Origin of the sequence: Kribbella sp. NPDC050124 (assembly GCF_044460355.1) — a bacterium.
GTDB lineage: Bacteria > Actinomycetota > Actinomycetes > Propionibacteriales > Kribbellaceae > Kribbella.
In genome coordinates, this window is record NZ_JBITJU010000009.1 from 111,702 (window position 1) to 166,988 (window position 55,287).

Here is a 55,287-nt window from a genome sequence, read left to right on the forward strand (position 1 = left end):
GGGACCAAGGTCCGCAGGCGAACGCCGAGATCCGCAGATTGCGTACGACGGCCACCGTCGAGGCCGACGGCAAGCGAGACTTCCGCGTCCTCTCCGCCTCACAACGGCCCCCGGATTCGGGACGTCCGGCCCCTGCGGAGCGCGCCCGCCCGGCCCACCCTGATGGTGACGGCAGCGGCAGCTACCGCCTTCCTCTCCGTCGGGAGGCATCATGCCGAAACAATTGTCCGATTCAACCGGAACCACCGCGCAGCACACCACGACCGGATCCAGGATCTGGTTCCTCTGGATGGTCGGCCTGTGGATGGCGTTCTTCGTGCTGCTGGGATCCGATCGGCTGGAGGACGTCGCCACCTGGATCCGGGATCTGCCACTCATTGTGGAGCTGGGGGTCTGGTTGGTGGGCTTTCCCTGGGTCCTGGCCACCGCGGTGTGGACCAGCGACTGGTCCGAGGGGCTCCGCGTGACGCTCGTCGTACTCTGCGCCGCAGTGTGGACGATCGTCTCCATCCCGCGTCCGAAGCGCGCCCGGCAGGATCGTAGGTGCGACGCATGAAGCGTCACGCCTTGGGAATTTAGGCCCTACCCCCTTGTCCGCGCCGGCCGTTCCATCGTCGCGTGGACACAGTTGCGAGTCCGCTCGACATCCCGATGTCACAAGCACGGCTGCGCCAGCTTGCCGAGCAACTGGCAGTGGAGTACGCGGGTGCGGTCACACCAGACCGCGTGCTGCGCCTCGTGTTGTCCACGGGGCGAAGGCTGCGACTGCAGGGGTACAACGAGGACGAGGTGCTGCGGCTGACGAAGGCGTCGGTTCGTGCGGAGATCGTCGCCTGGATCGGCACAGCCATCGCCCGGTCGCGCGCCCGCTGAAAGGCCCACCGGAAGAGGACCAACTGCCCTGCCCAGGCTCGGCCCCGTGGCGTCACGGTGTGACCATGAGCGGAAACCGTGCGCCGGTTGACGCCGAGCTTCAGGTGCACACCGACGGCATCCTGCCCACAGACGTCGTCGAGCAGATCAGGGTCAACCTGCGAGCTGTCCTGGGGCCGTGGGCCGCCGCGGCGGTGGCACGAGTCGGCCGCCTCCGCCATCCCGGCTCGGTCCGGCCGGTCATCGCGCAGTTGAACCTCGCATCTCCGGCCGGACCGGTCCGGGCACAGATCGCGGCGCGAACGACGGCCGACGCCGCTGTTCTGCTGGCCGCGCGGGTGCACAGTCAACTCCGCTTGATCCCGAACCTCCGTGCTCACGGGCACTTCCGGCCCGTCACACCATGCCGGACCTGGTGGCCGGAACTGCTGCGGCCGCCGGGCGATCGCGAGCTTGTGCGGGTGAAGCTTTGCCTGCCGGAGGAGTGCACCGTCGACACCGCGATCCGTCGGCTGGAAGCAGGAGACCACGAGTTCCACCTCTTCCATGAACCCGTCAGCGATGAGGACAGCGTGCTGCAGCGCGTGGGACCCGGCTCGTACCGGCTGCTCCAGCTGCGCCCTGGCAAGGCGATCGGCTCGACGTCGACGGCGACCCCGGTGACCGTCGTCCACACTCGGCCGCTGGTCCTGCCACTGCCCCGCGCACTGACCGGCCGGCCGTTTCTCTTCTTCGCCGACCCGTCGACGCGGCGGGGCCGGCTGCTCTACCTGCGGTACGACGGCGACTACGCGCTGCTGAGCCCCGCCCTGCCGGCCACGGACTGGTGAGGTTCAACTTGTCAGGCGGCGGTGGTGGACGACGGATGCCAGGGCGAGCATGGCGAGTGCGAACCCGGTGAGCACGGCGAGCTCGGAGGCGATGTCCGCAACACCGCCGTCCCGGGACAGGACAGTGATCCAGGCGTCCACCGCCCAGGCGTGCGGGGTCACGTGGCCGAGCGCCCGGACCGCGTTCGGGACGATCTCCAACGGCCACATGCAGCCGCCGAGCATGGCGAACGCGATCCCGATGACCGGACCGATCGCGCCTGCTTGGTCCGGGGTCTTGAAGAGCGCACCGCTGAGCATGCCCGCCCCCGTTCCGACCAGCGCCCAGGTCCCGATCAGGACCACGGCTGCCAGCGGATCACCCCAGCTCACCCCGAACAGCAACGCGCCGACCGCGACGATCAGGATCGACTGGAGCAACGAGAACACCAGGTAGCACAAGGTTTCACCCAGTACCAGGCTCCGGGTCCGGATCGGTGCGGCCTGAGCCCGGTGATAGATGCCGAGCTGCCGGGTCTGCACGATCGAGGCCCCGCCGGCCAGCGCATTGATGAAGACGAACAGGACAAGCATCGTCGGCGCGCTGTAGCTGAAGCCGAGCGGCAGGTAGTCGCTCCCGGTCGCGACGTTCTCGCTGGTGATCGCGATCCGCGGCGTGACACCCTGCACCGCCGTTGCCCGGGGCAACTGTTGTGCGGTCGTCGTACCCGTCTCGCGGGCAGCGAACGCAGCTGCCTGGATCCGCTCGGCATGCCGGGCCACCGCCGCCGCCACAGCCGCCCGTACGGCGGCCTGCGTCGACTCGGCACCGCCGGCCAACACCGGGATCGCCACCTCGTCCCCGCTCAGCAAGCGGGCATCGAGGTCCGTAGGGATCAGCACGACCGCATCGAGCTCCGCGCGGCGCAGCGCCGTACGGGCGGAAGCTTCGTCGGTCATCGTGTGCAGTGGGCCGACCACCTTCAGCTCCGCCACCAGACTTGTGCTGAGCGGCGCACCCGACAGCGACGTGCCGAGCACCCCGATCCGGAACCCGCCTGGATTCTGCACCACTGTCCCGATCACCGTAATGATCAGGACAGGCAGCACCACGATGAAGAAGAGCGCGGTTCGGTCGCGAAGCATCCGGCGCAGCGACGCGCCGGCCACTGCCAAGGCGGCGGTCATTGTGCCCTCCAGCGCCCGACGAGGGCGGCCAGCGCGGCGAGCGCCGCCGCCATACCCAGAATGACGAGGACCGGCAGGACTGCGCTGGTCGCCGCGGCGCCGGTGGCAAGGTCGGTGAATCCGCGGAGCGCCCAGCCGTTGGGCGTCAACAGAGCAAGCCTGCGCAACACCTCGGGCGCCTGACTGAGCAGGACGAAGTTGCCGCCGAGCAGGAGCAGGACGAACGTCACGATCGTCGCCAGCCCCTCGGCCTGACGCTCGGTCCGCGCCGCGGCGACGACCAGCGCCGTCAGCGCCACCAGGACCGCTGACATCGCCATGATCAGCGCCGCAGCCGGGACCGGCGGTCCCCATTGGGCGTCGAACGCCACCGAGGTCACCACTGCGAGTGTTCCGAGACTCACCACGCTGTAGACGAACGCGGCGAGGGACTTGCCCAGCAGTACGACGCCCCGGCCCAGCGGCGCGGCGCCGATCCGCTCCAAGGTGCCCGTCCGCTGCTCGGTGAAGTAGCTTCGCGCGGTGAAGCCGACCGCGAAGAGCACGAACATGATTCCCATCGCCGGCGCGTAGTAGCTCGCGGTGGTCAGCTGTCGGTATCCCGTCGCCCGCTCCTGGACCGTCTCGGGCAGCTCGAGACTCGCCACGGCGGTTGCCAGCTCCGCCGCGCGGCTGCGAGGCACCCCCGCCGCGAGGGCGGTGTGCATCGAAAGCCGATCGGCGTTGAGTTGCGCCACGTACGCATCCGCGATCGCCCGGGCTACTTGCGCCTGCAGCGGCTCGTCCGGATTCGCGAGCACCAGCAGGCCGAGCGGCTCGTCCCCGACTGCCGCGGTGCTGAAGCCCGCCGGCACGACAAGGCCGGCTCCGACCTCACCGTCGTCCACCATCCTCCGTGCCGTCGGCTCATCGGCGACCTCCCGGACCGTCAGGACGTCGGACATCTCGGGCTGGGTCAACGCCGAGCGCAGGGCGGAGGCGATCTGGCCCCGATCGTTGTCGGCGAGCGCTATGTCGGCGTGAAAGGACTCCACGGAGGAGAACGCGAAGCTCATCAGCGCCGCCACGGCCACGGGTGCCACGAACCCCAGGATCAGGGCGGACCGATCCCGGAAACGCTGCCGCAGATCCTTGGCGGCGATGACGATGGCGGCGAACATGATCACTCCCGCAACGCCGTACCGGTCAGATGAAGGAACACCGCCTCGAGATCGGGCTCGTCGACCTCCACCGACCGCACCGACAGACCGGACCGTTCGGCCGTGTCCAGTACGTCGGGCAGCAGCCGGCGCGCCTCGCCGGCCAGCACCTGGACCTGGCCGTCCTTCACGTCCGCGCGGTCCACACCGTCCAGCCTGCGCAGGCGGTCGGCCAGCACCTCCAGGTCACCGGTCGCCGCGAGCGTGATCCGATCACGTTCTCCGAGCTGGGCGACCAGCTCCCGACGGGTGCCCTCGGCAATCAATCGGCCGTGGTCGATGATGCCGACCCGGTCGCACAGCCGCTCGGCCTCCTCCATGTAGTGCGTAGTGTAGAGCACCGCCATGCCGGCGGCGCCGAACGAGCGCACACTCTCCATCACCGCATGCCGACTCTGCGGATCCACTCCCACGGTGGGCTCGTCGAGCACCAGCAGGGTCGGCTCGTGCAGCAGCCCGGCGCCGATGTTGAGGCGTCGCTTCATCCCGCCGGAGAACGACTCGACCCGGTCGCCGCTGCGCTCCGAGAGCCCGATCAGGTCGAGTACCTTGCCCACCCGATGGCGGAGCGCCCGGCCGCGCAGCCCGTAGAGGCGGCCGAAGAAGCTGAGATTCTCGCGCGCGGTCAGGTCTGGGTAGAGCGCGATGTCCTGAGGTACGTACCCGATGTACTTCTTCGCCGACGTGGCCGTCGTACCCAGCGGACGGCCGGCGACCCGGATCTCGCCCTGGTCCGCACGCAGCAAGCCGCAGACCAGGCGGATCGTGGTCGTCTTGCCGGCTCCGTTCGGCCCGAGCAGGCCGTAGGTCTCCCCCGGCGCCACCTCGAAGCTCACGTCGTCGACGGCCACCCGGTCGCCGAACCGCTTGCCCAGGTGGGATGCCGACAGCACGTCTGCTGTGGTTACGGTGTCCAGCACGACGACTGCCTCCTCTCCGGCCCGACGCGGCCAATCGCCGCTCGGCAATCGTCAGCTGTGCAGGCGGACGTGCTCGTGGGTGATCTGCTCGATGTCGGACGCGGCGGCCTGGATCAACTCGTGCGCCAGGTCGGACAGAGCCCGCGCGACCGCGAGTTCGTCGCCGATCTCGGCGATGTCGCTGTCCTTCGGGTTCCGCCGGGCCGTACCCCGGCCGATCAGGTGCGTGTCGTCGTTCGTGTGCAGCCGGGCTTCCGCGTGGGTGGTCCGCTCGGCGTCGTTCTCGTCGATATGGATCTCTACGCTCCAGCGCTTGCTCGCGATCATGGCCTGCTCCTTCAGCTCGATCGGTCTCTTGCCGCAATCGTCCGAACTCCGCGCAAGCGCCACCAGGGCCGTCAGGTCCCACCCGACCGGGCCCTTCAGCCCTGTCGGGCGGCATCCGTCAATCGCGCGCTGTCAGGTACAGCCGCATCGGCATTCAGACAGAAATCGTCGGAGGCTATCGGTACGTTGTCGTGATCTGATCACGGAGCAGGCCGGCGCAGACGCCGAACTCGTGCAGGCGGGCCGAAACCTCGGCCAGTCGGCTGAAACCTGTCACGTCTCCACGGGCGATCGAGGCCCAGCACATTCCGTCCGCAAGCGCCATCGCGCGCACCGCCACGGACCCCAGCGTCGCCAGTGGCATGGTCTCCGCTTCCTGCCGGAAATTGTCGATCTCCCGCGCGGCCTCCTGATCCGTGGCCGCCGACCGCAAGTGCGCCAGCAGCAGAGACAGCTCGCCGGCAACGTACTGCTGGGTCATTCACCATCACCGCCGAACCGTTCTCCGCCCTCCTCTCAGTCTGCTCTACCTCCCGCGGAAGAGGTAGCAGCCGGGGATCGCCGTAGGGTCCGTTTCGGTGACGCCGAGGCAGTAGGCTGCGGGGCCTCACAGGTCGTTGCCGGCGTAGGACAGGTTGAAGCTCTTGTTGGTGAGAGGGAAGTCCGGGACGATCGTGTCGGCCAGGGCGACCGGGAGGGCCGGCCAGTTGAAGAACGACGGGTCGACGATCTTGAGGCGCGTCACAGTGCCGTCGGGTGCGAATTCGATCCGGTGGGCGATGGTGCCGCGCCAGCCTTCGACCAGCCCGACGCCGGAGGTGCGGCCGGCGGCGAGCCAGGTGGGCTTGGCCGCGTCCGCACCCAGTGGTGGCCGGCCGGCGATGAGCCCGGCGATCAGCGCGACGGAGTTCTGGATCTCCTCGGCTCTGGTGAGGAGGCGGGACAGAACGTCCCCAGCGGTCTGGGTGGGCGCGGCGACCGCGGTGGTCTCTGGCGCGAAGGGGTGGTCGCGGCGAGCGTCGTGATCGATGCCGCTGGCGCGGGCGACGTACCCGAGCGTGCCGATGTCGTGGGCCTGGTCGCGGGTCAGGATCGCTGTGCCGGTCATGCGGTCCAGTACGACGCTGTGGCCCAGGGCGATGTCGACGACCTCCTGGATGTCGGCGGCGACAGCGGCGAGCTGACCGGGATCGGGAAGCGCGCGGACGTGCGTCCCGCCAGGGGTGATCGCTCCGCGTAGCAGTCGATGTCCGGTGACCTGCTGGTTCAGGCGGAGGAGTTGCTCACGGATCCGCTGGGCGTGCGCGTTCGCGATGCCATGGCCGACGTCGTTGCAGAGGGCTCCGATATCCGTGACGTGGTTGTAGAGCCGCTCGAGCTCGAGGAGGATCGCTCGCAGTGTCTGTGCCTGCGGCGGCACCGGCCAGTCTCTGGCCTCCTCGACCGCGAGGCAGAACGCGAGTGTGTGGCCGACGGTCGTGTCGCCGGAGACGCGTTCGGCCAGCGGCAGCACGTCGGCCAGCAGTTTGCCTTCGGCGAGCTTCTCGATCCCTTTGTGGACGAACCACAACCTGGCCTTCAGCTTCAGGATCGTCTCGCCGACCACCGAGAACCGGAAATGACCGGGTTCGATCAGTCCGGCGTGGATCGGGCCGACCGGGATCTCGTAGACACCGGTCCCGGCGACCGCGAGGAACGGGTACGGCTCATCGATGTCACCGAAGGCGGGTGGTGTTCCCGCGTCGTGACGCATCGGGAACCAGCCGTCCGGCCAGTGCTGATGCAGCACGAGGCGGCGTGGCAGTGGGTGGTTGGTGACCTCGATGCCGAACAGGTCGTGCAGCTCGCGTTCGAAGCGGCTCGCCGGGAAGGACAGGGTCGCGAGGCTGGGGATCAGGGGCGTGATGCCGTCGGCGGGCAGAATCAGCTCCACCCGCCGGTCGGGGTTCGCGGCGACGAAGAGGTAGACGACGCGGAACTCGTCAGCGTCGTCGTGTGCGGCGACCAACGCAAGGCGGTACCCCTCGCGCAACAGCGCCGACGCTCGGTCTGCCAGGGTGGACGCGGCGACGGTGACCTGACGGCGGTTGGGGTAGGTCCTGGGATCTGAGCTCATCGATTCCCCACGATCAGGCCGGCAGTCTGAAGCAGTTGGCCGAGCGGCCAGTCCGCAATCCCCAGTACGGCGACAGCGACGAGCCCTGCCGTCAGCGGCACGACCGTCGTCACGGGCAGAGCTTTGACGGCAGCGCTCCCTGCAGAGTCCGGTGTCCGACCGGACCCCAGCAGGACGCCGGCGGCCTTCCCGATGACGGCAACGAAGACCACCAGCAGCAACGCCAGAACGACAGCGGCCGCCCATCCGGCGTCCACGGCCATCATCGCCCGAATCAGTCCGACCTCGCTGACGAACAGACTGAACGGCGGCAAACCGAGCAGCGCCGCCAGCCCGGCCGCGAACAGTCCAGCGAGTACAGGCGAGCGCAGGAACAACCGCCGGACGGCCTCGATCCGCGTGCTGCCCTCACGTGCGAGGATCTCCCCGGCTCCGCAGAACAGCACAGCCTTTCCCAGTCCGTGCCCGACGAGGTGCAGCAACGTTGCGGCGATCGCGAACGGCGTACCGATCGCGACACCGACAACAGCAATCGCCATGTGCTCGATGCTCGAGTACGCGAGCAGCCGCTTGTAGTCACGTTGCGCCAGCAGCAACCCGGCGGCCAGCAGCAGCGAGGCGAGTGCCGCGGCCAGTAATAGGCCCCGGACGAACCGCGGATCGACGCTGGCGACCACGATCACGCGATAGCGGGCCAGCGCGTAGACCGCTACGGGCAGCAGTACGCCGGACATCAGCGCCGAGACAGGCGCCGGCGCTTGACTATGCGCATCGGGCAGCCAACTGTGCATCGGGAACAGTCCGGCCTTGGTGCCGAATCCGAGCACCAGCAACGCGAACGCAAGCCGCATCACGCCCGGGTCGAGCTCGCCGGCGTGCGCGACGAGCTCGGTCCAGTCCAGGGTCCCGTGCTCGGTGACGCCCGCCTGCTTGGCGCCGTAGTTGACCAGCACCGTGCCGAGATACGCCAGCGCGATGCCGACCGAGCAGATGATCACGTACTTCCAGGTCGCCTCCACAGACGTCCTGGTACGACGGTGCCCGACCAGAAACGCGGTCACGATCGTGGTCGCCTCGACTGCGGCCCACAGCAACCCCAGGTTGTTCACCGACACCGCGAACACCATCGACGCCAGGAACAGCGGCACGAGTACGCCGTACCGCCGAGCACCGGCCGCATCCGTGTGACCGTTGGCGAGCTCGTCGTCCAGATAGCCGACACCTGCCCAGGTCGCCACCACACCGACCGCACCGATGACGATCAGCATCACCCCTGACAACGCATCGATCCGCAACAAGGTGCCTACAGCAACCACACCGCCGTCGGCGGTCCAGGCGGCTGTCACCGCGCCGACTACCAGGACGACCGCGGCAGCAACAACGGTCGCGACGGCTACCACGCGCCGCCAGCCCATCAGCAACGCAGCAGCAGAAGCCGTAACCAGGGCAACCATCGGGGCGGTGACGAACAGCACCGCCGGCGTACCGCTGAGACTCATCAGTCGTGCAGCTCCCGTAGCTCGTCGATATCCGTACCTCCGTACGTCGCACGCAGTCGCGCGGTCAGAACCTGCAGCACCAGCACGACCAGCAGCACGTCGAGCGAGACGGCCAACTCGACGATCCCCGGCACTCCCCCGGTGATCAGGAACGCCGTCGTCGCGATCCCGTTGTCCAGCAGCAGGAATCCGACGATCTGCGACAGCGCCCGCCTCCGGGTGACCAGCACGAAGAAGCCGAGCAGCACCATCGCCAGCCCGACCGGGACTGCCTCGGTCTCGGCCGACGGCGCCAGGCGCACGATCGGCCGGGCGACGGCGTACGCGAGCAACGTCAGCAACGCCGCGGCGACAATCGACGCGGTCACGTTGATCAACGGTTCGGTCTCCCGTGCCTCGCTGCTGTCCCGCAGCACCTTGCGCAAGATGCCCGGCACGACCACGGCCTTCAGCGCGAGTACGCCGACCGCGACCAGCAGCAACTCGAAGCTGCCCAGTCGCACGGCCAGCAGCCCCGCCAGCACGCCCAGCAGGACACCTTGAAGCACCAGCAGTCGCACGATCGCCGACAGCTCACGCCGCCACAACACCACGACCGATGACAACAGCAGGCCACCGCAGATCAGATAGAGCAACTGTGTCATCACGATCACGCCAGGAAGAAGGACGACGAGACAGCAAGGACACCGAACAGGAAGGACCCCGCGAGCAATTCAGGCACCCGGAACAACCGCAGCTTCGCCATGAACACCTCACCAGCCGCCAGCACCGCACCTAGTACGGCGACCTTCGCGACGAACGCCACCACACCGATCAGCAACGCCGCCGGCGAGGTGTCGGTGGCGACTCCCCACGGCAGGAACAGGTTCGCCCACAACCCCAGTAGCACGGTCAATCGCAGCGCGGACGCGAACTCGACCAGCGCGAGGTCGCGACCGGCGTACTCGAGCACCATCGCCTCGTGGATCATGGTCAGCTCCAGATGAGTCGACGGATTGTCCACCGGTAGCCGGCCGGCCTCGGCGATGACGACGACCGCGAGCGCGACTGCGGCCAGCAACGTGGCCGGCGACAACACGTCGCCAGGCGACTGCCGGCCGCGCTCCACGATCGCCGACAGGTTCGTCGACCCGACCCGCACCGACAAGGCGAACCCGGCCAGCAGGATCGTCGGCTCGGCCAGCGCCGCCACCGTCATCTCCCGGCTCGCGCCCATCCCGCCGAACGCCGTACCGGTGTCCAAACCAGCCAGCGCCAAGGCGACGGTGCCGAGCAGCAGCAGCGCTACCACCGCGAACAGATCCGCGACCCCGTCCAACGGCGATATCGTCGCGATGAACGGCGCGACAGCGGCGATCACCAGCGTCGACGCCACGAGGACGACAGGAGCCGAGGCGAACACCCAACTCGAACCCTCAGGTGTGATCGGCTCCTTGCGGAACAGCTTCCGCAAGTCGCGCCAGGGCTGCCCGACTCCAGCGCCCGCCCGGCCTTCGAGCACCGCTCTGATCTGCCGCATCAGGCCAGTCAGGAAAGGAGCGAGCACGATCAGTGCCGCGAGCTGGACGACCACGCCGACGACGCTCATGTGGACAACCCCACGATGACCAGGACGGTGACAAGACCGAGCAGCCCGAGCGCGAGATACCTGTGCACACTTCCGTTCTGCAGCCGGCTCAGGGTCGCGGCGATCTTGGTGCTGCCCGCAAGGACGGGCGGATACAGCGCAGCCTCCAGCCGATCGTCGACACGTTGCCGATAGCGGACGCTCTCGATCAGGTACTGCGACTCCATATGATGTGTGACGTCGACGTCGTACTCCGGGCGAAGCACGTCGTCGAACACACGCGTCAACGGCTCCGCGAACGACGTCGCCGTGTACTCCATCCGCGGATCCAGCCTGGTCCCCCCGCAGCCCCACACCAGCGACTCGCGGCGCGGCAATCCACGGCGGACCAGCGCCACCACCAGCAGTGCAGCCACGAGCAGCCCGACCAGGATCAGCAGCGGCGACATCGACCCCTCGATCCCTGTCAGCCGCAACGTCACCACGCCACTCAACGGTGCACCGTCCTGGACCGTCGGCAGCACGGCCAAGGCGTTCGTCAACGCAGGACCGACCGCAGCCGGCACGATCGCGAGCACAGCGCAGGCGACCGCCCCCAGCAGCATCGCGACCCGCATCGTCGCCGGCGCCTCCTTCGCCGCGGCCGCCGCCGCGGATCGCGGGCGAGCCAGGAACCCCACCCCGAACGCCTTGACGAAGGTCGCCACCCCCAGACCAGCGGTCAAGGCCACCACACCGACCGCCAGCGGCATCGCCACCGCGACGACCGCATCCGCACCGGACAGCCCGTGGATCAGGCCCTGCAACAACAGCCACTCCGAAACGAACCCGTTCCCCGGAGGCAGCGCGGCTGCAGCGAGTGCACCGACCCCGAACAGCGCCGTCGTCGCCGGCATCCGCGACACCAGACCGCCCAGGCTGTCGAGATGGCGCGAGCCCGTCGATCGCAGCACGGATCCCGCACCGAGGAACAGCACAGTCTTGAATCCGGCGTGGTTGATCGCGTGCAGCAGCGCGGCGCCGACCAGCAGGCTCGCCAGCGTTCGGTTGCCGTCGGCAGCGAACATCCCGCCCGCGCCGACACCGAGCATGATCAGGCCCAGGTTCTCCGTTGTGGAGTAGCCCAGCAGACGCTTCAGGTCCACCGCGACACTGGCCTGCAGTACGCCGTACAGCGCGGAGAGCCCGCCTACGCTCAGCACCAGCAGCCACCACCAGCGCGGGCCACCGCCGAGAAGGTCGAAGCCTACGCGGAGGACGCCGTACAGACCGAGCGTCACCATCGCCGCCGACATCAACGCCGACACCGGACTCGGCGCCTCCGGATGCGCCCGCGGCAACCACACGTGCAGCGGGACCAGGCCTGCCTTGGACCCGAAGCCGAGGAAGACAAGACCGAAGACGACCGATTGAACGGGGGTCGAGACATCCGCGGAACGCAGCGCCTCGAACGACTCGCCACCGGCCTTCGAGGCGAAGAGCACGAGGCCGAGCAGGATCGCGACCAGACCGGCGTGCGTCATCGCGCCGTACCAGACTCCGGCATCGCCAACGGCCGGCCGCAACCTGTGCTCGGCGAACACCAACGCCAGCGACGCCAATGCCATCAGCTCCCACAGCACCAGGAAGGTCGTCACGTTCCCCGCGACCGGGACCAGGATCATCGTCGCCACGAACACCGGGAGCAGACCTTGCGCCGTTCGCGAACCGGCACCGATGCCGTCCGCGTGATCTCCACCGGTGTAACCGATGCTGTACAACCCGGCGATGACGGCGACTCCACCGATCAGTACGCAGAACAGCCCGGACAGCGCATCCACTGCGATCACAGCCTCGCTCAACGGCAGCAACTGCGGGACGGTCGCCGAGAACGTCTGGCCGCTCAGCGCCAGCACACCAGCCAGCACACCGAAGGCTCCGACAGCACACGTGGACAGGCCCGCAACGACGGCACGCGGCCGCGGAGGTGACGCGACGGCCGCCAGCGCACCGAGTCCAGCGCTCAGCAGTACGCCGAGCAGCGCCCAACTAATCGTCATCGCCCGGTCAGATCCCGCAACGCCTCGATGATCTCCGGCGGCTCCGGCGGGCATCCTCGTACGACGACGTCGACCGGGATCACGTCACCGACCGCACCCTCGACCCCATAGCCACCAGCGAACACGCCGCAATCGCGAGCACAATCCCCCACCGCGACAACACGCTTCGGCGCTGGGGTCGCGTCGTACGCCTTGCGCAGCGGCTCAGCCATGTTCCGGGTCACCGGACCCGTCACCAGCAACACGTCAGCATGTCTCGGGGACGCGACCAGGCGAGCGCCGTACCGCTCACCGTCGTACACCGGCCCGAACGCCGAACCGATCTCCACCTCACACCCGTTGCACGACCCGGCATCGACGTGCCGCACCTGCACAGAACCACCGAACACCTCGTCGCGGCCGCCCGACCGCTCCGGAGCCGGCTCGGCCACCCTGCCCGTCGACCGAATCTTCCGCAGCAGGGCCTTCACCGCACCGCCCGCCGCGCCCGCGCCCGGCCCGACGCCTGCGCATCCGCCTTCAACCCGTCCAGCAACTCGGCCTGCTCGGTCAGCACCGAAGTGAGGATGGTCCGTGCCACCGCCAGCAACTCGGCAACATGTGGACTCGTCAACGAGTAGTAGACCTGCGAACCCTCCTTGCGCGTGGTGACCAGGCCGGCCCGACGCAGTACGGCGAGCTGCTGTGACAGGTTCGACGCCTCCAGACGCAGCTCCGGCAGCAACTCGCTCACCGCCATCTCGCGCTGGCTCAGCAACTCCAGCACCCGGATCCGGGCCGGATGCCCCAGCGTCTTGAAGAACTCCGCCTTCAGCTGGTGCAGCGGTGTCGTCATCGCCCACGCCTTCCCATCACTTCACGCCTTCCTCAATGCATGCGATCATGAATTGAAGAATTCTGCAACTCATGTATAGATTGATGCGTCAGCTCACTGCCGGCACTCCGGACGGGAGACCATGAACGCGTTCGCCGACGAGCTCCACCGCAGGATCAACGACGCCCGCGTGGCCGTCCGCGCCGCCCAGGAAGCGGGCGACCTCGACGCCGAACGCGTCTACGCCGGCGAGCTCGACAGCCTCCTCCACCTCGCCCGCGAACACGGAATCACCACCGAGGCGGACAGATCTGACGACGTGACCTGAGCCGGTCGCCCCACCGCCAGTACCGACCACCGGGAGCGACCCTTTGCGCTACGAAGTGACCTACACAGCCCCTGGGACCGACGAACCGACAATCGCCGTGACCGACGCGCACGGCGTCACCGAACTCCTCCAACGACTGTCAGCCACCGGCACTCGCGCGCACGTCCGCCCGCTCCCCGACACGGGAGAGGTCACGAATGAATGAGCCGATGCCGGATGTGTTTCAGCGGGGGTCAGCCGTGTGCGTTGCGCGGGAGCTGCCGGGTGTCGATCAGCTGCTGGGCGACGTCGCGCAACTTGGTGTTGGTGTCTTGCGAGTAACGCCTCAGCACGGCGAACGCGCGGTCGGACTCGATGCCGTAGCGCTCCATCAGTATCCCCATCGCCTGGCCGACGACCATTCTGGCGTCGACGGCCCGGGCCAGGTTCTGCTCGATGCGGGCACTGTCGACAGCGACGGACGCGTGCCGGGCCAAGAGCTCGGCGATTGCCTCGTCATCGCGCCCGAAAGCATCCGAGTCAGTGCTGTACAACGCCAGCACTCCCACAGTCCCCGATGCGGTCGTCAACGGCACGTCCAGCACGCTACGCACCCCAAGAGCCCGAACCTTGGCCGCCCATTCAGGCCACCGCTGCTCGGTCTCGGTGTCGGCCACCACCACGGTGGCTCGGTGATTCATCGACTCCACCAGCGGTCCGGCATCCGCGGCCAACTGAAATCGGACGATGTCGGAAACCATCGGATCGGTGGCGGCAGGCACCTCGGCCGGGCGTCGCTGGGCGGCGAGCGCCACGCCTGCGTGCGAACAGTTCAGTGCCCGCAGCGCGAACTGCAGCACGGTCTCGGCCGTCTCCTCAACGCTGTCGGTGCCATGCAGTTCCAGCGCCAACTGCGCCAGCCGTTCGGCGATCGTGTCCGGCGTGGGGTGCTCCATGCGGGACATGATGCCGCACCCGCCCGCGACTCAGCCGGCAGGTGGAGTCCTCCCTCGACGCACGTTCGCTGAAATGATGGTCCGATGGATCTCAACCTGATCACGTCGTACGACGCGACACCGGAGGAAGTGTTCGCGATCATCACCGACGTGACGTTCCAGGAACAGGTGTTCCAGAGGTTCAGCGCACGCTCGTACGACGTAGCCGTCCGCGACGCCGGTGACGACGTACTGCTCCGTGTGCAATGGGAGACCGCACCCGACGACCTGCCGGTCGTCTCGCGACGACTCGTCGGCGAGATGCTGAGCCTCGTCCAGACCAAGATCTGGCACCGAGCCGGTCACGACGGCGCACGCGAGGCCCACATCGAAGGCGAACTCGCCGGCGCCCGCGTCAAACTGACCGGCCGCACCGTCCTGGTCCCCACCGGACGATCCACCACCCAGGAATTCGACCTCCACGTCACCGCCTCGACCCCCGTCCTCGGCCCCCGCCTCGAACGCGTCGTCACCGACGCCGTCCGCACCCGCCTCGAGGCGAAGTTCGAAGTCGCCTGGTCCTGGCTCGCCGGCTCCCTCTGACAAGTCATCAACCGCAAGCCGGTTTCTCGACGGGCGGATCCTGACGAAGCCGCTCGAGAGCCTCACGGACGACATCCTCTGCCCCCGGCCTGGAGGCACAGCGCCCTACCGGGGAACGATCCCGCTCCGACCCTGCCATGAGCCGTGCTCCGACAGCGGCCGGAACCGCAGGGTGGCGAACTCGTGGTGGAAGTCCCTGCGCCGGCGCTCGGCCATCGCGGCGGCGTGACGGTCGGGCTCCGGGACACTGCTGTGGCCCTGCACCATCTCTTCCATCTGCCGCACAGATCGCCAGACAGAGAATGTAGAGATCGTCCGTGGCGGGCGCATCGCGGCCAGCGCCAGCGTGGCCCCGGGATGATCACGAACCAGCCGTTCCACCGGCTTGCCCCACTTGAGGAACCTCGGCACCTCCAGCAGGCGCATCCGGGCCAGCGTGACCGCCACGACAGGTTCGGCAGGATCCCACTTCCCCGCCCTCGCCGGTAGGTCGGGCAGCGCCGCAAGCCGCGACCAACGACGCAGGAACTGCATGCGCACGTGCCAGCCTGCCGCCAGCTCCCTGCCCAGGGAGTGGTCCGCCAGGAACGTCTCGACCGCCGCCTCATCCTCCCACCGCGCGAACATCGCCATCCGACGCAACTGCATCCGGGCCGGCGAGACAGTCGGGGCACCAAGGCGCATCAGCGCCAAGCACTCGGCGTACCGCAACCCGGGCGTGGACGGCACAGCCGGCGCCTTCCACAGCGCCCCCGCCGTCGTCGTCGGACGGAGCTCCGCAAGGTGGAACGTGAAGATCGTCATCGTTGGGCAACTGTCCCATGAGTGGGGCCCACGCAACTTGTCCATACCTTCGCCCATTGGGTCGACCTCCACATCGACAGTCGTCAGGGCGGGTCAGCCCGTCAGGGCAGCGACCACGGTTCCGAGAATCACCGCGGCGATGGCGAAGCCGAGGGCGCAAAGCAGCGTGAACGCGACCGGGTGCCGCCCGGTCCAGCCCACGGTGCCGGGCCGCTCGCGGGCCAGCTGCGCCGAGGTGACCGGCCCGCCCGGCCCGCCGGTGGGCAATCCGAGGTGGTCGACGAACCGGTCGAGATCGGCGGGCGCGTAGAGGGCGCCGTTGATGCTCAGCAGGGCGTGTTCGCCGGCGTCGAGGACGACGATGGTCTCGGAGACAGCCCCGGGCTGGACCACCGTGGCCCGGATCACCGAGGCTGCGAGCGCGCGGTCGCGACGGCGGTGGAAGGTCAGGCCGCGCGCCGAGATCTCGGCCGGGGTGACGACGATGCGGGAGCGCCACAGATAGACGGCGATGGTGGCGGCCAGCAGCAGGACGAGGCTGATGCAGGTGATCAGGGCGGGCCGGCCTCCGGCCAGGACGCCGGCGACAACGAGGACGACGGCGATGACGCCGGCGATCGTGAGGACCTGGCGGCGCGGACCCGCCGCCGGCCGCAGGACGAGCAGGTCGGCTTCAGACACGGCCCGAACCCTACGGCACCGCACGCGGCGCCCCGCTCGCGACTCACGCGGCCCGGCCTGCCAGCGGTCACGGCCGCCAACTAGTTGCCCTGCACCCCGGACGGCCCTGTCCAGACACGGAACGGATGAGTGCGAACGAAGACGGCTCTCACACGTAATACGAGTGACGGCAGGTCCCGGACGACAGTTGCTTCGGGCAATGAGTTCTGGACTCGCGGCCCGGCCGGCGTCACCGCTCTCGGCGGTCGGCTGTGCGACGCCGAGGTGTCGCAGGGTGCGGTGCGGGAGGGAGGTTGGTGGGAACTGTTTTGCGTTCTCGGACACAACCCGAATACAAGGCAGTGCCACTTCGATAAGAGATGGGAGCGCGGATGCGCGGCTATGTGAGCGGAACCATCCGATGGTAATTCTGCAGGCGGGGCATGGTGGTGCGGCTATGGCGACGAGCAGTGACCGGAAGTTGTGGGAGCGAACTGCCGAGGGGGATTCAGAGGCATTCGCGCAGCTCTATGATCGGCGTGCCAGGGCGATCTACAACTTCCTCTATCGCCGCACTGCTTCCTGGAGTGACGCCGAGGACCTGACCTCGGTGGTGTTTCTGCACGCTTGGCGGCGGCGCGCCGAGATCGTGCTCGACGGTGACTCCGCCCTGCCCTGGCTGTACCGGGTAGCGGACTACACACTGCGCAACGAATGGCGTTCCAGGGCGCGGTACCGCAAAGCGATCGCCGCCGCCCACCTGCCGGCCGAACACGTTCACGACCATGCTGACGACGTGGCCGGCCGATTCGACGACGACCGGCAGATCCGGGCCGCTCGCGAGTCGTTGAAGCGGCTGCCCAAGCAGGAGCGCGAAATCGTCGAGCTCTGCATCTGGGCCGGCCTCGACCAGCAGGCGGCTGCCGTCGCGCTGGACATCCCGATCGGCACGGTCAAATCCCGTTTGTCCCGAGCCCGCAAGCATCTGCGCGCGCTCAACATCATTCCTTCCCTGGAGGCATAGACATGAACATTCAGCTCATTCCGCCGCCGGACCACGACGTGCGCCCGGCCACTCGCGACCGGCAGCGCGACGAGTTGATCGCCATCATCGATCATGAGTCCGCCCAAGAAGCGCCCCGCCGTCGACTCGTCCCGCTCGCCGCCGCCGCGGCCGTCGTCGCAGTCACCGCCGGCCTCGCGATCGGAGTACCGGCCCTGCGCGGCGACAACGCGCAGTCGCCGGTGTCCGGGCCGAACACCGGTACGGCGAAACCGGCTGTCGCGCCGCTGTCCGAGGCCGAGAAGAGGGCCTATACCAAGGCATGCGACAGCCCCAAGAGCCCGGATCCCAAGGCAGCTGAGCGGATCTACACCGTGACCGACGCGTTCAAATGGGTGAACCCTCCCTCCGACACCCACGCGATCGCCTGGGTCGTCCTCAGGTACACCTCCGCCGGCCGCATCTCCGCCTCCGCCTGTGGCTTCAATGCCAAGGGGCAACGGACGGAGTACGTCTGGGCCCGCAGCGGTGAGACCAAGAGGGCCGTGATCGACAAAACGGCCGCCGGCGGCGGAACCTACGCGAAATCCGTAGCTCGCATCACGATGGCGTCCGGCACTGGACCGACCGTCGAGGCCATCATGCGGGACGGGCTCTTCTTCGCCCCGATGACGTACGAGCCCACCCGTGGGCCATTGAAGCCCGACGCGGCGGTGCCCTACACCGTTCGCGCCTATGACGCCAACGGCCAAGTCGTCTATGCCTCCGCCAAGACGGTTCGGGAACAGCAGGCCGAACTCGACAGCTGCTACACCAACCCCGAAGGCACGAAGGTCGTCTTCGCCCTCGCGGACGGGAAAGGCACACCCCCCGTCGGCCAGTGCAAGCGTGGAGTCGCCTGGAACTGGTGACCGGGTCACGATGGGCTTCGAGGGCCGGCACTCGTCGGCTGAGCCGGTCGGCTGGGTGCGCCACGGGGTACTGTCTGGACGGCCAGTGCCCACGCGGTCATCATCGGAATTGTGCCGGCCCCGGCGGAAAGCACAGCGCTCAGGACGATATCGAGCGGCAGCCAGCCGAGTAGCAGCGCCGGGGCGAGCCGGGGCCGGAAACCGTCGCGAAGCAACGCGATACCGAGCAGAACCGAGCCGACCACCGCGAGCAGGAAGCCTGGCATTCCGGCCACGATGTAGGCGATGTCCAGCCCGATCCAGAAGAATCCGAACAGTCCGAGAACCATCAGGCTGAGGCCGGGCAGGGTCAGCCTCCAGCCCCACCGCTCGAGGCGTCCCGGACGTCGGCTGCGACGGACCAGCACCGCACTGACGATGGTGGCGGCGATGAGAACCGGCCACCCCTTGCCGTACGCGCGGTAGACCGTGTCGGCGTCCGCCCAGTCCAGCAGCGGACGCAACGCGCGTGCGGCGGGCTCGGCCCAGAACTGGACGGCGTCGCTCTCCAAGTCCTCCTTGCCGTCCACTGTCGCGAACCGCGCCAGCGCATGCAGCGGCGCCAGTACGGCTGCCAGAACTGGCGGCGCCCAGGCTGCCGCCCTCACCAACCGCTGTTCGTGATCCATCTTTGCCTCCCCGGATCGGATCGTTCGCATCGACGCTAGGACTGGTACGGCGTCCGCCGCGTCGGCACAGGGATTGGACGCTTCTCCACCTATGGGTTGACCCGCCGAGCGGTAGCCCGATCTAGCATCGATGCATGGGGTGGGGACTCCCGCCGCCACTGCGAGAAGCCGCAGTGCCGGCCGTACTGGGCGTCGTCGCCACCGCCGAGCTCTTGGCCCTCGATCTTCCGGGCACGGGCGCGGCGCTGGTGATCGACTGGATCGCGTGCGCGTTGCTGACGCTGCGCCGCCGGTTCCCGTTGACCGCCTGCACGCTTGCCTGTCTCGTGATCACTGCCCCGGTGGTGGGTCACGTCGACGATGCGGCTGCTCCGATCCTCATCCTCGCACTCGCCACCTTCACCGTCGCTCGACGCGTCGACGGCATGCGTTCGCTCATCCCGCTCGTGCTGGTCTTCGCGGCACTGTCGTGGGGCTACCTGCGGCTCGATCGACCGCTGGATGTCTCCGACTTGGTGTTCGCGTCGGCTGTCGTGCTGCCGCCGTACGGGTTCGGTCTGCTGATGCGTTCGCTCGACAACCGCAACGCCAGGCTGGCTGAGCAGGCCGAGCTGCTCGTCAGGCACCAGGAGATGGTCCGGCGGGAGGCGATCACGGCCGAGCGCACGCGGATCGCACGCGAGCTGCACGACGTCATCGCGCACTCGATCAGTGCGATGGTGGTGCAAGCCGCCGCCGCTCGCGATCTGGTCCGGCGGGACGCGGACGGCGCCGAGGCGGCGATCGACGAGGTGACCAGCGCGGGGCGCGCGGCGCTCGGCGAGACAGGTCGGTTGCTGCGGCTGATCCGCGACACCGACGATGAGCTCGGGCTCGCCCCCGAGCTGGGACTCGACCGCCTGCCGGACCTGGTGGACCAATTCCGGCGTAGCGGCCTGCGGGTGGATCTCACCGTCGAGGGTCGGCTGGATGCGTTGCCGTCCGGCGTCGACACCTCGGGCTATCGGATCGTCCAGGAGGCGCTGACCAACGCACTCCGGTACGCGACCGACCGCGTGGCGTCGGTCCGGGTCACCCGTTCGGCGACGGCGCTGCTGATCGATATCGAGAACCGCACCTCCGGCGTACCGGACAGCTCCGGAGGGCTCGGACTCCTCGGAATGGCCGAACGCATCGCCGTGTTCGACGGCCGGCTCACGCATGGACTGACCGACGACGGACGCTTCGTCCTCACCGCCAGCCTGCCCGTCGTGCCGGATGCCCGATGAACAGCGTCGTGATCGCCGATGACCAGGACCTGGTGCGGTCTGGGCTGACGCTGGTGCTGCAGGCCCGCGGCTTCACCGTGGTGGCGGAGGTCGCGGACGGTAGGCAGGCGATCGACGCCGTACGGCGCACCGACGCGGACGTTGTTCTGATGGACATTCGGATGCCGGTACTGGACGGCATCAGCGCGACCCGCGAACTGACCAGGCTCGGCTGCCGGACCAAGATCCTGATGCTGACCACGTACGACCTGGACGAGTACGTCTACCACGCACTCCGGGCCGGCGCCGCCGGCTTCTTGCTGAAGGCGACACCACCCGACACACTCGCCGCCGGAATCCGCACCGTGGCCGCAGGCGACGCCCTCCTCGCGCCCGGCATCACCAGGCGACTGATCGAGGAACACATCAGCAGACCACCGCCGGTGCAGGGCGTACCGGCGGCGCTGGCAGCGCTGACGCCGCGAGAGGTCCACGTGCTCACGGAGATCGCGCGCGGCCGGTCGAACGAAGAGATCGCCACCACGCTGGTCGTCAGCGAGGCGACGGTGAAGACGCACGTGAACCACATCTTGGCCAAGCTAGACCTCCGGGGCCGGGTGCAGGCTGTCGTCCTCGCCTACGAGACGGGGTTGATCAGGCCCGGCCGCTGACTGTTCGTGCGTCTGAGGCAGGTGGCCGTCGGGGATGTTGTAGAAGCGACGGGCGGTGCCGGAGTAGATCTGCCGGCGGTCGGTGTCGGACAGGCCGGTGAGTACGGCGGACAGGCCGGCGAACACGTGGTCGTAGCCGCCGGCGACGGTTGAGATCGGCCAGTCGCCGCCGTACATCAGCCGGGACGGGCCGAAGACCTCCAGGGCCCGGTCGACGAACGGCCGGATCGACTCCGGAGTGAAGGTCTCGGGCGCGGCGCCGGGATAGAGCCCGGAGAGCTTGGCGTGCACGAGCGGGTTCTCCGCGGCGGCCGCGATGCCGCTCCACCACGGCTCGCGACCGGCCTCGCCGATGGGCGGCTTGGCGAGGTGGTCGATGACGATCCGCAGACCGGGGTGGCGCTCCGACAGCGTCGGCACGTGCTCCAGGTGGCGGGGCAGTACGGCGACATAGTCGAAGGTCACCCCCGCCTGCTCGAGAACTCCGAGCCCCTCGTCGACGTCGGGCCGCAGGATCCAGTCGGGGTCGGGGATGTCATGGATGAGGTTGCGGATGCCGACGACGCGAGTGTCCTTGCGCAGCTGCGCAAGGCGCTCGGCAGCGACGTCGGGCCGGTCGAGCGGGACGTAGGCGACGATCGCGGCGACCTCGGGAAACCGGTCGGCGACCTCGAGCATGAGCTCGGTGTCTGCGTCATCGTCGTCGGACTGGACCAGGACGGTGGCGTCGACGCCGTTGCGGGCCAGCTGTGGCCGCACTTCCTCGAAGGTGAACGTGCGATTCCACTGCGGCAGGTGCGGGCCGAGCCAGGGATAGGGCGAGCGGCCGAGGTCCCAGACATGCTGGTGTGCGTCGATGATCACGCGGCGACCTCCCGCTTGTTGACCAGATAGAGATGGGTCAGGACGAGAACGGTCTCCGCACGCTGGTTCGTCACGGTGACCAGTTCGTGGACGTAGCCGTGCGTCGCAGGTGTCCGCTTGTGGTCGGACTTCTCGGTGATGTCGGCTCTGACCGTGATGGTGTCGCCGATGAAGACGGGCTTGACGAAGCGGATCTTGTCGTACCCGTAGGACATCGCCTGGGGATTGATGTCACCCGCGGTCATCCCGACCGCGACCGAGACGATGAGGGTGCCGTGGGCGATCCGCTGCCCGGCCGGCTGCGTCGCCATCCACTCCGCGTCCAGGTGATGCGGGAAGAAGTCGCCGGTTTGGCCGGCGTGCAGGACTATGTCGGCCTCGGTGATCGTGCGCCCGACGGTGGCCCGGCTCTCGCCGATGTCGTAGTCCTCGAACCAGCGGTCCACCACCTTCATCGCCGTACCTCCTCGGTCGTCAGCAGTCGCTCGGCCAGTTCGCCCGAACGGCGGACCAGGTCGGCGTCGGTCAGCTCGCCGCGCAGGACAGCGCTCACCCAGAGCGAGACGGTCTCCTGGAACTCCAGGTAGCCAGCGGTCCGCGGCCGCACCCAGGCGCCCTCGAGGGTCTGCCGGGTTCCGCGGAAGAAGTCCCAGGAGTCCTCGTTGAGCCGGTCGTCGTCCCACGACGAGGCGTAGCCGGGCTGTCCGCCGGCGTCGTAGTACACCCCGGACTGGATCTGCGGCGAGGCGAGCCAGAGCGCGTACGCGCGGGCGGCGTCGAGTTCCTTGCTGTACGCCGAGACCGCGACGCCCGCACCGCCGAGCTGGGAGCCGGCGACGCCACGTGGCCCGGCGGGGATGTCGACGTACTTCAGCCGATGCGGGCGGAAGCCGGCGCGGGAGTAGTTGGTGTAACCGTAGGCCAGTGGCACGTACGCCCAGCGCACCTCTCCCGCCAGCGCCTCGGCCACCTCGATCGGGTTGGCGGCCAGGCACCATTCCGGCACCCGCTCGGCGAGCCGATGCATCAGGTCGAGGACTGCGCCGGCGTCTTCCTCCGCGAGGAACCGGCCAGGCGCGGCGGCGACCGGCGTACCGCGGTTGGCTGCGAGAGTGCACAGCGTCGAGTACGCGTCGATCGGCTTCGCCGGCCAGAGCACCCTGCCTTCGCGGGCGAGCTCGAGAACGCCGTCCCAGTCCGTCGGCGGGGCCGGAAGCAGGTCGGGCCGATGTACGGCGACCTGAGCGGCGGAGTCGGTGGCCAGTCCGTACTGGTGGCCGTCATGGGCGTACGACGCGTGACTGTTGCCCACGGCATCAGAAGCGAAGGCGTCCAGCTGCGCGTCGTCTCCCACACCGTCGAGCGGCGCGAGCAGACCCTCAGCCACCGCGAGCGGCACGTGCGGATGATCGATCACGAGCAGGTCGTACGTGGCCGCGAGTACGGCGATGGGCTGGTCCGCGAAGGCCTGCAGCGAGCGATACTCCCACTGCACCTCGATGCCGGTGCGCCGACCGTACTCCTTCGCCGCCGCGACCTGGCAGTCGTAACCGCGCGGGTGCTCCCACGTCATGCCACGCAGCGTCGTCATGCTGTCTCCTCCACCGAACGCAGGCTCTGCCCGGCAATGGCGTCGTGCTCGCCGAGCCGCGGCGCCGGCCGTGGGTTGGTCAGCCGCTCGCCGTCGATCCGGATCGGGCTGCGGGTGGTGGTCAGGTCGAGGCCGTCGCGACGGACCTGCTGGGTCATCGCGATCGCCCGGAAGCCGTCGTGCCCGACCAGCTCGTCCAGCGTCAGGACGGGTGCACACCACACGTCCTCCGCGTCGAGGACGGCCAGCCATTCCTCGCGAGTACGGGTCCTGAGCCGCTCGGAGAGCAGGTCCTCGATCTCCTCCTGCCGGTCCCACCACGACTGCGGATCGGTCATCGCCGCGACTTCGGGCAGCTCGAGCAGCCGGCCGATGACAGGGACCGGGTTCATCGCGATCGCGAGGTAGCCGTCGCCGGCCGGATAGATGCCGTACGGCGCGGGCAGGAACGCGTGCGCCGACCGGATGCCCTTGCGTCGGACGGTGATCGACGGGTCGTTCAACCGGGTGGTAAGCAGCTCGAACTGCAGGTCGAGCAGCGCCTCCATCAAGCTGGTCTGCGCGTGTCCGCCGCGCCCGGTGCGGAACCGTCGTACCAGGAGCGCCGTGATGCCCTGCGCCAGATGACAGCTGGCCAGGTGGTCGGCGACGGCGAGCCCGACCGGTACCGGCGGATCGTCGCGGGAACCATTCAGCCAGGGCAGGCCGGCGATCGACTGAGCGAGCAGATCCTGGCCGGGCCGGTCCTTGAACGGGCCGCTGTCGCCGTACCCGCTGACACTCCCGTAGACGATGCCGGGGTTGATCCGGCGGACCGACTCGTAGTCGAGGCCGAGCCGCTCCATCACGCCGGGACGGAAGTTCGAGACCACCACATCGGCCGCCGCCACCAGGGAGCGGACCTCGGCGAGGTCGCCGGGATCCTTCAGATCGGCGACGAGGCTCTCCTTGTTCCGGTTCATCGCGTGGAAGGACACGCTGTCGCCCTGGACCAGTTGGCCCGCGAACGCCAACTGCCGGCCGGCGTCGCCGCTGCCCGGACGCTCGATCTTGATCACCCGGGCGCCCAGGTCGGCCAGCCGCAGTGCGGCCACCGGGCCGGCCAGGAACTGGCTGAAGTCGAGCACTATGATCCCGGCCAGGGGCAGGTCGATCACGAGGCGGCTCCACCGCGGGCGAGTCTCATACGGTCTTCCTCTCCAAGCATGGACAGATCGATCAGGCGTCGTACGGCGGCGGCTCGCCACCCCTCGCGGCCGACGCGTAGGCCGCCTCGACGACGGCCATCGTCCGGAAGACGTCCTCGACCGAGGTGGGCAGGGACGGGATCGAACCCTCGAGATAGCGCTGCACGACGCTCATCGATCCGATGAAGGCATCGGGGAACCACGAGCCCTCGTACGGCGCCGGTCGCCAGCCCTCCTCCAACCGGTCGTCGGTGACGATCTCGAGCCGGTCCTCGCCTCCCCGCGGGTAGTCGAGCAGAAGGCCCAGCTGCACCCGGACCGCACCCTTCGTGCCCTCCCACTTGATGTAGCTCTCCTCGTACTGCTCACCGAAGTGGTGATCGTGATTGGTCGAGACCACGACTCGCAGCGGGCGGTCGCCGTACGTCAGGGCGATGTCGGACCGGCTGTTCGCGTGCGTCTTGTCCGGGTGGCCGACGGTGACCGCGGACACCCCCGTCGGGTCGCCCAGGAACGAGCGGACCAGGTCGAGGTAGTGAACGCTGTGCATGTTGATCTCGAGCCGGTCGAGCTCGAGAACGTACGGGAACAGCTCCCACGGGGTGTGGACCGAGACCCGGACCTCGAAGTCGTAGAGCGCGCCGATGGTGCCAGCGGCAATCAGTTTCCGGGCGGCGGCGACGTACGGCGCGAACCGGAGTTGGGTGTTGACCGCGGCGACCAGGCCCTTGCGGCGACAGACTTCCCGGATCCGGATGCCCTCGGGGAGCTGGTTGCCCAACGGCTTCTGCAGCAGGACGGCCGCCCCGTCCGGCAGTTGTTCGAGGACTTCGACATGCGCCTCCGGCGGGAGGGCGATGTCGTAGACCGCGTTGTCCGGTGCGGCTGCGACCGCGGCCGCGGCGTTGTCGTGCACCCGCGGGACGGCGTACCTCGCCGCGAGCGTCCGGGCCCGCTCGATCCGGAGATCGGTGATGCTCGCGACGTCGAAGCCGGCCTTGGCGTACGCCGGCAGGTGGGCGTCGGTGACGATCCCGCCGGCGCCGACGATCACGATCGGGCGTGGGTTCTCCGGCAGCGCGAGGGTGTATCCCGGATGCGCGTCGAACTCAGGCAGCGTGGTCATCAGCCCTTCACCGCCCCTACTGTCTCGCCGCGGATGAGGAAGCGCTGGGCACCGAGGAACACCGCCAGCAGCGGGAGCATCGAGAGGAACGTGGCCAGTGCGAGCTGCGGCATGTAGAGCTTGACGTCCAGGCCGGCCGCGACGGTCGGGTTGAACAGCGGGCTCGCGCCGATCAGCTGCTGCAGGCCGATCGAGACGGTCTGATTGTTCTGGTTCGACGACAGCAACGCCAGCGGCAGGAAGAAGTTGGTCCAGTTCGCGACGAACGCGAAGAAGGTCACGAGCACCACCGCCTGCTTGGAGATCGGCAGCCCGATCCACCAGAAGACCGACACCTCGCCGAGGCCGTCCAGGCGAGCGGCCTCGACCAGCTCCTTCGGCATCGTGGTCAGGTAGTGGATGTAGGACAGGTAGACGCCGAACGGGAAGAACCCCATGATCACCGCGACCGGCCACAACTGGCCGACCGCGCCGATGGCGTTCACCTCGAGGAAGAGCGGGATCACCAGCACGGTGTTGGGCATCACCATCGTGATCAGCGTGATCAGCAGCACCGCCCGGCGGGCCCGGAACCGCAGCCGCGCCATCGCGTAGCCGGCCGGCAGCGCCGCGACGACGGCGAGGATCGCACCGCCCCCGGCGACCACCAGCGAGTTCATCATCCAGCGGGTGAACAGGCCGCCCTCCGGCCCGAACCCGTTGACCTGCGACCAGCTGTACCGCACGTTGCTCCAGGCAACGTCACCGAGGCCGAGAAACCCGCCGTCCCCGGCCTCCACGCCCTCGTTGGAGCGGAACGCCATCGCTACGAACCCGGCGATCGGGAGCAGGAAGATCACCGCGACGAACAGCATCGAAACGACCCGGGCCAGCTTGCCAGCGGTCCAGTTCTCGATCCCCGGGGTACGGCGGCACGCGGTGCCGGCAGCGTGGCTGCTCATCAGTGCTCCTCCTCGCCGAACAACCCGCTGCGGAAGACGATCACCAGTCCGATGCCGAGCGTTATCACCAACAGGATCAGCGACATGGCCGCGGCGGCCGGGAAGTTGTAGTTGCTGAAGGCAAACGCGTACCCGAGCTGGGTCGGCGTCCACTGGTCGGGCAGCGCGTTGCTCGCCACCTGGTCGAGCAACTGCGGTTCGAGGAAGAGCTGGAAGCCGTAGGCCAGGTTCATCAGCGCGGCATAGCCGATCCACGGCCGGATGATCGGCAGCTTCACGTGCCAGGCCAGCTGCCAGGCTCCCGCGCCGTCCAGCGCGGCGGCCTCGAAGATCTCCTCGGGGATGCTGTTCAACCCGCCGGTGACCACGATGATCCACGAGCCGACCCCCTGGAAGAACATCATCGCGGTCAGGATGAACGGCAGCTGGCCGGGCGCGGCGACCGCCTGCTTGATCGTGTCGACACCGATCGCGTGCCAGAACCCCTCGATCGGCGACTGACCCGGGTTGAGCAGGTAGACCCACAGCACGAAGTTGGCGATCCCGGCCAGCGCGCCGGGGATGTAGTAGACGAACCGCATCGTCGAACCGAACCGGCCCGGACTGGCGTGGATCAGCAAGGCCAGGCCGACGATGCCGACCATCATGATCGGGAGCCAGATGGCCAGCGTCGCGAAGACGTTCTGGAACGTGTCGACGAACCGGAAGTCGGTCACGACCGCCTTGAAGCCGGCCACACCGCCGAAACCGCCACCCGGGTCCAGCGGCGTCGGCGGCTTCTCCAGCGCTGTCTTGAGCGCGTAGCCGACCGGTACGACGCCGCCGACGAGCAGCAGGACGACGTACGGCGCCAACAGCAGCCAAGCTCCCCTGGTCTCACTGGGCCGGGACGCCTGCACCCGGGAGCGTTTCGCCCGCGGCACAGGCACAGTCGAACTGCGCCGGTCCGTCAGCGCGGTCGTCATGCGGTACTCCTCGGTTGCGGCTTTTGGGTGGGCTGCGTGCCGGACGGCTAGTTGACGGTGTAGCCCATCGCTTTGGCCTGCTTGACGAGTTCGTCGCCGAACCCGCTCCACGCCTGGTCGACGGTCTTGCCGGACGCCAGGCCCGCGGCCATCGTCTCGGTCCACACGCTGCCCGTGTTGTAGAGCAGGTACGAGTGGTCGGGCTGGACGAAGGCGGTCGCCCCCTTCATCGCGGCGAACGTCGTCGTGTTGTCGGCGAAGTAGTCCTGCTTGGCCTGCTTCGCCGCCCACGCGTCCTGGACCGCGCCGTACGCCGGCAGTCCGGTCGACAGCTCGACCTGCCACCGGGGGTCGGTGGCGACGAACTTCGCAAAGGTGAGCGTGTTCTCCAGCTGCTTGCCAGTGATGTGACGCGAGACGCCCCACAGGCCGCCGCCCTCGTTCCCGGTGGCCGGCTTGCTCTCGCCCTGCCAGCTGAGTGGCGTGACGGCGGTCATCTGACCGGCCGGGATCTTCCAGGACTGACGGAACAGGTAGTCGCCCCACCAGGCGGCGCCGGGGCTCATCACGAGGTCCTTGCCGACCTTCGCGGCGTCGGCGTCGAAGATCCCGACCGTCGAAACCGCCTTCGCCTGAACGACTTTGGCGAGCAGTTCCTTCGCCCGAACGCACTTGGGATCGGCGAGATCGATGTGTACCTCGGTCTCGGACTTGCGGGCGTTCGTCGGACAGCCCGCAGCCCAGAGGTAGCGGTCAGGCGCGTAGGCGTCGCCGGTGAAACCGCTGATCTTGCCCGGGTGTTCCTTCGCGATCCGCACCGCGAGGTCGGCGTACTCCTCCCACGTCTTGGGCGGGGTGTAGCCGGACTGGTCGAAGAAGGCCTTGTTGTACCAGAAGACGTCCGGCGCGGCGTCGTTGCGCAGGCAACGGATCTTGCCGTCGATCGTGCACGGCGCGATCACCTCGTCCTGGTACCCCTTGATCACGTCCGGGAGCAGGCCGGTCAGGTCCGCGGTGTAGTTGACCTGCGCACCCGACGCCCACGCGATGTCGTCGTTGGACGGGAAGAAGATCGCGTCCGGCCAGCCCTTGCCGGCCTGGTTGAACTGGGCGAACTGCTGCTGCAGCGACTTGCCGCCGACGGTGCCGTCGATCTGGTTGACCGTCACCTTGATCTCCGGGTGAGCCTGCTGGAACGCCTTCGCGGCGGGGACTCGCGGCGGGTCGACCCAGATCGTGATGGCACCGCCGGAGTCGGTCTGCCTCACGTCGGAGCCGGCGCCGACCGAGGAGCCACAGGCGGCCAGCAGTGCGGCCGCGCAGGCCGCCGCGGCGACGGTGGGGAGGATCCCGGGACGTACACCGGGTGACTTCATGGACGGACTCCTTCGGTTCTGATCCCGGGCGGTGGGCGGTCTGAGCCGGGGGCGCGGTCCGTCTGCTCAAACGTTGGAGCAGACGCTAGACCGCACGACCGCGAGTGGTCAATCGTTTGCGCACGGACTTTCCGGGAGGGTTGACATAACCCCCGGGGACGCCGGTCAGCGGTGGCGGGGCGGGCGGGCCGTGGACTCGCGGACGACGAGCTCCGGTGGCGGGTCGGTGACGACCTCATCGGCCGTCGCGCCGGTCTCGATGCGCCGGATCACACTACGCACGGCGGTCCGCCCGACGGCGTAGAACTGCATCTTCACCGCGGTCAGCGGCGGCCAGGTGTTCTCGGCGGTCCAGGAGTCGTGCACCGTGACAACGGACAAGTCGTCCGGGATCCGGATCCCCGTCCGGCGGGCCTCCCCCAGCAAGCCGACCGCCGCGTTGACGTTGGCCACCACGATCCCGGTGGGCGCCGGATCGAGTGCGATCAGCCGGCGCAACGCCGTACGCCCGTTGTCGACGGTGTAGCCGACCCTGGTCTCGTAGCCCTTCGGCACTCGCACCCCCGCCGCGGCGAGCGCCTCCTTGTACCCGATGTGCCGCCGTTTCGCGGTGAACGAGCGCGGAAGCCCGTTGGCGAACGCGATCCGCTCGTGGCCCAGGTCGAGGAGGTGCTCCGTCGCGATGCGCGCGCCGTTCTGGTCGTCGAGCGTGACCGAGCCGACATGACCCGGGCTGGCGGAGTTCACCAGCACGATCGGCGCCGGCGACTCGAGCAGGTCGCGCAGACCCGCGGGCGACACCCCGTCGCCGATCTGCAGCGCCATGCCGTCGACCCGGCCCTCGCCGATCAGGCGCGCGATGACCTCGTTGCCCGGACGGACGTCGTCCGAGCGGCCGAGCAGCACCGTGTACCCACGCTCGGCTGCCTCGTCCTGCGCACCGTGCATCAACTCGGTGAACAACGCGTTGGTGATGTCCGGTACGACCAGACCGACGACCTGGGTCCGCGCGGACTTGAGCGCCCGGCCGGCGAAGTTCGGGCGGTAGCGCAGTTCGCCCGCCGCCTCGACGATTCGCCGCCGAGTCGCCTCGCTCACCCGCGCGTCCGGGGCGTCGCTCAGCACCCGGGACACCGCGGAGATCGAGACGCCGGCGCGTGCGGCGACGTCGCCCAGGGTGGCCATGGCGGTCAGCCTAGACCGCGGGCTCGGCGGCGAGCGGGTCGACGCCGTCGCGCAGGCGCCCTTGGGCTCCCAGTCGTGGCGCGGCCAGGCGACTGCGAAGGATCTCGCCGTCGATCCGGATTGGGCTGCGCGCCATGGTCAGCTCCAGCGGCGCACCGCCTGGCTCGGCCGGCGGCCGTTCGACGGTCTGCGTCATCTCGATCGAGGTGAACTCCGGCGAGGCGAGCAGCTCGTCGAGGGTCTGCAAGGGTGCGCACGGGACGCCGGCGGCGGTCAGGAGCTCGAGCCAGTGCCCGGTGCCGGCGGTCGCGAGGCGTTGGGCGATCAGTCGCTCGATCTGCGCGCGTTCGGTCCGCCACCGATCGCTGTCGCCGTACGCCGCCAGGTCGTCGGCCCCCAGTAGCCGACCCAACCGGTCGACCGGCGTGATGGCGATTGCGAGGTAGCCATCGGCCGTCGGATAGAGACCGTACGGCGCCATGCGCGGTCCGCATGACGAGGTCGCCGCAGGGTCGTTGAGACGCGTGGTGATCAACTCGAACTGCAGGTCGAGAGCACCCTCGAGCAGACTGGTCTCGACCAGGCCGCCACGGCCGGTGCGAGCCTTGCGCACGAGCAGCGCGGTGACGCCCTGGGCCAGGTGACAGCTCATCAAGTGGTCGGCGATCGAGAGTCCGACGGACACCGGGCGGTCATCGCCACTCGCCCACGCCAGGCCCGAGACGGACTGCGCGAGAAGGTCCTGTCCCGGACGGCTCGCCCACGGACCGTCGGCGCCGTACCCGGAGGCGGCGGCGTACACGAGCCCCTGGTTGAGCGCCCGCGCGGCGTCGTACCCGAGCCCAAGGCGCTCCATCACCCCAGGCCGGAAGTTGTGGATCAGTACGTCGGCACGCGCGACGAGACGCTTCACCCGGTCGAGCTCGCCGGGGTCCTTGAGGTCGGCAACGACCGCCTCCTTGTTGCGGTTCATGCTGTGGAACGAGAACGTGTCCTCGTCCGCCCACCTCCCCGCGAACGCCAGCGTCCGGCCGATCTCGCCGGTCACCGGACGCTCGATCTTGATCACCCGCGCCCCGAGATCGGCCAGCCGGAGCGCGGCCACCGGACCCGCCAGGAACTGACTGAAGTCCAGCACCACCACCCCGGCCAGCGGCAACTCCTCCACCGCCACCGACCCCCTTCGCTGCTCAATCGTTTGCGCAACGATAAGCCAGCACACACCGCTGAGCAACCAGGGCAGCCTGCCAACGCTGGAACCCGACCGTCGCCAACCGAGCAGGCTACCCCGTCGGTTGCCACGCCGGCTGGCCGTCGAACCCGGGCGCGTGCGTCAGAGCCCGGGTTGCGCCGGTCTCGACGTCGGCGACGTAGACGTCCCACGAACCCCCAGCGTCGGAGTAGTACGCGAGCGACCGGCCGTCCGGAGACCACCGCGGCCGTTCCTCCGACGCCGACTCGGCCACCACCGAGCGCTGCCCGGTACCGTCCGCGGCGACAACCGCGATGTCGAAGCCGGCCGACGTCACGATGTTGTACGCCAACCGCGAGCCGTCGACCGACCAGGCCGGGTTGATGCCGCGAACCGGCTGCGGGAGGAGCGTCTGTTCGACGCCGGTGTCCGGGTCGACCGCGCGGAGTTCGGGCGCGCCGCTGCGCGTGGTCGCGAAGCCGATCCGCGACCCGTCCGGCGACCACTGCGGCTTGTCGTCCAGCCCGAGCGAATTCACCAACTGCCGGACGCTCGAACCGTCGACGTCCATCACGAAAATGTCCCAGTCGCCGTCCCTGTTGGAGCTGAAGGCCAATCGACGTCCGTCCGGCGACCAACTCGGGTAGAAGTTCGCGGCCGCGTCGCGGGTGATCTGCGTCAATCCCGTTCCGTCCCGAGAGATCAGGTAGATGTCGCTCGCGCTCGGAGACCCCGCGTTGAACGCCAGCCGTCGCCCGTCCGGCGACCAGGCCGGGTGCGAGACCGGCGGGAGCGCCTCGGTCAGCCGCCGCACGTTCGAGCCGTCCGCCTGCATCACGTAGAGCGCGTCGACGCCCTCGCGATCGGAGACGAAGGCAATGAGCCCGCCCGCGCGCGTAGTCGGCGACTGCGGCGACCCAGACGACGCCTGCTGCGACGGCTCGGGTTCAGGCGTCGACGTCGTACACCCGAGCGCCGTGCACCCGAGGACCCCGACCAACAGCGCGCCGCAGACCAGCCGCAGCCCGTGGACTGTCCACACGACCTGAGCGTCACGGTCGATGCGACGGCCCGCCAAGCAGCGGCCCGCCTCCGTATCCGAATCGTTGCGGTCCCGGCAGTGGGTGAGAATCGGCTATGAGGATCCTGCTCCGCGTGAAACCGGGTGCCTCCCGAACCGCCGTCGGCGGCCGGTACGACGGTCCATCCGGCCCGGCCCTGGTGGTGGCGGTGGCAGCCCGTGCGGTGGAGGGCCAGGCGACGAAGGCGGTCTTGGAGGCGGTCGCGGCGGCGTTCGGCGTACGGCGCGCGGCCGTGACGCTGGTGCGCGGCGCGACCAGCCGGGACAAACTGGTCGAGGTCGACGGCGAGGACGCACAGCTTCAGCCCAGACTCGAAGAGCTCCTCGGCTGAACCCACGGCCAGCCCACGCAGAAGCCCAGCTCGGCAGTTGCGGCGTTCAGCCTGATCTGGTGGCACGGCGCCCAGGCGACTCCTTGTCCCGAAGGGTGGCGAGGGCCTTCTCGATCACCCGCGCGCGCGTCTCAGGCTTCTTGGCGCTCTCGATGGCGAGCACATGCTCGCGCCTGCGGCTGTAGGACAAGCCGTCGTAGGCGGTGCGGGCAACTGGATCGGCGTCCAGCGCCTGCGTGAAGTCCGGGGGCTCGACCACAACGCGCGGTTCGGCATCGAGTTCCAGTTCGACCTCGACCTCCTCGCCGGTGACGACACCGGCGGCCTTCCGGTTGGCGTTGCTGAGACCGAGCAGGTAGCGGCCGCGCATGATGGCCACCCTGCTCCGCCATGAATGGCCGTTGATCGTGATGATCACCGGCGGCCGCTTGCCTTCACCGAGTGCCTCGACAAGGTCCTGGGGAACCTCCAGGCCCCGCATGGGCTCCGGAGGCTCGACGTAGGTTGTGAACTTCATGATCTGCTCCTGCGAGAATCGGATGCGCTACTCGGCGTACGGCTGGTCGTCGCTGTGGGCGCTGTAGCCGATGCTCCAGATGTAGCCGTCCAGGTCCGCGAAGGTGCCGCCGTACCCGCCCCATGGCAACTCGGCGGCGGGGTTGAGGATCGTGCCGCCGGCTCGCTTGGCGGCGTCGAGGATCTCGTCGACCCTCGCCTCGCTGCGGACGACGTAGGTGAGGACCATCCCGCTGAAGCCGCTACCCTCCGGGCTCGTGCCCACCTGGGCGGCCAGACCGTCGCGGCCGTAGAAGCCGACGAGCGAGCCGCCGTCCGCCTCGAAGAACACCGAGACGCGGTAGTCCTGCTGGATCTTCCACCCGAGACCTTCTGTGTAGAACCGCTTGGACCGATCCATGTCCTCGACCCCGAGCAGAATCGAGCTCACGTGCGCTTTCATGTCTGTCTCCTTGAAGCTAGGTGCCGCTGCAGATGACAGTCACGCTAGGCGCGGCCGGTGCACCCGTGCTTCTCGATTCCTGACCGATCCTCGACACGACATTCAGCACGGCCGCGAAGCCGGAGATCGAAGACCCTCGGACGGCGACACGTCGCAGGCGCAGGGGTTGCACCGCTCACACGAGGCAAGGGGATTGCGATGTCCTCATACTCTCCCGAGCCGTCACGACCGGGCGATCGCGTCCGGCATCGGGAGCACCTCGAAGGTCGCAAGACCGGATCCGACCGCCGGGTCCTTCGCACCCAGGGCGCGAACCTCGTCCGCGTCGCCGGCCGAGACCACGGCGAGCCCCCAAACTCCAGCCGGATCGGCGACCGGCCCGAAGACGACGGCGGTGCCCGCGGTGATCAAGTCATGCCAATAGCCCACATGCTCGGCCATCACTGCGGCCTCCGCCTCCGTCATGTCGGCGGCAAACGTCGGACGCGGCGGGATGAGCTTGTAGGCGAAGTACCGACTGGTGGTGCCTGTGTCCGGCTCCTGCAGGAGGAGCCGGGCGCTCTGCGCGCCGGAAACGTCCCAGACTGGCTGCAGAACCTCGCGAAACGCCCTCGCCCGCTCCTCCGTGGGGAACTCCAGGTGCAGCAGAACCCGTGTCGGATCGTCGGCGGTCCGATAGATCGAGTGGCGGATCACGCCGTGGGACGCGCGATCCAGCGGGTCTCGGTCGAAGACCGCCTTCCAGCCGCCGAAGTCCGGCACGTCGTACTCGATCTGCAGGATCGGCATGCCACCCTCCGTCCACGTGGCCCGAGATAGTATCGTTAGCTCCGACTAACGGTAATTGTCGACGCACGGTTAGGCAAGACGCACCGATGGATTCCTCTGATGCGGTCCTGGATGCCCTCGGGGACCGGACCCGCCGCGCGATTCTCGAGCGGCTCCGGACCGGGCCGCAGCCGGTCGTCGAGATCGCCCGCGGGCTGTCTGTCGGACGGCCGGCGGTCTCGCAACACCTGAAGATCCTGAAGCAGGCGAGTCTGGTGGTGGACCACGCCGTCGGCACTCGGCGCGTCTACGAGATCAACCCTGACGGGCTGGAGACACTGCAGGACTATGCGCGCTCGTTCTGGTCCGCGGCGCTCACCCGTTATCAGCGGGCGGCGCAACTGGCGGCGTCCCAAGAGCAAGGCCAGGAGGGTGACGCCAGTGTCGAATGAGCCCGACCCGACTGTCCGGTACACCGTGCGCGTCGACCTCCCTCCTGATGCCGCCTTCCGGCTGTTCACCGGCGGGATCGGCGAGTGGTGGCCGCTGGACGAGGGCTACTCGTACGGTGGTGACCGGGCCCGGGAGATCTTCCTGGAACCCGCCGAGGGCGGCCGGTTCTACGAGCGGTTCAGCGACGGCGACGAACTCCAGGTCGGCACTGTCACCATCTGCTCACCGCCCGACCGCATCGTCTTCACTTGGCGCAGTCCTGACTGGCCCGCAGACACCGAGGTCGACGTCCGATTCCTCGCCGTGGAAGGCGGGACCACCCTCGAGCTCGAGCATCGTGGTTTCGAGCGCCTCGGCAAGGACGGTCACTCACTTGCACGACAGTGGGCGGGTGGATGGCCCCGAGTCATCGAAGCCTTTGCCACCCGGGCGACCGCCGGCTGACGTCCGCGAGTCCACCTCAGCTCACGTCGGTTCGAGCCCTACTGTCGGCGCGGCTTGTTAGCTTGATGTCCGCATGTGGCCGGAGAGTTTCGGGGCAAGGGGTGACAGTGATCGGGTGACGACGTATTCGGCGGTGCGTACGACGGGGATCTACTGCCGGCCGGGGTGCGGGGCCAAGCCGCTGGCCGAGAACGTGCGGACGTTCGAGCTGGCTGCTGCGCGAGACCTTCCGCGCCTCGCCGCGGGAGCTCCGGCAACGCCGCCTACGCAGCGATCGCCTGGTCGCGGACGGAGGTCTGGTACTGCGCTTGCCGTACAACCCGCCGTACGACTGGGACGCGATGCTGGCCTTCCTCGGCGCGCAGGCGGTCCCCGGAGTCGAGTCGGTCGATGACGGTGTCTATCGCCGGACCGTCTCGCTCGACGGTGATCCAGGCCTACTCGAGATCGGGCCCGGCGGCGCCGACCACCTGCTCCTGACTGCTCACCTGCCGTACTGGGAGGGCGTCATCCACGTCGCCGAACGCGCCGCCGTCCTGGTCGGCCTGCGTTCCGAACCCCTGCTTGCCCAGACACTGCTCGCGGCGAATCCCACCGTCGGTCCGTTGCTCGCGGTCCACCCTGGTGTCCGCGTGCCGGGCGTGTGGGGACCGTTCGAGGTGGCGGCCCAGACCGTGGTCCGGGACCACCTCCCGGAGCAGGCGGCTTACGACGTACTCCGCAAGCTGGTCGAGGTCCACGGGATGCCGGTGCCGGGGCTCGCTCACGGACTCACGCACGCGTTCCCCTCAGCCGAGGCGCTGGTCGGCGACGAACTGATCGGCCCGCTCGCCCAAGCGGTTGCTGGAGGCACCCTCATTCTGGACATCGGGGAAAGTGCCGAGGCGCTGATCCGTTCGCTGGAGGTCGTTCCGGGGGTGAGCAGCAAGGCGGCACATCACGTCGCCCTGCGACTGGGTGCCCGCGCTGCCTAGACGCTCCACGAGGAGTCCGACCGCCCCTGGCATCCGGACCCTCCGGCAGCCTCCGACTCGGCAGGCTCAGCGCAGCAGGTTGTTGTGTTTGCCGAGATCGGCTGCCGTGTCGAGGACTTGATAGGTGCCAGTCGTCAACAGTTCGTGCGCGGCCGCCGAGGCCAAACCGTAGGCGCCGGCGGTGATCGCCGGACCGACGCTGATCCTGCACACGCCGAGCTCAGCGAGTTCGGCAACCGTTGGCGCGCCGGGCCTGACCATCACGTTGAGCGGCAGCGGCGACGCTTGGACCAGGGCGCGGATCGTCGGCGGGTCCACGACCCCTGGCACGAAGAGCACATCCGCGCCCGCCTCGGCGTACAGTTTCGCCCTGTCGATCGTCCCGGCGCCGTCGCCCAACAGCCAGGTATCGGTCCGGGCGTTGATCACCAAGTCGGCGCCGAGGGCAATCGCAACCCGCCGGGCAGCCGCGATTCTCGCCGCCTGAACGGCGGGATCCAACAGCACCCCGTCGTCGCTGTCCTCCAGGTTGATGCCGGCGGCACCCGCCTCGAGGACCTCGGTCACGGTTGCCTCGACATCGCCGTACCCGGACTCGACATCCGCTGTCACGGGAACCGAGACCGCCGCGACGATCGCTCGAAGCGCGGCGATCGCCGTCGCCCGATTCAATCCACCAGCATCCTCCACACCCGCGGCCCACGAGACACCGGCGCTCGTCGTCGCGATGGCCCGAGCCCCGGCGGCCTCGACCGCCCGGGCCGATCCGGCATCCCACGCGTTCGGCAACACCAACGGCGGCTGCTCATGCAGAGCCCGAAACTCCTGCGCGCTCATTGCGATCCTCCTGAGGTCGACTGAACCCAAGAGTCGCCTGCCCACCCAGCCGGAGTCTGGCCAGATTCGGCCATCTACATGCCAGATCCGAAGGCTACGAACCGCGGGCGTGGAGGAGGACGATCGAGCGGGGGTTGACCGGGACGTGGCTGCCGGCGGTGAGCTCGGTGGTGGGTGGGGTGCCGTCGAGATCGTAGGTGTCGATCTCGCGGGTCCACGTCTTGCCGGTCTCGGTTGCTGGTACGACGAAGTCGAGCGGCCCCCACCAGGAGTTGACCAGGAGCAGGAAGTCGTCGTCGACCAGCAGGGATCCGTCCGCGGCCCGATCGGGAGCGTCGTCGCCGTCGAGGTAGAGCGCGACGCTCCGCGCGTCCGGGTCGGCCCAGTTCGCCGCGGTCAGCTCCGTACCGGCTGGGGTGTACCACCGAAGCTCCCCGGCTTCCACGCCGGTGAGGAAGCGGCGCCGGCGGAACACCGGATGGTCCCGGCGCAGTGCGATGAGCTTCTTGGTGAACGCCGCCAACCGCTCGTCCCGTGTGGACCAGTCGAACCAGCTGATCGCGTTGTCCTGGCAGTACGCGTTGTTGTTCCCCTGCTGGGTACGCCCGAGCTCGTCGCCGCCGAGCAGCATCGGTATCCCGAACGACAGCATCAACGTGGCGAGCATCGCACGGCTCTGCCTCGCTCGGAGGTCCAGGATCTCCTGATCGGAGGTGGGGCCCTCGACACCGCAGTTCCAGGAGCGGTTGTCGTTGCTCCCGTCGTTGTTCGCCTCGCCGTTCGCTTCGTTGTGCTTGGCGTCGTACGAGACGAGATCGGCCAGCGTGAAACCGTCGTGAACCGTGATCAGGTTGACCGAAGCGGTCGGACGCCGGCCGGCCGCGGAGTACAGGTCGGACGACCCGCTGAGCCGGGAGGCGAACTCGCCGATCAGGCCGGCGTGGCTGCGCCAGAAGTCGCGCATCACGTCGCGGTACCGGCCGTTCCACTCACTCCACAGCGGCGGGAAGCGGCCGAGGTCGTAGCTGTCGACCTGCCCGACGTCCCACGGCTCGGCGATGAGCTTGGTGCGGGATACCACCGGGTCCTGCGAGATCAGGTCGAAGAACGCCGCCATCTTGTCGAAGCTGCCGTCCTCACGGGCCAGTGTCGGCGCCAGGTCGAAGCGGAAGCCGTCGACACGCAGCTCGGTCAGCCAGTAGCGCAACGAGTCCATGATCAGCTGAAGGCTGACCGGGCTGTCGGCGTTCAGCGAGTTGCCGGTACCCGTCGTGTCCACGTAGAACCGCAGGTCGTCCGGGGCCAGCCGATAGTACGCCGGATTGTGCAGTCCGCGATGGCACAACGTCGGGCCGAGGTGGTTCCCTTCGGCGGTGTGGTTGAAGACCACGTCGAGGATGACCTCGATACCGGCGCCGTGGAGCGTGTCGACCATCGCCTGGAACTCGGCGACCTGCTGGTCGGGCCGACCGGCCCGGACCGCGGCGGAGTAGCCGGCGTGTGGCGCGAAGTACCCGATGGTGTTGTAGCCCCAGTAGTTGGTCAGGCCGCGTTCGACCAGGAACCGCTCGGGCACGCTCTGGTGCACCGGGAGCAGCTCCACGGCAGTCACCCCGAGATCGACGAGATGTGCGACCGCGGCCTCGTGGGCAAGCCCGGCGTACGTGCCCCGCAGCGGCTCCGGTACGGCGGGATGCGCGGCGGTGAAGCCTTTGACGTGGAGCTCGTAGATGATCGTGTCGGCGTAGGAGTGGGCTGGTCGGGGACGGTCGCTCCAGTCGAAGGACGTGTCCACCACGAGGCTCCGGGGGACGTGTCCGGCCGAGTCCAGCGTGCTCGGCGCCTCGACATCGTCGACGGCGTACCCGAGCAGTTCCGGCCCGAATCGCACTCCGCCGTCAACGGCTCGCGCATACGGGTCGAGCAGCAGCTTCGCCGGGTTGCAGCGCAGACCTCGCCGCGGTTCGTACGGTCCGGTGGTCCGGTAACCATAGGCCTGGCCGGGCCGTACGCCGGGCAGGAACCCGTGCCAGATGTCGCCATCGCGTTCCAGCAGCGGAATCTGGGTCTCCTTGCCGTCGGAGTCGAACAGGCACAAGAGCACACCATCGGCCACCGATGCGACGGCGAAGTTCGTGCCGTCCGGCCCGGGGGTCGCACCGAGCGGGGCGGCTGCGCCGGGCAACGCCAGCGGGACGGAGACCTGCGTGGTCATGATCGGTCGCCCATCGCACGGAGGACGTCGCCGATGGACTGAACCGAGCCGTGCCGTCGCCGGATCAGATCGGCGACGATCCCGGTCCAGCCGGTCTGATGCGCGGCGCCCAGACCAGCCCCGTTGTCGCCGTGGAAGTACTCGTTGAACATCAGGTTGTCCTTCCAGTTCGGGTCGTGCTGCAGCCGGGCGACCCCACCGAAGCAGGGCCGCCGGCCGTCCGGACCGACGAGGAAGATCGACACCAGCCGGGCGAACAGATCGTCGGCGATGGCGTCGAGAGCGAGCCGCCGGCCCGATCCGGTGGGGTACTCGAGCTTCAGGTCATCGCCGAAGAAGCGGTGGTAGCGCAGTACGGCGGTGGCCGCGAGGAAGTTCAGCGGGAACCAGATCGGCCCGCGCCAGTTCGAGTTGCCGCCGAACATGTCGGTGGTCGACTCGGCCGGTTCGTAGTCCACCGTGGCGCGCAGCCCCTCCACCTCCAGCGTGTACGGGTGGTCGCGGTGGAACGCGGAGATCGAGCGGAGACCGTACGGCGACAGGAACTCAGCGGGATCGAACAGCTTGCCGAACAGGCGGAGTACCTGGTCGACCCCGACGGTGCCCATCAGCAGGCGCTGCTGCCCGGCCTCGCCCCGCAGTACGCCGGCCGCCGCCAGGCTCTCGCGGTCGCGCAGGCCCTGCCGATCGAGGAACTCGGCGAACTGCTTGCCCGGGGCAACAGCTCCGGCGATCAGCTGGTCGTCGACCACGCCGACCGCCAGCATCGGGATGATGCCGACCATCGAGTGCACCTTCACCGGCACCACCACGCCGCCGCCGGTGACGATCCGGTCGTAGAACAGGCCGTCGGTCTCGTCCCACATCCCCTGCTGCGCCATCGCGGTGCGGATCGCGGCGAAGTGCTCGAGGAACTTGTGCACCAGGTCGCGCGCCGGTCGATGGCCGCTCCGGTTCAGGATCGCCGCGATCGTCGTCATCGCCAGCGCGTACGCCGCCATCCAGCCGGTGGCGTCGGACTGTTCGAGCACGCCGCCCACCGGCAGGTGCGAACGGTCGAGCGGGCCGATGTTGTCCAGCCCGAGGAACCCGCCTTCGAACAGGTTCGATCCGTCGGCGTCCTCCCGGTTGACCCACCAGGTGAAGTTGACCAGCAGCTTGTCGAAGATCCGGCTGAGGAAGTCGAGGTCGCGCCCGCCGTCGATGGCGAACACCTCCAGCGCCGCGAACGCCTGCACCGGCGGGTTCACGTCACCGAAGTCCCACTCGTAGGCCGGCAGGGCGCCGTTCGGGTGCTGGAACCATTCACGGCACACCAGCAGCAGTTGGTCCTTGGCGAACTCCGGATCGACGTGGGCGAGCGCGATGCAGTGGAAGGCGAGGTCCCAGGAGGCGAACCAGGGGTACTCCCACTTGTCCGGCATCGACATCACGTCGAAGGCGTTGAAGGTGCGCCACCGGTGGTTGCGCCCGGTGTGCCGCGAGGCCGGCGGGACCGGCTGCCCCGGGTCGCCGTCCAGCCAGCGGGCGACGTCGTAGTAATAGAGCTGCTTGCTCCACAGCATCCCGGCGAAGGCCTGCCGCATCACCATCGCCTCGTCGGGCGAGGCAGCCGCCGGCGTCAGCTCGGCATAGAACTCGTCAGCCTCCGTCTGCCGGGTTCTCAAGACCTGCTCGTACTCCTGTCCGAGCGCGGTTGCGACGTCCGAACCCGATCCTGCGGGACGCAGCCGCAACCGCAGCTCCACGGTCGAGCCCGGTGCGACGTCCACGCGGTACCAGGCCGCGCACTTGGTACCGCGCTGCGCGGGATCGACAGTCGGCGCACCCGTCAACACGTGATCGTTGATCCCGTCTTTGGGGTACGGCGTCGACCCTGCGACGCCGTACAAGCGCTGGATGTTGGTCTCGTTCTCGCAGAACAGGAGTCTCGGCGCGATCCCGTCCGGACCCGGTGCCGTCAGCAGCTCCAGCTCGCCCAGGGACGGGTGCGACGCGCGCACGGTCAGGTCACCGGTCGCGGCGAGCTCGGGTCGTTGAGCACCCGTGCCCCACGACCACGTGTTGCGGAACCAGATCGTCGGCAGGACGTGGAGCGTCTCCGCGGCGGGTCCTGCGTTCGTGACCTGGACCGACATCAGGAGGTCGGTCGGGCTCGCCTTCGCGTACCGCACCTCGACGATCCAGTACCGGTCGTCGTCGAACGCGCCGGTGTCGAGGAGCTCGTACTCCGCATCGAGTTTGCCGCGCCTGCCGTTCTCGGCTCGCAGGTCTTCGTACGGGAACTCTCGCTGCGGGTAGTGGTAGCGCCACCGGTTCCAGGCGTGGCTTGGCACGGCGTCGCAGTACCACCAGTAGTCCTTCACGTCCTCGCCGTGGTTCGCCTCCGCGCCGGTCAGCCCGAACGGCCGCTCCTTGAGGATCGGATCGCGCCCGTTCCACAACGCCAGCCCGAGGCACAGCCGTTGCTCGATGTCGCTGAACCCGGCCAGCCCGTCCTCCCCCCACCGGTACGCCGTCGCGCGGGCGCGGTCGTGCGAGAAATAACCCCACGCCTCCCCGTCGGCGCTGTAGTCCTCCCGCACGGTCCCCCACTGACGCTCACTGAGGTACGGACCCCAGAGACGCCACTCGCTGCGCCGCGACGCCGAACCGTCGCCCGCCATTCGCTCCCGCTCGGCCCCGGGCACGGGTGGCTGTGTCGTCACGCGATCCTCCCAGCAACGGCGATCGACCAAGGCCTCACCCATTCTTCGCGGCCACCCCACCCCCCACCTCGTCTACAGCTGATGATTCAGTCACGTTTCGAGCGCCACGCGATCCGGCCGCGGCAGTCAGGTGTAGGCCAGGAGCCTGCCCGCGACCGTGACACCTGACCACGACATCAGCGAGACGACCGCGGCGAACCGGGCGGCGAGGGGCGCCGACCGGCTCATATCCCAGCCCGCCACACCGCGGTAGGTGTGTCGATGGAAGATCAGGATGTTCACCCCGGCAAGCAGGATGAGGCCGAGCTTCCACGGAGCGCTGCCGCGGTCGGCGATGACGCTCGCGCCGGGCAGGAACATCGCCACGCCGGTGACCGCCGCGATCATGAAGCCGACGTGCGACAGCGGGAGGAGCCAGTTGGCCGCGGTCGTCACCCGTAGCGCCTGCCGGCCAAGCCCCAGCAGCCGGAGATCGAAGGACACGGCCGGGCCGACCAAGAGCGCGATGCCGATGATGTGGATGCTCTCGAGGATCGGATACAGGTACGCCGTGCCACGGATCGCCTCGGCGACCGCGCTGTCCTCCAGCCATGCGAACGCATCGCCCATGACGAGCGCCTCACTCCCGGCTCGAACGTGACCGCAGGAAGACGGCCCCACCCGCGAGAACGGCGAGGAGCGCAACGCCGAGCGTGGCCCACACGGCTGCCACCGACGTGCCGGAATCGGCGGCGCCGGCCGGGGCGTCGCCGTCGGGATACGGGACGGGCAGCGGCGTCGCCGGCAGTTCACTGCCGAGCACCTGGTTGACCGGTCGGCCGTTCTCGTACCAGAACGCGACCGGACGGAACTCGTCGTCGTGGCTCTCACCGATGTAGCCGACAAGCTCGATCTGCTCGCCGTCGCGCAGCGGGCGGTCCAGACCCCACGGTCCCGTGAAACTCGGCGGGGCGATGACGACCTCGAGAGCGTCATGGGCGCCGCTGTACGACGGGGCATCGTTGATCGGGCCACTGTCCTCGGGAGCCTGCAACTGCTCAGGCAACCGCAGCTCCGGCGTGTCAGCAGGCAGGTCGTCGTCAAGGGTCACCGTGAAGAAGGAGTGCGGCTCACCCCAGCGGACCTCCGAGACCGTTCCCGCAACGTAGTAGAGGCGGTCGGTGTCGAAGTCGTCCCAGCCGTGATGCGCCTGCGCAGTACCCGGGGAAACCAGAATGAGCAGGGTCGCGGAGACGAGGAACGCGGTCGCCAGCCTGGCACGACGGGCGCCGGCGCGAGTCAGTGCTGCGGTGATCGTCATGAAGCGCATGTGGGTCATTTCTTCCGAGAGGGCATGAGATGGTCGCCATCCAGCACACCTCATCTCGCCGGGCCCAGGGAGTTCCTGTCATGAGGTGTACCGGCAGGGCCACCCTGCGCAGGAGGTCGGGTGCGGGTTTCTCTCGGTGTGAATTCGCTGCAGCCGACGGAGTTGGCGGTACAGGAGCAGGGCGAGCAGCCCCGCTGCCACGGGCATCGCGCCGGGGATCGGGGCGGGTCTGTTGTCGGGCGGTTCGGAGTAGTCGCCGTCGGCGAGGCCGGCCGCGCGTTCGAAGTGGTTGCGGGATCCTGGGAAGAACGCGCTGTCGGCGTAGTACGCGAGCGGAAACGCCAGCGGACCGCCGATGAGGGTTCCCACGGCCCATTGGTCGGTGTGTCGGGACTCGTGCCGCGCCAGCTGCGACTCGTCGGCCCGCGTGTCCGAGATGTTGGGGCCGTACCGGATGTACGGCGCCGCGGGCTCGAGCCGGTCGTCCGCGGATCCATAACCGTGTGCTCCCGGCAGGACGCTCGTACTGTCGTAGCCGGCCGGCATCCACGCGACGAAGGTGGACCCGACGGTGCTGCCCCCGCCGCTGAGGCGCGGCGCTTCCCAGAAGGCCACCGTCAGCGGCGGACCGGCGCATTCGCTCATGCCGGCGCCCCTTGAGGCGAGGAGCCCGAGTCCCGTGGTCGGCGCGTTGACCACCTCTCGTGCGACGCCCCAGATCCGTGGCGGGGAAACGTCCTGCAGCACTGGTTCAGCCTGCACCCGGCCGTCGGGGAATACATGCGCATGGCAACGGACCTGCGGCTCAACCGCGGTGGACACCGTGATCGCGGTACCCACAGCCTGCAGGAGGACGAACGCTCCGACGAGGAACTTCGACCGGGTACGACGACGTCCTGCCGCTGCAGGGCGGCGTACCAAGACCCAGATCAGACCCAACGCACCGAAACACACCACCGCAGAGATCAACCGAATCGCCGCACCTGCACGACGCCAGCTGCCGGACGTCATGGTTGCAACAGCACGATCTTCGCGTCGTCACAGCGCTCGGCCCGGACCTCGCCGGAACCGTAAATCGTCACAGCACGCACGAAGACTCCTCGAAGGACCGAATGCTCATGGCCGAGGTGGCCACGTACCCAAGAGAACCGGGTACGCGGGCGGCTGGGGAGTCACTGATGAGAGGTGTACTCCCAGAGCATCCCTGGCCGAGGGGTGCTCTGCCGGTACACCCATCGTCAGAGACTCCCGCAGACGCGCACGACCGTGAACCCTGGGTGTCATGGCCACGGACGTGAAAGGACCAGTCATGACGTTCGCGACGTCGCTCGCGGTGACGGCCGCGACCACCGGACTGCTCGCCGGATGCACCACCGCAGAGGTCGCCTCGACCCCGTCTCAGGCGACACGCTCCAGTAGCGCACCCGCCGCGACCCCCGCCTCCCCGTCGTCCGCCACCTCTCCGACCGTTCCCGCGCCGAGGCGCAACCTGGCCGGAAGCGTTGTCCGTTTCGCATCCGGCAACACGCAGGTCGACGTCACCATCGACCGGGACACGCCGGCGGCGCGCGACTTCGTGTCCATGCTCCCACTGACCGTGGAGTTCGAGGACTTCAGCAACAGCGAGAAGATCGCGTATCTCCCTCGCCGCCTGAACACCTCCGGCGTGCCGGGATCCGAACCCCGAAACGGCGACTTCAGCTATTACACGCCATGGGGCAACATCATCTTCTACTACAACGCGCACGGCGGCTTTTCCGACCAGGTCGTCCGCCTCGGCACCTACCAGGCCGACCGCGACCAGCTCGACGCCCTCGAAGGCTCCAGCGTCACGATTCAGGTTGCAAGCCCACCTGGGTAGGCCAGGACATCGACAGCTGGGGCATCGACCACGGCAACTGGTCGGTCCTGCTGCACGCCTTCCCGGATGCACCGAGACCTGCCAGGCCCAGGGCAGCCATCAACCCAAGCGTGCCTCGGCCGGCGCCCGCACTCAGCCGGATGTTCCGGACGGCGGGGCGGTGATTACATGGTTGGGTGGAGGACGAGCACGGAGAGCTCCTTGAAGTGGGGAGCGGTTCGGGGCGTGGGCGGCGGAGGGCCGGATGGGTTCTGGTCCTGGTGGCGGGGCTGACTTTCGTTGTTCTCCGGGGGTCGACTGATTCGGATCGTGAGGCGGTGCCTAGGCCCGCTCCGTCCGAGTTGATCAGCACGATCCCGGACGGGCGGTCGGCGCGGGCGTGGCCGACGGCGCCGGGTGCCTGCGGAGCGGACACGCTGCTGCCGATCGTGTCGAGTTCGCCACCCGCTGAGCCCACCGGGCTCGAGGTGCTGCTCGGCGGAGAGCGGCTGCGACTTGTCGACTTCGACAGCGGCCATGCGACGACCTTGCCTGACCCAGCCGTCCATCCAGGCGAGTACGCCGCAGTGCTGGCCGGTGATCCGGTCACGGCGTACGCGACCACCGGGTCCTGCGACGAAACGGCGCCGTACGCGATGCTGCGCATCAGCGTGGATCACCGGGTGAGTGTCATCCGCCCACTCGGTCCCACCGAGTCACCGCTGACCGACGGCAATCGCGTCTGGATCGCTTCGTTCGCCAGCGCCATCGACAACCCCTACGCGACGATCACCTCGGTCGCCGGCGGGCAGCGGGTGCGGCTGCCGCTCGGCTTCTACCCATCCGCAATCGTCGGTGACACGATCGTCGGGATGCTGCAGCCCGATCCATCAATCTCACCGACCTGGCTCGCGCTCGTCGATGCGCGCACCGGTCGGTTGCAGGCCAAGCTCGAACAACATGTGGCGCTGCTCGCGGCCGGCGCCGGCCAGGTCTTCTGGACCAGCGGCTGTCACGACGACGCGTCACCGTGCACGCTCCGCCGCCAGTCGATCGCCGGCGGGCAGACCGTCGGATCTCCCCTTCCGGGCCCCGGCTGCTGCGGTGTCGTCAGCCCTGACGGCACGAGGGTCGCCTTCCTGGTCGAACGAGCAGCGACAGACCCACGGTTCGACGACCATCCGCTCCCGCCCATGGACATCGCGATCATGCAGCTCGACACCGGCCGGCTGGACCTCGTGCCCGGGATCGAGTTGCCCGCCAAGTCCCAACCCGCGCTGGCATTCGCCGACCGTGGAGACTGGTTGGTGATCGCCCTCAACGCGGGATCGCGCACCCGGCTGCTCGCCGCGCGGCCCGGACTGCGGCAGCCGTACGAGACGACCGCACTGCCGGGCCTCGTCCACCACCCGCCGACACTGGTTGTCACCAGCCACTGACCTCGTTGCCGCTAGCAGCCAGAGGGACGACGCGGCTCAGGGTGATGGGGGCGCGACCTCGAAGTGGGCGACGGTGGTTTCGCGGTCGAGGAGGTAGTCGTCGTCTTCCGGGTAGTACTTGGCGTGGTCGATGTCGTCGCCGGCGAAGGCGCGGATGTGGTCGAGGTCGATCCACCAGCTCAGGGTGATGATCTCGGTCCGGCCGTCGCCGAGATCGCGGGTGAGCAGCTGGGCGCCCTCGTTTCCCGGAGTACGGCGATAGCCCGCCATCCCGGTGCGCTCCACGATCTCGACGTACTCGGCCGCCTTCTCGGTCCGTACCCAGCCCCGCCACATCCGCGGCCGGGAACGGCTGCTCGCCGCACGTCTCGATCTCGGGGAGGCGGCACTCGTCGTTGCCGAACTCGAGGGGATGGTCGCCGAGGAGCCATTGCGGGAGGAGCGGTGGCGGCTGCTCGCACTCGGTTTGTATCGCGCCCATCGGCAGGCCGACGCGCTGGCCGCACTGCGGCGTGCCCGCGAGACCCTGGCCGACGAGCTCGGCGTCGACCCCGGTCCGGCGTTGCGCGAACTGGAGGCGCAGGTACTCGCGCAGTCGCCCGAACTGGTTCCCGCGAAGCAACCCGGGAGCCGGACCACGGCCCCGCAGAGCCCGCGCGGCGGAGCGCACCCTCCGCCGCGCACGTGCCAGCGCCTCGTCCAAGGCGTGGAGGTCAACAGTTTCGGGTCGCGGTGGTGGCGGTGGCGGATTGTCCGTTCAGCTGCCAGGTGACGCTCCCGCCTGCTTTGAGTGTGACTGGTGCTCGGTGGAGCTGGGTGCCGGCATCGAAGAGGACCGGCTGGCCGCGGTCGGACGGTGCCGGGCTGATCCGGTTGCTGGTCCCGACCGGTACGGGCACCCCGAAGCTGTTCGGGTTGCTGTAGCCGAAGTACGCCGTGTCGGTTCTACCGGGATGGCGCACCACGCAGACATCCCGGGATGTCACCGGGGTGAAGACCGTCTCGGATGCGCCGGCGGGTTGCAGTGCCGTGTCGTCGACGTACAGATCGTCTGCGCCACCCGTCGTACTGATCCACCACTCCGCTCGATCGAGGGTTCCGCTCCAGTTCACGGTGACGTCGTTCGCCTTCACCTCACGCCACTGCGACGACGTGATGGGGCCTTCGGCAAGTGGAACGGTGGTGCTGGTGCCGTCCGTGAACCACAGTTTGACCTTGATGAGCGCCGTGGTGTCCGGTGCCCCGTCGGCCAGCCGGAGCCAGGCCGACGTCTTGTAGCGGGCACCGCTGGTCAGGTTCAGCACGCCCTGCGCCGGACCGGTCCACGCATGCGTCCGATTGGTGATCCGCAGCGCGCCGGATCCGCTGTGTACCGGCGAGCCCACCGGGCTTGCCGTACAGGGCGAGAAGCAGTACCAGCCCGTCCCGGCGTCCTCGACAGCTCCGTTCGTCAGCAAGTCGAAGCCGGGTGGCGGCGCGGATCGGGCACCAAAGGTGACATCGTCGACCAGGAGGTCGGCCTTGCTGGTACCACTCCGGGTGCTGATCCACAGTTCTGCCGACAGGAACGACCCAGTGAACGTGACCGGCGCGTTCGAGGCGCTGAGCTGCGTCCAGGCAGTATCCGTGACGGCGGCCGATCCCAGCCGGAACGTCGTGCTTCCGGTCGACGAGGTCACCTTGAGGGCCAGGTCGGCAGTGTCGGTGCCGGGGTTCTTCATGCGTACCCAGGCCGACGCGTTGTAACGGCCGTTGTTCGCGACGTTCACCCGCTGTGCCGCGCCCGCCCAGGTCTCCCCGCGTCCGGTGACCGCGAGTGCGCCCGCACCGCCATGGGTGGGGCTGCCGGCCAGCGCCAGCGTGCAAGGTCCGAGGCAGTACCAACCCGTCGTACTGCCCTGCTCCAGGTCGGCGTTGGTCAGCGCGTTGGGACTGCCCGGCAGTCTGGGTTGGATGTACGGCGGAGCCGGCGGCGCCGACGGCGTGCCGGTCGTCTCGGTCAGTGTGACGTCGTCGACCGTGCAGGTCGGTGCCCCGGAGACCCCTGGGTTCTGCCATACGAACACCTGGGTCCACGTTGTACCCGTCGGCGGTGTGAAGGTGGCGACCTGTTGCTGGTAGCTTGTCTGGTCGCGGAAGTTGAGGGTGTACTGGAAACTCGTCTGGCCAGGGCTCGGACCACCACGGACGCCGACGTAGCACTGGTTGCCGGGGGCACTCGATTTCGCCCAGGCACTGAGCGTGTAGTTCGTGCCGGCCTCGAGGTCGATGACATCCTGGGTCACTCCCCCGCCGGCGGCGCCGCCGACCTGCAACGCTCCGGACCCGCTGTGCGCGTAACTGCCGGTCTTCGGTGCGCCACCGAGCGGTTGCCAGCCGGCCGTGCCGGAATCGAAGCCGCCGCCTCGGATCGTGCTTGAGATCTCATCGCGGGGCGAGGTGGGGATGCCGTCCGCGACGATCGTGACGGTCTTTCCGCCGTTGGTCGGCATCGCGACCCGCTGCTGCTTCGTGACGCCGTTCACCGTGACCGTTACCAGGTAGTCACCGAGGAAGCCGCGTGCAGTGTAGGAGCCGGCCGCGTTGGTCGTTCCCTGTGCGTTCGTCCACCACTGCCGGTAGATCAGGTCCCGCCACACCTGAGCATTCGGCTTCGCTGACCAGTCCGTTCGGTAGAGCGCCGCCATCGGGTGCCAGATGTTGGCCTGCCACAGCCCGAACGTGCTCACCGCATCGACCTTCGGGTGGCTGAACATCGTCGTCAGGAAGTCGCGGGTGTAGTCGGCCTGCAGTTGCTCGTCGACAGACGTCGTACTGCGGCCCGCGACATCGAACTCGGTGATCTCGATCGGCAGGCCGAGCGCGGAGTACCGATCCAGGATCGGAAGCAGATCCTCCGGCGGCGTCGGCTGCAGATCGGTGAAATGGCCCTGGATGCCGAGCGCGTCGATCGGAGCGCCCTGTGCCCTCAGTGAGGACACCAGGTTGTACAGGTAGTCCTGCTTGCGCTTGGTCCAGCCGTTCTTCTCGAGGATGTCGTACTCGTTCAGCAGTAGCCGGGCTTTCGGGTCGGCCTGCCTGGCCAGCCGGAACCAGCGGGCGATCTCGTGCTGCCCGAGAATGTCGGTCACGTTGTGCTCGGAGTACGGCTCGTTGACCACGTCCCACGCGTCGATCCGGCCCTTCAGCGACGACACCTCGTCCGTGATGTGATCGTCGATCCGCTTCCGCAGCGCGGCGGGATCGCCGGCCAACTGCTGGACGTCGGGCGGCATCAGACCCCACGAACCCCACACGAGTGTGTGGCCGTGCACGTCCTTGCCCCGATCCCGCAGCCAGTCGAGCGCCGGCAGGGTGTACTGCGTGCGGTGCGCCTGGTTCTCCCAGTAGTTCCATTTCAGGTCGTTGCCGAACGTGACCTGGTTGACGTCCGCACTGACCTTCGTCCGGTGTGTCCGTCCGTCCTGGGTGTCGGTGCCCAGCGTCTGCGCCGAGGCCGCCGTACCGAAGTTGAACGCGTGCTTCTGCAGGTCCGCACGGACCGTGGCTTTCGGAACCGGCTTGCCCGACGCGTCGACGACCTTGACCCGGAGATCACCCTTGCGGTACTTGTCGATTCGGGTTTCCGCGGCTGTTCGCCACCCGGCGTCCGCCTCCCGGCCTCGGTAGGTCACCGACGGGAACCCGGCCGGATTGCCCGGTCCGTGGTTGAGCACCGACACGTTCGCGATCTCGAGGACCTGCGGGCCGTAGCCGAGCCACAACGAGATCTGTGCCTCGCCCGCGGCCTGGCTGCCGACGACCCGGAAGGGGAACTCGAAGCGCTGCCAGGCGCGACTGAGCTTCAGCGCCGCGACCGCGGACTTCGGGCTACCGCCGTTGCGCTGGAACACGAAGGTGGCCTCACCGGTGTCGGCGTCGGCGGACCGGGCCCAGAACGTCGCGACCACGGCATCGTCGGCCTGCACCGCCGTACCCGTCGGTGCCGCGAGGCCGATCTCGTACTCCCCGTCGAGTCCGGCGCTGCGAGGGCTGCCGGGCACCGTGATCCGCAGCGCGCGGTCGATCGTAGAGTTCCCGGCCACGGGAACGATCTGCGTGGTGGGCGGTGGATCCCCCTTGGGAATCGAGAAGGCGGCCAGCGAGTCGGCCGGCATCACTTCGACCGGTCCTTCCGCGCTCGCGGGCACGGCCAGCGCAGGAAGACCGGCAACGATCAGTGCGAGTGCCGCAACAGCGGTGCTTATCCGGCGTCGTAACGTCACTTGTCAGCTCCCAGAATCTTCAGCGGGGCCAGTACGACGGACAGCCTGGCCTGCGGGGCGGCGTACGGCGGGGAGAAGCAAGCCCCCACGCCGCACACCGTGCCCGGCACGAGCGCGACCGTCGACCAACCACTGGTCGTCCAGAGCGTCTCGGCGATCCGTCGCCGCAGATCGAAGTCGAAGTCGTACGCGCCGTACCCAGCCACCGCGGTGAATCCCCTGTCGTCGAGTCTCGGCGCCTAGCGGACGGCGCCGACTTCCTTCAGCCGGCTCTGGGCGTTCTGCGTCCAGGCGTCGAGTCCGGTCTTCTTGACGCTGGCGACGTAGTCACCCCAACCCGACAACGGCTGCGTGCCACTGGCGAACTTGAACGCCCCCTCGTTGATGACCCTGGTCAGGTCCGCACCGCTCTCCACCGGCGGCGGTGGCAGCGCCGAGAAGCTGGTGACGTCCTTCTTCGGGTACTTCGACATCGTGTCGAGCCACTCGTTCGCGGACCAGGACGAACCATCCCCCTGGGTCGTGGAGGCGCCGCCGTACCGGCTCTTGAGCTCTTCCGTCGTGCCCTTGATGCCCACGGCAACGAGCTGCAGGTTGCTGGCGTAGTCGGTGTTGGCGTTGTTCAGGCGAATCTGTCCGCCGGCCTCCTTGACGTGCCCCTTGGTCTTGCCCTCCTCACCGAACACGGTCGGGATGTAGCCGGGGCCGGCCATCCATTCGAGGACCTTGGCGATGTTCTCGCCCTTGCCGGCGTCGATGGCCTGCTGGGAGATGCCGAGCATCATGCCCGCCGCCGAGTAGGTCCCCGAGCCGCTCGCGCCACCAGGTCCGGTCGGCGGATCGAGGATCTCTACGACCCCCTTGGGGTTTCCCTTGATGAACAGCGAGTAGTTGCCGGCGCAGAGTGCGGCGCACCAGTCGTTCTGCATCAGGCCGACCTTGCCGGACTGGTACTTGATCGCGGTGTCCTCCGGCTTCTGGGCCTTCCAGTCCGGGTCGATGACGCCCGCCTTGTTCATCTTGTCGATGAACGCCAGCGCGTCGCGGTACTTGTCGGACGTCCCGACGAACTCGACCGAGTCACCGCTCTGCTGCCACAGCCCGAGCGCGTCGAAGGCACCGAAGATCGGGTCGAAGCCGAACAGGCTGCCGTCCGCCTTGATCGCCCCGGTCCAGCCGTACGTGTCCTTCTTGCCGTTACCGTCCGGGTCGCGTTCGGTGAAGGCCTTCATCACCTCGAAGTACTGATCAAGCGTCTTGGGCTCGCTGAGGTTGAGCTTCTGCAGCCAGTCCTTGCGGATGACAACGACGGGCTTGTACGGATACCCGGTGCGGCCCGTGAGTCCGGTCAGCTTGCCGTCGAAGGTACCGACCGGCTTGAACCGGTCGACCTCGTGCTCCTTGACCCAGGTCGGCATCTTGTCGAGCAACGGCGTCCAGTCACCAGCCAGACCCTGGGAACTCAACTGACTTTGCGTCGTAGCGTCGGAGTAGTACAGATCCGGGAGATCGTTCGCCGCCGCCCGGGCCTGCAGTTTCGGCGTGTACTGGCTGCCTTCGGTCACGAAGTTCAGCTTCACGTCGACGCCGGTCGCATCCTTGACGAGCTTCTTCCAGAAGTAGTCCTCGCCAGGCGGTCCGGCGACCGGGGTCGCCACCGACGCGAAAAGCTCGATGGTCGACGAGTCGGTGTCGCCGGAATCGCCCGAACTGCCGCCCCCGCTGCAGGCCGAAACCAGGAGGACGGTCGCCACCGCGCCGGCGGCAACGAACTTGGGTGAGCGCATGATGTGGGTCTCCTTTGAACTAATCCTTGACCGATCCGAGCAGCACGCCGGCGGTGAAGTAGCGCTGCAGGAACGGATAGACCAGCAGAACCGGGATGGTCGTGATGACGACCGCCGCCATCTGCAACGACTGCTGCGGTGGCGTGTCCGCCGCGGTCACGTCGACGTACGCCGAGAGGTTGCCCGAGGTCAGAATCGAGCGAAGTACCACTTGCAACGGTTGCTTGTCCGCGTCGTTCATGTAGAGCACCGCGTCGAAGAAGCTGTTCCACTCGGCGACGGCGTAGAACAGGCCGATCGTCGCGATGATCGGCTTGGACAGGGGCAGCACGATCCGCCACAGGATCTGCCACTCCGAGGCCCCGTCGATCCGCGCGGCCTCCTCGATCTCGTCCGGCAGCGACTGGAAGAACGCCTTCATCACCAGCAGATTGAAGGCACTGACCAGGTTGGGCAGCATCAACGACCAGTAACTGTCCAGCAGGTTCAGGTCCCGGACGATCAAGTACGTCGGGATGAGGCCGCCGTTGAACAGCATCGTGAACAGGACGATCAGCAAGATCGGCCGTCGTAGCTTGAACCGCTTCCGGGCCAGCGGATAAGCCATCAGGGTCGTGACGGCCAGGCTCAGCGCCGTACCGACCACTGTGACGTAGAGGCTGACGCCCATGGCGCGGAACAAGCGGCCGTTCTCGAGCAGCTGCTGATACGCCGCAAACGTGATGTTGGTGGGGAACAACGATCCGTTGGTCCGGGCCCACAGCTCGGTCGGCGTCACCGAGATGACCAGCACGTACCACAGCGGCGCCAACGTCACGAGCGTGACCAGACCCAGCACCGTCCAGACGCCGACGTCCCACAGCCTGCCGTCGCGCACCCTCTTGACGCCCACGGGCTTGACGACTGCCTCGACACGTTCCTGCAATTGGGTAGCCATCGTCCTCACCACAGTCCCGAGTTCGCCCAGCGCTTTGCGGCCCAGTTGGCGGCCAGCAACAACACACAACCCACGAGCCCCTTGAAGAGCCCGACCGCCGCCGCGACCGAGTACTGGAATCCCTGGATGCCCTGCCGGTAAACCCAGGTGTCGATGATGTCGCCGACCGAGTAGACCGACGGGTTGTAGAACACGAAGATCTGCTCGAAGCCCGCGCTCAGCAACTGCCCGATGTTCAGCGTCGTCACCAGGACGATGACCGGCAGGATTCCCGGCAGCGACACGTGCCAGACGCGCCGGAACCGCGACGCCTGGTCGACCGCGGCAGCCTCGTACAGCGTCGGCGAGATCGCCGCCAGGGCGGCGAGATAGACGATGGCGTTCCAGCCGATGTTCTTCCACACGTCGGAGCCGACCAGCACGCTGCGGAACCACGTCGGGTCGGAGAGGAACTCGATCGGGCTGACGCCGAACGCCTCCAGCCCCTTGTTGGCCAGGCCGCTCGACGGCGACAGCACGACCAGCGCGATACCGAACACCACGATCCACGAGAGGAAGTGCGGGAGGTAGGTGATCGTCTGCACGGCCCGCTTGAACCACCGGACCCGGACCTCGTGCAGCAACAGCGCGAGCGCGACGGCGGCCGGCGTACCGACGATGATCTTGTAGAGGCTGATCAGGACCGTGTTCGCGAGGATGTTGCCGAAGTACGGACTGCCGAAGATCTGCTCGAAGTTGCGCCAGCCCACCCAGGGACTTCCGGTGATGCCGTCCAGCACCCGGTAGTTCTTGAACGCGATGATCGCGCCGTACATCGGTGCGTAGCGGAACACGCAGAAGTACAACAGCCCTGGAACGACCATCAGGTACAGCAGGTAGTCCGAGCGCAGGTGCCGGAGCAAACTCTTCCACGGCCCCGGCCGGGTGGCCGGTAACGCGGCGTTCGGCGCAGCCAAGCGAGCCTCCCGAATGAGATCGAACGACCGCGGCCGCGATCGGAGAAACGATTCTCCGGCATCCTGCACGCAGCCCCAAGAGCTGTCAAGGGGTCAGCTGGTCAGCCGGCGCGCGGCGGGCACGTGGTGCTCCGCGGCACGATGACGGGCGCAGGAGACTGCAGGAGCTCCTGGCGCGGCTCCGCGTCACCGAGCTGGTCGATCAGGAGCCGGACCGCTCGCCGGCCGAGCTCCTCCAGCGGCAGGGACACCGTCGTCAGCGGCGGACTCGAGTACTGCGCCGGCCAGGCGTCATGGTGACCGACCAGCGACATGTCCTCGGGAACCCGAAGCCCGGCATCCCGGAGGGCGGAGAGCGCGCCGATCGCCGACAGGAGCGTCCCGACGACCACCGCGG

Annotated in this window: 60 protein-coding genes (1 of these 60 cut by a window edge); 17 read left to right on the top strand and 43 right to left on the bottom strand. The window is 68.5% G+C overall.

Annotation, left to right across the window (positions count from 1 at the left end; genetic code table 11):
• Nucleotides 1-211: 211 nt before the first annotated feature.
• The 3 genes from ACIBL3_RS21940 (at nt 212) to ACIBL3_RS21950 (ending at nt 1,703) form a co-directional block, all read left to right on the top strand.
• A complete protein-coding gene (locus ACIBL3_RS21940; RefSeq protein ID WP_396355356.1) occupies nt 212-556 on the top strand; it encodes a hypothetical protein in 345 nt (114 codons plus the stop codon).
• 62 nt (nt 557-618) lie between these two features.
• Nucleotides 619-873: a hypothetical protein gene (locus tag ACIBL3_RS21945; protein WP_396355357.1), complete on the top strand. Its 255-nt coding sequence runs from the start codon at nt 619-621 to the stop codon at nt 871-873.
• A gap of 65 nt (nt 874-938) precedes the next feature.
• Nucleotides 939-1,703: a sigma 54 modulation/S30EA ribosomal C-terminal domain-containing protein gene (locus ACIBL3_RS21950; protein ID WP_396355358.1), complete on the top strand. Its 765-nt coding sequence runs from the start codon at nt 939-941 to the stop codon at nt 1,701-1,703.
• A 3-nt stretch (nt 1,704-1,706) separates the two neighbouring features.
• On the opposite strand, the gene ACIBL3_RS21955 is transcribed toward ACIBL3_RS21950, so the two are convergent.
• The 12 genes from ACIBL3_RS21955 to ACIBL3_RS22010 form a co-directional block, all read right to left on the bottom strand.
• Complete coding sequence (locus ACIBL3_RS21955; RefSeq protein ID WP_396355359.1) at nt 1,707-2,870, bottom strand: ABC transporter permease; 1,164 nt, start codon at nt 2,868-2,870, stop codon at nt 1,707-1,709.
• Nucleotides 2,867-4,030, bottom strand: a complete 1,164-nt coding sequence (locus ACIBL3_RS21960; RefSeq protein WP_396355360.1) for an ABC transporter permease — start codon at nt 4,028-4,030, stop codon at nt 2,867-2,869. Before ACIBL3_RS21960 ends, ACIBL3_RS21955 begins: the two co-directional genes overlap by 4 nt.
• Before the next feature lie 2 nt (nt 4,031-4,032).
• Nucleotides 4,033-4,989: an ATP-binding cassette domain-containing protein gene (locus ACIBL3_RS21965; protein WP_396355361.1), complete on the bottom strand. Its 957-nt coding sequence runs from the start codon at nt 4,987-4,989 to the stop codon at nt 4,033-4,035.
• Nucleotides 4,990-5,040: 51 nt separating this feature from the next.
• Nucleotides 5,041-5,316, bottom strand: a complete 276-nt coding sequence (locus tag ACIBL3_RS21970) for a DUF1876 domain-containing protein (RefSeq protein WP_396355362.1) — start codon at nt 5,314-5,316, stop codon at nt 5,041-5,043.
• Between the two features lie 175 nt (nt 5,317-5,491).
• A complete protein-coding gene (locus tag ACIBL3_RS21975; RefSeq protein ID WP_396355363.1) occupies nt 5,492-5,797 on the bottom strand; it encodes a hypothetical protein in 306 nt (101 codons plus the stop codon).
• 126 nt (nt 5,798-5,923) lie between these two features.
• Nucleotides 5,924-7,432 (bottom strand): NADH-quinone oxidoreductase subunit C, encoded by a 1,509-nt coding sequence (locus ACIBL3_RS21980; RefSeq protein ID WP_396355364.1) that lies wholly within the window; start codon nt 7,430-7,432, stop codon nt 5,924-5,926.
• The gene (locus ACIBL3_RS21985) at nt 7,429-8,931 is read right to left on the bottom strand and encodes a proton-conducting transporter membrane subunit (RefSeq protein ID WP_396355365.1); all 1,503 of its coding nucleotides are present in this window, start codon (nt 8,929-8,931) and stop codon (nt 7,429-7,431) included. Before ACIBL3_RS21985 ends, ACIBL3_RS21980 begins: the two co-directional genes overlap by 4 nt.
• Nucleotides 8,931-9,575 (bottom strand): hypothetical protein, encoded by a 645-nt coding sequence (locus ACIBL3_RS21990; protein ID WP_396355366.1) that lies wholly within the window; start codon nt 9,573-9,575, stop codon nt 8,931-8,933. The genes ACIBL3_RS21985 and ACIBL3_RS21990 overlap by 1 nt, the downstream gene beginning before the upstream one ends.
• A 5-nt stretch (nt 9,576-9,580) precedes the next feature.
• Nucleotides 9,581-10,519, bottom strand: a complete 939-nt coding sequence (locus tag ACIBL3_RS21995) for a respiratory chain complex I subunit 1 family protein (RefSeq protein WP_396355367.1) — start codon at nt 10,517-10,519, stop codon at nt 9,581-9,583.
• The gene (locus tag ACIBL3_RS22000) at nt 10,516-12,537 is read right to left on the bottom strand and encodes a proton-conducting transporter membrane subunit (RefSeq protein WP_396355368.1); all 2,022 of its coding nucleotides are present in this window, start codon (nt 12,535-12,537) and stop codon (nt 10,516-10,518) included. The genes ACIBL3_RS21995 and ACIBL3_RS22000 overlap by 4 nt, the downstream gene beginning before the upstream one ends.
• Nucleotides 12,534-13,007 (bottom strand): NADH-quinone oxidoreductase subunit B family protein, encoded by a 474-nt coding sequence (locus tag ACIBL3_RS22005; RefSeq protein WP_396355369.1) that lies wholly within the window; start codon nt 13,005-13,007, stop codon nt 12,534-12,536. Before ACIBL3_RS22005 ends, ACIBL3_RS22000 begins: the two co-directional genes overlap by 4 nt.
• Nucleotides 13,004-13,372: an ArsR/SmtB family transcription factor gene (locus ACIBL3_RS22010; protein ID WP_396355370.1), complete on the bottom strand. Its 369-nt coding sequence runs from the start codon at nt 13,370-13,372 to the stop codon at nt 13,004-13,006. The genes ACIBL3_RS22005 and ACIBL3_RS22010 overlap by 4 nt, the downstream gene beginning before the upstream one ends.
• Before the next feature lie 121 nt (nt 13,373-13,493).
• Here ACIBL3_RS22010 and ACIBL3_RS22015 point away from each other — a divergent pair, with 121 nt between their 5' ends.
• Nucleotides 13,494-13,679 carry a hypothetical protein gene (locus ACIBL3_RS22015; RefSeq protein ID WP_396355371.1) on the top strand — a complete coding sequence of 62 codons (186 nt, stop codon included), beginning with the start codon at nt 13,494-13,496 and terminating at the stop codon, nt 13,677-13,679.
• Between the two features lie 233 nt (nt 13,680-13,912).
• On the opposite strand, the gene ACIBL3_RS22020 is transcribed toward ACIBL3_RS22015, so the two are convergent.
• Nucleotides 13,913-14,614, bottom strand: a complete 702-nt coding sequence (locus ACIBL3_RS22020; RefSeq protein ID WP_396355372.1) for a GAF and ANTAR domain-containing protein — start codon at nt 14,612-14,614, stop codon at nt 13,913-13,915.
• An 84-nt stretch (nt 14,615-14,698) separates the two neighbouring features.
• Here ACIBL3_RS22020 and ACIBL3_RS22025 point away from each other — a divergent pair, with 84 nt between their 5' ends.
• Entirely contained in the window at nt 14,699-15,196 is a 498-nt protein-coding gene (locus ACIBL3_RS22025) for a DUF2505 domain-containing protein (protein WP_396355373.1), read from the top strand.
• A 105-nt stretch (nt 15,197-15,301) separates the two neighbouring features.
• On the opposite strand, the gene ACIBL3_RS22030 is transcribed toward ACIBL3_RS22025, so the two are convergent.
• Together ACIBL3_RS22030 and ACIBL3_RS22035 are read right to left on the bottom strand one after the other, a co-directional pair.
• Nucleotides 15,302-16,000, bottom strand: coding sequence for a hypothetical protein (locus tag ACIBL3_RS22030; protein WP_396355374.1), 699 nt, complete (start codon nt 15,998-16,000; stop codon nt 15,302-15,304).
• Between the two features lie 93 nt (nt 16,001-16,093).
• On the bottom strand, nt 16,094-16,681 hold the full coding sequence (locus ACIBL3_RS22035; RefSeq protein WP_396355375.1) for a hypothetical protein: 588 nt from the start codon (nt 16,679-16,681) through the stop codon (nt 16,094-16,096).
• A 436-nt stretch (nt 16,682-17,117) separates the two neighbouring features.
• On the opposite strand from ACIBL3_RS22035, the gene ACIBL3_RS22040 reads away from it, so the two are divergent.
• Nucleotides 17,118-17,684 carry an RNA polymerase sigma factor gene (locus ACIBL3_RS22040; RefSeq protein ID WP_396355376.1) on the top strand — a complete coding sequence of 189 codons (567 nt, stop codon included), beginning with the start codon at nt 17,118-17,120 and terminating at the stop codon, nt 17,682-17,684.
• Between the two features lie 2 nt (nt 17,685-17,686).
• Nucleotides 17,687-18,574 carry a hypothetical protein gene (locus ACIBL3_RS22045; RefSeq protein ID WP_396355377.1) on the top strand — a complete coding sequence of 296 codons (888 nt, stop codon included), beginning with the start codon at nt 17,687-17,689 and terminating at the stop codon, nt 18,572-18,574.
• Nucleotides 18,575-18,579: 5 nt separating this feature from the next.
• On the opposite strand, the gene ACIBL3_RS22050 is transcribed toward ACIBL3_RS22045, so the two are convergent.
• A complete protein-coding gene (locus ACIBL3_RS22050; RefSeq protein WP_396355378.1) occupies nt 18,580-19,242 on the bottom strand; it encodes a hypothetical protein in 663 nt (220 codons plus the stop codon).
• A gap of 134 nt (nt 19,243-19,376) precedes the next feature.
• On the opposite strand from ACIBL3_RS22050, the gene ACIBL3_RS22055 reads away from it, so the two are divergent.
• Nucleotides 19,377-20,510, top strand: coding sequence for a sensor histidine kinase (locus ACIBL3_RS22055; protein ID WP_396355379.1), 1,134 nt, complete (start codon nt 19,377-19,379; stop codon nt 20,508-20,510).
• Complete coding sequence (locus ACIBL3_RS22060) at nt 20,507-21,160, top strand: response regulator (protein WP_396355380.1); 654 nt, start codon at nt 20,507-20,509, stop codon at nt 21,158-21,160. Before ACIBL3_RS22055 ends, ACIBL3_RS22060 begins: the two co-directional genes overlap by 4 nt.
• Here the strand turns inward: ACIBL3_RS22060 and ACIBL3_RS22065 are convergent.
• The 11 genes from ACIBL3_RS22065 to ACIBL3_RS22115 form a co-directional block, all read right to left on the bottom strand.
• Nucleotides 21,089-22,024, bottom strand: a complete 936-nt coding sequence (locus tag ACIBL3_RS22065; protein ID WP_396355381.1) for an amidohydrolase family protein — start codon at nt 22,022-22,024, stop codon at nt 21,089-21,091. The genes ACIBL3_RS22060 and ACIBL3_RS22065 overlap by 72 nt on opposite strands.
• Complete coding sequence (locus tag ACIBL3_RS22070) at nt 22,021-22,479, bottom strand: MaoC family dehydratase (protein ID WP_396355382.1); 459 nt, start codon at nt 22,477-22,479, stop codon at nt 22,021-22,023. Before ACIBL3_RS22070 ends, ACIBL3_RS22065 begins: the two co-directional genes overlap by 4 nt.
• A complete protein-coding gene (locus ACIBL3_RS22075) occupies nt 22,476-23,615 on the bottom strand; it encodes an extracellular solute-binding protein (RefSeq protein WP_396355383.1) in 1,140 nt (379 codons plus the stop codon). Before ACIBL3_RS22075 ends, ACIBL3_RS22070 begins: the two co-directional genes overlap by 4 nt.
• Entirely contained in the window at nt 23,612-24,772 is a 1,161-nt protein-coding gene (locus tag ACIBL3_RS22080) for a CaiB/BaiF CoA transferase family protein (protein WP_396355384.1), read from the bottom strand. The genes ACIBL3_RS22075 and ACIBL3_RS22080 overlap by 4 nt, the downstream gene beginning before the upstream one ends.
• A gap of 61 nt (nt 24,773-24,833) precedes the next feature.
• A complete protein-coding gene (locus ACIBL3_RS22085; RefSeq protein ID WP_396355385.1) occupies nt 24,834-25,928 on the bottom strand; it encodes a Gfo/Idh/MocA family protein in 1,095 nt (364 codons plus the stop codon).
• Nucleotides 25,928-26,869, bottom strand: a complete 942-nt coding sequence (locus ACIBL3_RS22090) for a carbohydrate ABC transporter permease (protein WP_396355386.1) — start codon at nt 26,867-26,869, stop codon at nt 25,928-25,930. Before ACIBL3_RS22090 ends, ACIBL3_RS22085 begins: the two co-directional genes overlap by 1 nt.
• Nucleotides 26,869-27,834, bottom strand: coding sequence for a carbohydrate ABC transporter permease (locus ACIBL3_RS22095; RefSeq protein ID WP_396355387.1), 966 nt, complete (start codon nt 27,832-27,834; stop codon nt 26,869-26,871). Before ACIBL3_RS22095 ends, ACIBL3_RS22090 begins: the two co-directional genes overlap by 1 nt.
• Nucleotides 27,835-27,881: 47 nt before the next feature.
• Nucleotides 27,882-29,210: an ABC transporter substrate-binding protein gene (locus ACIBL3_RS22100; RefSeq protein ID WP_396355388.1), complete on the bottom strand. Its 1,329-nt coding sequence runs from the start codon at nt 29,208-29,210 to the stop codon at nt 27,882-27,884.
• Between the two features lie 165 nt (nt 29,211-29,375).
• Nucleotides 29,376-30,395: a LacI family DNA-binding transcriptional regulator gene (locus tag ACIBL3_RS22105; protein WP_396355389.1), complete on the bottom strand. Its 1,020-nt coding sequence runs from the start codon at nt 30,393-30,395 to the stop codon at nt 29,376-29,378.
• Between the two features lie 10 nt (nt 30,396-30,405).
• Nucleotides 30,406-31,569, bottom strand: a complete 1,164-nt coding sequence (locus tag ACIBL3_RS22110; protein WP_396355390.1) for a CaiB/BaiF CoA transferase family protein — start codon at nt 31,567-31,569, stop codon at nt 30,406-30,408.
• A 109-nt stretch (nt 31,570-31,678) separates the two neighbouring features.
• A complete protein-coding gene (locus ACIBL3_RS22115; protein ID WP_396355391.1) occupies nt 31,679-32,629 on the bottom strand; it encodes a TolB family protein in 951 nt (316 codons plus the stop codon).
• A gap of 95 nt (nt 32,630-32,724) precedes the next feature.
• Here ACIBL3_RS22115 and ACIBL3_RS22120 point away from each other — a divergent pair, with 95 nt between their 5' ends.
• Entirely contained in the window at nt 32,725-33,000 is a 276-nt protein-coding gene (locus ACIBL3_RS22120; protein WP_396355392.1) for a DUF167 domain-containing protein, read from the top strand.
• Between the two features lie 46 nt (nt 33,001-33,046).
• Here the strand turns inward: ACIBL3_RS22120 and ACIBL3_RS22125 are convergent, their stop codons facing one another.
• From ACIBL3_RS22125 to ACIBL3_RS22135, 3 genes are all read right to left on the bottom strand, one after another.
• On the bottom strand, nt 33,047-33,517 hold the full coding sequence (locus tag ACIBL3_RS22125; protein ID WP_396355393.1) for a YdeI/OmpD-associated family protein: 471 nt from the start codon (nt 33,515-33,517) through the stop codon (nt 33,047-33,049).
• A 27-nt stretch (nt 33,518-33,544) separates the two neighbouring features.
• Entirely contained in the window at nt 33,545-33,958 is a 414-nt protein-coding gene (locus ACIBL3_RS22130; RefSeq protein ID WP_396355394.1) for a VOC family protein, read from the bottom strand.
• Nucleotides 33,959-34,180: 222 nt separating this feature from the next.
• Nucleotides 34,181-34,747, bottom strand: coding sequence for a YciI family protein (locus tag ACIBL3_RS22135; protein WP_396355395.1), 567 nt, complete (start codon nt 34,745-34,747; stop codon nt 34,181-34,183).
• Between the two features lie 86 nt (nt 34,748-34,833).
• Here ACIBL3_RS22135 and ACIBL3_RS22140 point away from each other — a divergent pair, with 86 nt between their 5' ends.
• From ACIBL3_RS22140 to ACIBL3_RS22155, 4 genes are all read left to right on the top strand, one after another.
• Nucleotides 34,834-35,178 carry an ArsR/SmtB family transcription factor gene (locus ACIBL3_RS22140; protein WP_396355396.1) on the top strand — a complete coding sequence of 115 codons (345 nt, stop codon included), beginning with the start codon at nt 34,834-34,836 and terminating at the stop codon, nt 35,176-35,178.
• A complete protein-coding gene (locus ACIBL3_RS22145; RefSeq protein ID WP_396355397.1) occupies nt 35,168-35,623 on the top strand; it encodes an SRPBCC domain-containing protein in 456 nt (151 codons plus the stop codon). The genes ACIBL3_RS22140 and ACIBL3_RS22145 overlap by 11 nt, the downstream gene beginning before the upstream one ends.
• Nucleotides 35,624-35,696: 73 nt before the next feature.
• Nucleotides 35,697-36,017 (top strand): Ada metal-binding domain-containing protein, encoded by a 321-nt coding sequence (locus tag ACIBL3_RS22150; RefSeq protein WP_396355398.1) that lies wholly within the window; start codon nt 35,697-35,699, stop codon nt 36,015-36,017.
• A complete protein-coding gene (locus ACIBL3_RS22155; protein WP_396355399.1) occupies nt 35,932-36,597 on the top strand; it encodes an AlkA N-terminal domain-containing protein in 666 nt (221 codons plus the stop codon). Before ACIBL3_RS22150 ends, ACIBL3_RS22155 begins: the two co-directional genes overlap by 86 nt.
• A 66-nt stretch (nt 36,598-36,663) precedes the next feature.
• Here ACIBL3_RS22155 and ACIBL3_RS22160 read toward each other — a convergent pair whose 3' ends face one another.
• From ACIBL3_RS22160 to ACIBL3_RS22185, 6 genes are all read right to left on the bottom strand, one after another.
• Nucleotides 36,664-37,434 (bottom strand): isocitrate lyase/phosphoenolpyruvate mutase family protein, encoded by a 771-nt coding sequence (locus ACIBL3_RS22160; protein ID WP_396355400.1) that lies wholly within the window; start codon nt 37,432-37,434, stop codon nt 36,664-36,666.
• Nucleotides 37,435-37,528: 94 nt separating this feature from the next.
• Nucleotides 37,529-39,649: a glycogen debranching protein GlgX gene (gene glgX / locus ACIBL3_RS22165; RefSeq protein ID WP_396355401.1), complete on the bottom strand. Its 2,121-nt coding sequence runs from the start codon at nt 39,647-39,649 to the stop codon at nt 37,529-37,531.
• Nucleotides 39,646-42,357 (bottom strand): MGH1-like glycoside hydrolase domain-containing protein, encoded by a 2,712-nt coding sequence (locus ACIBL3_RS22170; protein ID WP_396355402.1) that lies wholly within the window; start codon nt 42,355-42,357, stop codon nt 39,646-39,648. Before ACIBL3_RS22170 ends, glgX begins: the two co-directional genes overlap by 4 nt.
• A 126-nt stretch (nt 42,358-42,483) precedes the next feature.
• Nucleotides 42,484-42,966 (bottom strand): hypothetical protein, encoded by a 483-nt coding sequence (locus ACIBL3_RS22175; RefSeq protein WP_396355403.1) that lies wholly within the window; start codon nt 42,964-42,966, stop codon nt 42,484-42,486.
• Between the two features lie 10 nt (nt 42,967-42,976).
• On the bottom strand, nt 42,977-43,657 hold the full coding sequence (locus ACIBL3_RS22180; RefSeq protein WP_396355404.1) for a DUF6152 family protein: 681 nt from the start codon (nt 43,655-43,657) through the stop codon (nt 42,977-42,979).
• Nucleotides 43,658-43,744: 87 nt separating this feature from the next.
• Nucleotides 43,745-44,413 carry a hypothetical protein gene (locus ACIBL3_RS22185; RefSeq protein ID WP_396355405.1) on the bottom strand — a complete coding sequence of 223 codons (669 nt, stop codon included), beginning with the start codon at nt 44,411-44,413 and terminating at the stop codon, nt 43,745-43,747.
• Nucleotides 44,414-44,975: 562 nt separating this feature from the next.
• On the opposite strand from ACIBL3_RS22185, the gene ACIBL3_RS22190 reads away from it, so the two are divergent.
• Both ACIBL3_RS22190 and ACIBL3_RS22195 read left to right on the top strand, forming a co-directional pair.
• Nucleotides 44,976-45,527: a cyclophilin-like fold protein gene (locus tag ACIBL3_RS22190; RefSeq protein ID WP_396355406.1), complete on the top strand. Its 552-nt coding sequence runs from the start codon at nt 44,976-44,978 to the stop codon at nt 45,525-45,527.
• Between the two features lie 317 nt (nt 45,528-45,844).
• Entirely contained in the window at nt 45,845-46,945 is a 1,101-nt protein-coding gene (locus ACIBL3_RS22195) for a hypothetical protein (RefSeq protein WP_396355407.1), read from the top strand.
• A gap of 36 nt (nt 46,946-46,981) precedes the next feature.
• On the opposite strand, the gene ACIBL3_RS22200 is transcribed toward ACIBL3_RS22195, so the two are convergent.
• Entirely contained in the window at nt 46,982-47,230 is a 249-nt protein-coding gene (locus ACIBL3_RS22200) for a hypothetical protein (RefSeq protein WP_396355408.1), read from the bottom strand.
• Between ACIBL3_RS22200 and ACIBL3_RS22205 the strand changes: the two genes are divergently transcribed.
• Nucleotides 47,220-47,717: a BTAD domain-containing putative transcriptional regulator gene (locus ACIBL3_RS22205; RefSeq protein WP_396355409.1), complete on the top strand. Its 498-nt coding sequence runs from the start codon at nt 47,220-47,222 to the stop codon at nt 47,715-47,717. The genes ACIBL3_RS22200 and ACIBL3_RS22205 overlap by 11 nt on opposite strands.
• Here ACIBL3_RS22205 and ACIBL3_RS22210 read toward each other — a convergent pair.
• From ACIBL3_RS22210 to ACIBL3_RS22235, 6 genes are all read right to left on the bottom strand, one after another.
• Entirely contained in the window at nt 47,659-51,210 is a 3,552-nt protein-coding gene (locus tag ACIBL3_RS22210; RefSeq protein WP_396355410.1) for an endo-1,4-beta-xylanase, read from the bottom strand. The two genes, ACIBL3_RS22205 and ACIBL3_RS22210, sit on opposite strands and share 59 nt — an antisense overlap.
• On the bottom strand, nt 51,207-51,416 hold the full coding sequence (locus ACIBL3_RS22215; protein WP_396355411.1) for a hypothetical protein: 210 nt from the start codon (nt 51,414-51,416) through the stop codon (nt 51,207-51,209). The genes ACIBL3_RS22210 and ACIBL3_RS22215 overlap by 4 nt, the downstream gene beginning before the upstream one ends.
• 33 nt (nt 51,417-51,449) lie before the next feature.
• Entirely contained in the window at nt 51,450-52,997 is a 1,548-nt protein-coding gene (locus tag ACIBL3_RS22220; RefSeq protein ID WP_396355412.1) for an extracellular solute-binding protein, read from the bottom strand.
• Nucleotides 52,998-53,016: 19 nt separating this feature from the next.
• Nucleotides 53,017-53,934 (bottom strand): carbohydrate ABC transporter permease, encoded by a 918-nt coding sequence (locus ACIBL3_RS22225; RefSeq protein WP_396355413.1) that lies wholly within the window; start codon nt 53,932-53,934, stop codon nt 53,017-53,019.
• Nucleotides 53,935-53,939: 5 nt separating this feature from the next.
• Nucleotides 53,940-54,890, bottom strand: a complete 951-nt coding sequence (locus tag ACIBL3_RS22230; RefSeq protein ID WP_396355414.1) for an ABC transporter permease — start codon at nt 54,888-54,890, stop codon at nt 53,940-53,942.
• Nucleotides 54,891-54,991: 101 nt separating this feature from the next.
• Nucleotides 54,992-55,287, bottom strand: partial view of a LacI family DNA-binding transcriptional regulator gene (locus tag ACIBL3_RS22235; RefSeq protein ID WP_396355415.1) — the end only. It continues 724 nt past the right edge of the window; only the last 296 of its 1,020 coding nucleotides appear in the window; its start codon lies beyond the right edge, outside the window; it ends in the stop codon at nt 54,992-54,994.

Excerpts from the sequence above, each read along its gene's own strand:
- ACIBL3_RS22070 (WP_396355382.1), bottom strand. The coding sequence starts at position 22,479 with ATGAAGGTGGTGGACCGCTGGTTCGAGGACTACGACATCGGCGAGAGC.
- ACIBL3_RS21985 (WP_396355365.1), bottom strand. The coding sequence starts at position 8,931 with ATGAGTCTCAGCGGTACGCCGGCGGTGCTGTTCGTCACCGCCCCGATG.
- ACIBL3_RS22025 (WP_396355373.1), top strand. The coding sequence starts at position 14,699 with ATGGATCTCAACCTGATCACGTCGTACGACGCGACACCGGAGGAAGTG.
- ACIBL3_RS22180 (WP_396355404.1), bottom strand. The coding sequence starts at position 43,657 with ATGACGATCACCGCAGCACTGACTCGCGCCGGCGCCCGTCGTGCCAGG.
- ACIBL3_RS21950 (WP_396355358.1), top strand. The coding sequence starts at position 939 with ATGAGCGGAAACCGTGCGCCGGTTGACGCCGAGCTTCAGGTGCACACC.
- ACIBL3_RS22150 (WP_396355398.1), top strand. The coding sequence starts at position 35,697 with ATGTGGCCGGAGAGTTTCGGGGCAAGGGGTGACAGTGATCGGGTGACG.
- glgX (WP_396355401.1), bottom strand. The coding sequence starts at position 39,649 with ATGACCACGCAGGTCTCCGTCCCGCTGGCGTTGCCCGGCGCAGCCGCC.
- ACIBL3_RS22160 (WP_396355400.1), bottom strand. The coding sequence starts at position 37,434 with ATGAGCGCGCAGGAGTTTCGGGCTCTGCATGAGCAGCCGCCGTTGGTG.
- ACIBL3_RS21975 (WP_396355363.1), bottom strand. The coding sequence starts at position 5,797 with ATGACCCAGCAGTACGTTGCCGGCGAGCTGTCTCTGCTGCTGGCGCAC.
- ACIBL3_RS22135 (WP_396355395.1), bottom strand. The coding sequence starts at position 34,747 with ATGCCGATCCTGCAGATCGAGTACGACGTGCCGGACTTCGGCGGCTGG.
- ACIBL3_RS22045 (WP_396355377.1), top strand. The coding sequence starts at position 17,687 with ATGAACATTCAGCTCATTCCGCCGCCGGACCACGACGTGCGCCCGGCC.
- ACIBL3_RS22040 (WP_396355376.1), top strand. The coding sequence starts at position 17,118 with ATGGCGACGAGCAGTGACCGGAAGTTGTGGGAGCGAACTGCCGAGGGG.
- ACIBL3_RS22020 (WP_396355372.1), bottom strand. The coding sequence starts at position 14,614 with ATGGAGCACCCCACGCCGGACACGATCGCCGAACGGCTGGCGCAGTTG.
- ACIBL3_RS22010 (WP_396355370.1), bottom strand. The coding sequence starts at position 13,372 with ATGACGACACCGCTGCACCAGCTGAAGGCGGAGTTCTTCAAGACGCTG.
- ACIBL3_RS21990 (WP_396355366.1), bottom strand. The coding sequence starts at position 9,575 with ATGACACAGTTGCTCTATCTGATCTGCGGTGGCCTGCTGTTGTCATCG.
- ACIBL3_RS22175 (WP_396355403.1), bottom strand. The coding sequence starts at position 42,966 with ATGGGCGATGCGTTCGCATGGCTGGAGGACAGCGCGGTCGCCGAGGCG.
- ACIBL3_RS22090 (WP_396355386.1), bottom strand. The coding sequence starts at position 26,869 with ATGAGCAGCCACGCTGCCGGCACCGCGTGCCGCCGTACCCCGGGGATC.
- ACIBL3_RS22130 (WP_396355394.1), bottom strand. The coding sequence starts at position 33,958 with ATGAAAGCGCACGTGAGCTCGATTCTGCTCGGGGTCGAGGACATGGAT.
- ACIBL3_RS22075 (WP_396355383.1), bottom strand. The coding sequence starts at position 23,615 with ATGACGACGCTGCGTGGCATGACGTGGGAGCACCCGCGCGGTTACGAC.
- ACIBL3_RS22120 (WP_396355392.1), top strand. The coding sequence starts at position 32,725 with ATGAGGATCCTGCTCCGCGTGAAACCGGGTGCCTCCCGAACCGCCGTC.
- ACIBL3_RS22095 (WP_396355387.1), bottom strand. The coding sequence starts at position 27,834 with ATGACGACCGCGCTGACGGACCGGCGCAGTTCGACTGTGCCTGTGCCG.
- ACIBL3_RS22125 (WP_396355393.1), bottom strand. The coding sequence starts at position 33,517 with ATGAAGTTCACAACCTACGTCGAGCCTCCGGAGCCCATGCGGGGCCTG.
- ACIBL3_RS21955 (WP_396355359.1), bottom strand. The coding sequence starts at position 2,870 with ATGACCGCCGCCTTGGCAGTGGCCGGCGCGTCGCTGCGCCGGATGCTT.
- ACIBL3_RS22015 (WP_396355371.1), top strand. The coding sequence starts at position 13,494 with ATGAACGCGTTCGCCGACGAGCTCCACCGCAGGATCAACGACGCCCGC.
- ACIBL3_RS22060 (WP_396355380.1), top strand. The coding sequence starts at position 20,507 with ATGAACAGCGTCGTGATCGCCGATGACCAGGACCTGGTGCGGTCTGGG.
- ACIBL3_RS22225 (WP_396355413.1), bottom strand. The coding sequence starts at position 53,934 with ATGGCTACCCAATTGCAGGAACGTGTCGAGGCAGTCGTCAAGCCCGTG.
- ACIBL3_RS21995 (WP_396355367.1), bottom strand. The coding sequence starts at position 10,519 with ATGAGCGTCGTCGGCGTGGTCGTCCAGCTCGCGGCACTGATCGTGCTC.
- ACIBL3_RS22100 (WP_396355388.1), bottom strand. The coding sequence starts at position 29,210 with ATGAAGTCACCCGGTGTACGTCCCGGGATCCTCCCCACCGTCGCCGCG.
- ACIBL3_RS22000 (WP_396355368.1), bottom strand. The coding sequence starts at position 12,537 with ATGACGATTAGTTGGGCGCTGCTCGGCGTACTGCTGAGCGCTGGACTC.
- ACIBL3_RS22220 (WP_396355412.1), bottom strand. The coding sequence starts at position 52,997 with ATGCGCTCACCCAAGTTCGTTGCCGCCGGCGCGGTGGCGACCGTCCTC.
- ACIBL3_RS22190 (WP_396355406.1), top strand. The coding sequence starts at position 44,976 with ATGACGTTCGCGACGTCGCTCGCGGTGACGGCCGCGACCACCGGACTG.
- ACIBL3_RS22055 (WP_396355379.1), top strand. The coding sequence starts at position 19,377 with ATGGGGTGGGGACTCCCGCCGCCACTGCGAGAAGCCGCAGTGCCGGCC.
- ACIBL3_RS21970 (WP_396355362.1), bottom strand. The coding sequence starts at position 5,316 with ATGATCGCGAGCAAGCGCTGGAGCGTAGAGATCCATATCGACGAGAAC.
- ACIBL3_RS22085 (WP_396355385.1), bottom strand. The coding sequence starts at position 25,928 with ATGACCACGCTGCCTGAGTTCGACGCGCATCCGGGATACACCCTCGCG.
- ACIBL3_RS22105 (WP_396355389.1), bottom strand. The coding sequence starts at position 30,395 with ATGGCCACCCTGGGCGACGTCGCCGCACGCGCCGGCGTCTCGATCTCC.
- ACIBL3_RS22140 (WP_396355396.1), top strand. The coding sequence starts at position 34,834 with ATGGATTCCTCTGATGCGGTCCTGGATGCCCTCGGGGACCGGACCCGC.
- ACIBL3_RS22030 (WP_396355374.1), bottom strand. The coding sequence starts at position 16,000 with ATGACGATCTTCACGTTCCACCTTGCGGAGCTCCGTCCGACGACGACG.
- ACIBL3_RS21980 (WP_396355364.1), bottom strand. The coding sequence starts at position 7,432 with ATGAGCTCAGATCCCAGGACCTACCCCAACCGCCGTCAGGTCACCGTC.
- ACIBL3_RS22050 (WP_396355378.1), bottom strand. The coding sequence starts at position 19,242 with ATGGATCACGAACAGCGGTTGGTGAGGGCGGCAGCCTGGGCGCCGCCA.
- ACIBL3_RS21940 (WP_396355356.1), top strand. The coding sequence starts at position 212 with ATGCCGAAACAATTGTCCGATTCAACCGGAACCACCGCGCAGCACACC.
- ACIBL3_RS21960 (WP_396355360.1), bottom strand. The coding sequence starts at position 4,030 with ATGTTCGCCGCCATCGTCATCGCCGCCAAGGATCTGCGGCAGCGTTTC.